Origin of the sequence: Paenibacillus jamilae (genome assembly GCF_050482105.1) — a bacterium.
GTDB lineage: Bacteria > Bacillota > Bacilli > Paenibacillales > Paenibacillaceae > Paenibacillus > Paenibacillus jamilae_B.
This window is the reverse complement of sequence record NZ_JBCNHI010000005.1, coordinates 57,672-115,342: the sequence shown is the minus strand read 5'-3', so window position 1 is coordinate 115,342 and position 57,671 is coordinate 57,672. Positions and strand designations below refer to the sequence as shown.

The following is a 57,671-nucleotide window of genomic DNA, read 5'->3' as shown; positions in this document are numbered from 1 at the left end:
CTCCCGAACGAATAGTAATCCTGCACCTTTGGGTCCACGCAGCTTATGCGCCGAGAGGCTGTACAGATCAGCTTGCCAGCCCCGGATATCGACCGCCAGCTTTCCAAACCCCTGTACACCGTCAATATGAAATAGGACACGGGGAAACTGTTGCTTCAGCGCAACTCCGATCTCATGCAATGGCTGCACCCTTCCCGTTTCATTATTGACATGCATGATACTAACTAAAATCGTATCTTTGCGAACAGCTGCACATACCTGTTCGGGACTCACATGACCTTCCTCATCCACAGGTAAAAAAGTAACCTCAAAACCCAAATTTGTTAACTGTTTGCAAGCTTCATACACAGACGGGTGCTCTGTCGATACAGTAACGATATGTTTGCCTCTGGCCTGATACTGCAAAGCGGCTCCCTTAACAGCGAGATTGTTGCTTTCCGTCGCGCCGGATGTGAAGACAATCTCCGAGGGGGATACTCCTAGAGCTGCAGCACACACTTCACGCGAGCGCTTGATCAACTTTTCCGCATCCTCTCCATATCGATGCATGGAAGACGGATTGCCATAATGGCGTCTCATGACCTCGGCAATGGTTGTAATTACCTCTTCAAAAGGCGGAGTTGTCGCGGCATAATCAAAATATTTCATTAAACTCCCCTTTCTGCCCCACAACTGCTACAACAAAAAAAGACCAAAACAGGGAAAGGCCGCTTCGTTACAGCGACACCCTTTCCCCATATTGATCCTGTCTGCGGACCTAATCAAATTGAAATTACGCACTTTTCTGTTATAAGCTATAGGGCTTAGATGGTATATTTTTCACGTGCATTCTGAATTTTGGTAATATATTTTTGCGTTTCTACCGGAAGCTTGTCCAGTACAGACATTAACTGCTCATCACTACTTACACCAAGCCGTTGCACCCGTCCGGGACCTGCATTGTATGCAGCCAGTGCCATATTTTCCTGTCCGTTAAAACGTTTAATCTGGTAAGACAAATAACGTACGCCTGCATCAATATTTTGTGCAGGATCATAGGGGTCACTAACTCCCAGACCTTGAGCTGTAGCATCCATCAACTGCATAAGTCCTTTGGCTCCGGCCGAAGAAGTAACCGATGGATTAAATGAGGATTCCGTATCAATAACAGCTTTAATCAAAGCTACCGGAACGCCGTATTTCTGACTAGCCTCATTAATCAAACTATCATACGCTGTTGCTTTTGTAGGTCCGTCCGTTGCCGTATGGGAAGAAGCAGGATAGACTGCCAGTGGCGAAGCCGTTCCCTTCGAAGGCCCTAATTGAAGCCAGAGCAGGCCATTTTCATCTCTGGTAACATCGCCTGAATCTTCCCGAGATACAGCATCATCCGTTTCCAGTTGACCTACTTGCTCCAGCAATCCGGAAAAAGCATCCGCTGAACCTGTTTGGGTCGTAGCACTCATATTATTTAACAGCTGCATGTCTAACATAGATTTGGACACGCGCGGATCAATTTGCATGTGGTGTTCCCAACTTTCTATAGTTGTTATATCCCAAATAGCTTGTCGTTATTGCTATGATACAACTTTTTACTATGTACTTCCATACTTTTTAATGAAAAAAAGCTCCGTTTCTGTCGAAAAGACAGCGGAGCTATAGAAATTCACTAAATGCCTATGTCACTAAGATGATTCCTTACTGATATGCAAAAGATGAAAGGAACCTTTACTAACAGCGTTAGCGCACAAACGGGATAAAAGCAAAATAACTCAAGGTTGCCAATGCGCCAAGTCCAATCGACCAAATGCCAGTTGTTTTACTGCCATTCACATAAGCAAAAAAACCTAAAACTGCCGCAATAGGTCCCAGCACAATAGACCACATAAACAATGAGGCGATACCAGCAGCCAACCCAATATAGCCGGAAATCCGCCCACTATTGTTAATAACCTGCTCATCACCCTTGTTCTCATGTCGAGTCACAGCTGGCGAGCCAGGAGCAACCTCTGCTGCATATTCCTCACGATGATGGCGGCGCTTGGCAGAGCGTTCTTGAATATGACGGGGATAATCTACACGTTCACGGCTAACAGGCTCTTCATTTTTATGCTTGTCGTTTTCATGATCTTCCATAATTACTGCACCTCCAAATGGAAATGAATCGCATTATAAATTTACAGAGACTTCGGCTTAAATGTGTGGCAACAGGTTGCGGCAGACGTTGCAGCTTTATCACGTTCTTCTGAACTAAAGCTTTCCCCTGCATATTCTTCTTTAAATTTCTTCCCAGCATGACCATCTACTTCAATCATGATCAAATCTGCCTTGCAAAAGTTGTTTTCTCCCCAATAATGGCAGTTAGCTACGCTGCATTTTACGATTGGCTTGGCCTCTTGGCTCATGATCATCACCTCGGATTCATTGTCCCCCCGCACCCCTGCACCTATGCGTTCATCGCGTTTGGCAGTTGGTGACATACGAAAAAGCCGCTTTCCTTGGCCTCCTCCAAACTGGCAGGAAACAAATAGAAAACGGCTTGCTTGTCTTGTTTTAGTTTTTGATTAGAAATGATTTCCTTGATTGGATGCTCTTAGGCATGAGTACGGCGAGTCTGCATTCGGCGCTGTGTCAAATAATCACTTTCATAATAAGTCAGATCATCACGCAATTCTTCAAAGTTTTTTGTAATGTCCATGATCACTTCGCGTGCGGCTGGCACTGGCGTTTTACGGAAGCGGATAGCATCTTGTCCCGTATAAGCATAGCGTCCGTCCTCTGCGTAAGATTCATTTTTGGGATAAAAAAAGCTGTTCACACAGTCATGGTATACGTTATACAATGCCTTTTCCGCAAAATCGACGTCAAAGTTGGCACGGCGCAAAGCCACGCCAAGCTTTTCATAGGATACTTCGGAAAAAACAAGGACATGGCGGAGATCCGACAAAAAACCTTTGTAAAAAAGTACGGACTCCTCATTGCCATCTACAGCCAGTTGTGGCAGAGCATGCTCATTGAGGAATGTTTCCACACGTTTCACAACAGTTTTCAATCTCTCCTGCGCCGACTCACATAATTTTTGTACGTTGACTGCTGACATCAAGGCAGCTCCCCCTTATTTGTTGCTTGTTCATCAATTTGGTTACCCGAAAATAGTCCCTTCTAACCGAAAGAGCTGTAATTTTCAGTATTTATCCTACCACAAATAAGCATTGAAAGGTATAAAAACATGCCAACCTCCTCACGCTAAACCATAAATTTATGAATACTCAAGGAGGACGGTTCCATGTCTCGGCAAAAATGGCTAAAACCCCTGCTCGGAGCAGCTGCCGGGGTGCTTCTCATCACACTGATGCTGCCTTCCCGTGATCACCGCCACACACCGCAGCCCGAATATACGACCAAAATGGTGCCTCAGCAAGAAAAGCAGCTCAAAAAAGGAATGTTGGCTTCAGATCTGTCCGTTACGGATACCCTCACACGGATGGACGCAAGGCAGGATATTCAATACGTAATGCGGGAGCTTAATGGTAAATCTGCCGATCAGAAAAGACGGTTTACCCACACATTGCAGCAGTCACACAGTCATCTTCATACGCTCCAGTGGATTCACACTAGGAACGGGAAGACTAGCACGTATACTGGAAGCAAAGCACAGACCCGTTTGCTGAGCCATCCTCAAATCCAAAGCAGCTTGGCCGCGGCTCGTCGTTCCGTCATGCAAAACAAGTCCTATGAATCCGCTGCTTTTCAGGTGGAGGGCGGCAAATATTTTGTTATGGCTGAACCATCAGCTGATGGGACATGCGGTGTTGCTGCCATAGTCAGTCAGCAAGTATTAAGGGACGTGGAGAAGCATCAGCGTAAAAATTTGCGTTTGATTCCATATCCAAAAGAAGGAAGCTACAAAATCGAATCCGTACATCCCGACACATTGCATGACATTAGCGTTAAGACAGGCCATGACAATGAAAATGCAAGCCACTATTTTGAAAACGAAATTGTCGTTCGCTTCCGCCACAATCCTGATTCACGACAATTGCAGGAGATTGCAGCAGATTTGCACTGTGAGCCTGGCCGCAAGCTTGGTTATACTTATGTATTCCATTCAGACAAAATGAACTTTAAAGAGCTAAAACAATACTTTTCACAAAAGTGGAACCCACTTTATGCTGAGCCTCATTACATGTATCTGACCAATGAGAAAGCGCCTATCAAAGCGGACAGCTCTATTCCAAATGATCTGCTCTTTTCTCGCTATCAATGGAATCTCCCTGCCACCGAAACTAACAAAGGTTGGAAATTAAGCAAAGGCAGCAAGAACGTAGTTGTTGCTGTCGTAGACACAGGTGTCGATATGGATCATCCCGACCTGAAGGGTCAGATTCTTCCGGGACATAACGTAGTAAAACCGTCTGAAAAGCCTTATGATGACGTCGGTCACGGAACGCACGTCGCTGGTATCATTTCTGCGCTCGTAAACAATGGTGAAGGAGTCGCTGGCATGACATGGTACAATAAAGTTTTGCCAGTGAAGGTGCTCGACCAATCGGGCTCCGGTACGACTTACTCGGTAGCAGAAGGTATTATTTGGGCAACTGATCACGGAGCCAAGGTTATCAATTTGAGCCTGGGCAATTATGCACAAGCTTCATTTTTGCATGACGCAATCAAATATGCGTACGACAGAGATGTTGTATTAGTTGCAGCCACAGGCAATGATAATACAGAACGCCCTGGCTATCCAGCAGCTTATCCTGAGGTATTTGCCGTTTCCGCTACAGATTCTTCTATGCACCGTGCATCCTTCTCTAACTATGGCGATTATGTGGATGTCATGGCTCCAGGTGCAAGTATTGCCAGTACGTATCCTGGGAATCAATATGCTGCGCTGTCGGGCACTTCAATGGCCAGTCCACATGTATCAGCGCTTGCTGCCCTGATTCGATCCATTAACCCCGATCTAACCAATAAAGAGGTTATGGATTTAATGAGAGACAACGTCATTGATTTGGGCACGCCAGGGCATGACAAATATTTTGGCTATGGCCAAATCGACGTGTATAAAGCATTAAAAGCAGCACAACGTCCCTATGTTCCTCTGCAATTCTATCCTCAGCACCTAAGCGACAAGTTAAAATCCATATTAAAAAAACTGGAAGTCTAGGAAGTGTAGATACCCCCTTTTGGAAAAAGCAGCCATGTAAATCCATGGCTGCTTTTTTAAGTTTTCTTAACGCTTGGAACTAGTACGAACTGGCCGCTTTCCATGACTACGAGTATGACAGCATGGATCACCAGGATCCTTAACAACCACTGGAAATACGTGGTGAGGTACTGGTACAACGTGCGCCTGATTGATGATTTCAATCGGATGTACAACAGGCACCACTTGTGGGAAAAATTGATGATTTACAAATTGGATCGGCGGGCACACAATCGGGTCGTAATGGCAATGACTCATAATGTGCAACTCCTTTCGGTGAATTAGTACAGCATATTAGAGAGGCGTATGCTATGCTTGGATGTTTATCCCCTAATACAATTATCCCTTATAAAATAGGCTTCCGCTCCACAATGACCGAATGATTAAGAATCTCGCCCAACAAATTACATAGTTTGCGCAGACCGGATTTAAGGTTTTCCTTGTCCACATAAGAAAAAGAAATACGAATATGATTACTGTCCATCCCACCTGCATAGCACACCGCCCCAGGTAAAAAGGATATGCCTTCACGGTCAGCCAGTCGCTCCAATTGTGAAATGTCCACCATAGAAGGAAGTTTAATCCAAAGGTTAAGACCACCTTCAGGAGCATACCAGGTGACCTCTGACGGAGCATAGTGCTGGAGGGTATTCAATGCAACTGTCAGACGATCCCGAATATGGTCCCGCAATGAGACAAGATGCTGATCATGCCGATTTCTGATAAAGGGTAGCAGTGCTTTTTGCGTTAAAAGAGGACTTCCCAAATCCGTAGTTGACTTGGCAGCCACCAAACGATCCATTACACTCCCGGTTGCTGCTACACAAGCTATGCGGCAGCCGGGAGCAACAGTTTTGCTGAAGCTTTTAATATAGATAACATGTCCTGACTGATCATGCGCCTTGATAGAGAGTGGCGGTTTTGTTTTGTAATACAGGTCGGAAAATGGATCATCCTCAACAATGAGGCAGTGATAACTTTGAGCTAGACCCAATAATTGCATACGTCTGGCCATCGTTAAAGTTATCCCAGTAGGGTTATGGAAGGTAGGTATCGTATAGATCAATTTTGGGGGATGCGTATCACAGAGACGTGTCAAAATATCAATTCGCATCCCCTCCTCGTCCATCGGAATCATAATTACTTTGGCACCACGACTAGTGAACACATCAATGGCCCCGGTATATGTAGGAGCTTCCATGTAGACCACATCTCCCGGACCAACAAACGTACGCGCCACCAGGTCAATCCCCTGTTGAGCTCCGCTGGTCACAAGCAGTTGTTCTGCCACTGTGTGTATACCACGTTTACTCAAATGATCTGCGAACACTTCTCTTAGTTCTAAATCACCTTCGAACGTTCCATATGCAGCCATGACATCGGAATTTTCAGAGGATAAACGTTGAGTATCCGCAATGATTTCGCGCGTGGGAAGAAGCTCCGGCTGTATGGCGGCTATATGAAAAGAATAGGGAGCCTTGCGGCTATGGTTAAAGTTTCTCCACAGCTGTGCGCGCGGCAAATAATCGATCAGCGACATCTGCCAAGACAAATCCTGGGCTCCCTCGCGATGAACCGGTTCAGACGGCTCCGCCACATAGCAACCTTTTCCCTGTGTACATGTAACCAAATTCATGGACTCCAGCTCGGCGTACGCCTTGCTTACAGTTACAGGACTCACCGCAAGCAAATTGGACAGATGACGGATAGAGGGAAGCTTGGTACCCTGAGGTAGTAACCCTGACTGAATGCGGTCCGCTAATGTTTTGGCAATCTGTAAATATAATTTGACACTGCTGTTGCGGCTGAGATCAATATGCATCGGAACCCTTCCCTCCAAAAAAATCAACTGTTACATTTAGACGTTTACTGTTATACTTCATTATCGATATAATACAACAAATTTCTTAGCACAGTATAGAACACAGGAGATGATTGGATTGGAATACAAATTTTCGGGTATGGCTCGTACTCAGGGCTCGTCCATGGTAAGGGACATTTTGAAGCTGACACAGGGAACAGATGTATTATCTCTCGCAGGTGGCCTTCCGGCCGATGCCTTCTTTCCCGTCGAAGCGGTTGCTAAAGCCTATGAGCGGGTATTCCGTCTCGGCGGTACTACCGCACTTCAATACGGCCTTACCGAGGGATACATTCCTTTACGGGAACGTCTTGCAGCAATCATGTCATCCCAAGGCATCTCCGTTACCAGAGATAACATTCTCATGACAACAGGCTCGCAGCAGACCATCGACCTAGTTTCACGTGTACTGCTTGATCCGCAGGATACTGTATTGGTGGAATCCCCTACTTATTTGGCAGCTCTTCAGGTATTCAAGTCCTATGGCGCTAACATTGTAAGTGTAAATACAGACGCTAACGGTATGCAATTAGATGATCTTGAGGCCAAGATTAAACAGCACCAGCCAAAATTCGTGTATGTCATCCCCACTTTCTCGAACCCAGCAGGAAGTGTCTGGAGCATGGAACGCAGAACAGGCGTTGTTGAGCTATGCCGTAAATACGGAATTTTAATTTTTGAAGACGATCCTTACGGCCGACTCAAATTTGATGAAAATCTTAACTTCCCATCCCTATTTTCAATTGATCAACAGTTAGGTGGCGATGGTCATGTAATGTACACATCTACATTCTCTAAAACTGTCGCTCCAGGTGTTCGCTCTGGATGGTTGGTAGCCGATCAAGCCATTGTCGTTAAAACCGCGAATGCCAAACAATCTGCCGATCTGCATTCCAGCAGTATTGATCAGCGTGCTTTGAATGAGTTATTGGACTTCTTTGATTTGGAAGGACATATACGTACTGTGTCCGCTGAGTATCATACGCGTATGCTGCGCCTCACATCGCTGATGAAAGAACGCCAATGGGAAGGAATTACCTGGAATGATGCACTTGGCGGCATGTTTATGTGGGTTACCTTACCTGAAGGTTTCCGTTCAGAGCAGTTGCTGCAGCTCGCGATTCAGGAAGGAGTCGCTTTCGTGCCTGGACAAGTCTTTTATGCTGACCTGAGTGGCAGCAACCATATGCGAATCAACTTTACACATACCGATCCTGCCTTGCTTCCAAAAGCAGTGGACCGATTGGATCGGGCACTGAAGCTGTATATGGAGAAAAACGTAGTGAAAAGTATACGTTAAGCTGCAAATGCTCCACTACACTGACTACATGCCTCAACCTCGCAAGTTTCTTGCGTCAGGGGATGTAAGATAAATAAATACAATGAAGCCCCCATTGACTATGCTGGGGGCTTCATTGTATGAATGAACGGACTGCGTATAAACGTTTGTGAATTAAAAAGGGTGCGTCATGATTCCCACAGGAATATGAAGCACCCTTTTTAATAAATACATTTGATTAAAGGTTTCATGCAAACAGGTCATTGATAAATGATAAATTCATACATTTTAAGGTGTTGCAGTGGGGAAAGTTTTCCGTAAGCCGGGTTCTGTGCTATTCGTGGTACAGACGGGAACTACCCTCCCACTAAAAGCGACAATCATCTATCTAGGCCGAACATTGCTATCCGGCTCCAGCGACCAACCTAGACACGCCTCGGGCTAAGGCTGCTTCGCGAAGAAGCTGTGTCCCATTAGGTCTTGCTCCAGATGGGGTTTACCAGGAACGAAGTCACCAGCGTTCCTCGGGGTCTCTTACACCTCGGTTCCATCCTTGCCTGTGCCGACAAGCGGCCATCGGCGGTCCATTTCTGTGGCACTATCCTTCAACTCGCGCTGACTGGACGTTATCCAGCATCCTGCCCTATGGAGCCCGGACTTTCCTCTCGTGGCTTACGCCACCAGCGATTGTCTGTTAAACTTTCCGAACAACATTACATAGTATACAGGGAACAGGCACATGATACAACCCTGAAAATATTGTAAATCATAGATACCACTCTTTAATTGCTCAAATAAAACGGATGTACCTTTTTCTGTAATGCGTCATCTGCCACGTAATAAGCAGACCTTCCCACATATAACGGAATAGAAAGCTTACTAAAATCAGGAACGTCCTCATCCAGGAATAGTTCATCATCCCGGTAGGTCTGCTGTATTTCACCGACAATCCAATCATGATCTCCGTAAGTATGAATGTCCACCACTTTACACTCATAAGCAAGATAAGCTTCCAGTAATATAGGTACATCCACTGAAATTCCGTCCTCATATGCAATACCAAATTGCTGAAATTTATCTACATCTTTACCACTAAAGGTTCCTACGGCCTGAATCCATTCCGATCTGTGGGCAGGCAAAAACTGGACACCAAAGCCTCCGCTTTTCTCAATCAGTCCATAAGAATACGTTTCCTTCCTCAATGAAATGCCATACATGCCCGGTGATGATCCGATATATGTATGCCAGCCTGAGGCCATTACATTATTTACTCCCTCATGGCGGGAAGTAACAACTGCAACCATGCCCGGATAAGCATGAATCGCACAGTCGGCTATCAATTTTCGCATACAACCTCTCCCTACGAAAAAATATAATAGATCATGTCTATTTTCTCATAGATGTGAAGGTTTTACAAAAATTGAAAAGGCTCGGTATCCACCTCAGATATATATACTTCCGTTGAGTATCGACCTTCTGCCAAGCGTTTGCGCATCCATTCTGCGGTTTTAGGCTTCATAATCTTTTCAGCGTTATGTCCAGGGTCAATAATAGCAATACCTGCCATCAGGGCATCGTGCGCTGTATGATAGTCGATATCCCCTGTTACTAATACGTCTGCCCCTTTAAAAAGGGACTTATTCACATAGCGGCTACCAGAGCCCCCAAGCACGGCTGCTTTTTTGATCATACGGTCGAAATCTCCCACCACACGCACATGCTCAACGTTGAGACCGTTTTTCACCACATCTACAAACTCCCGTAACGTGCGGGCTTCCTTGAGCTTACCCACCCGTCCCAAACCAAAGGTACGACCTTTCAAATCCATAGGGTACAGGTCATAAGCCACCTCTTCATAAGGATGGGCCTTCAGCATCGCTTGGACAACTTTATTGCGTACACCCTGCGGTACAATGGTCTCTATACGAACTTCTTCACTACGTTCCATTTTACCCGGCTCACCCAAAAATGGCTGTGTCCCTTCACCCGGCACGAAAGTTCCGTACCCATCAATGTTAAAGCTGCAATGGCTGTAGTTGCCGATATGTCCAGCTCCCGCATTCAGTACGGCATCTAGTACACGTTGATGATGTGTTTTAGGTACGAAAACCACAAGCTTGAATAATTGCTCGGTGTGAACATCCTCTAGTGTACCCTCACTTTGAATACCCAGTACTTCTGCCATCCAGTCGTTCATACCATCCTCTGCCGTATCCAGATTCGTATGACTGATGTAGACAGCAATATCATGCTTAATCAGCTTTTCATACAATCTGCCTGCAGGCTGATCCGTGTTCAAAGCTTTAAGTGGGCGGAATATAATCGCATGATGCGCAATAATGAGGTCAGCTTTTACGCGAATCGCCTCTTCGACAACCTCATCATTGACATCCAGGGCCACTAATATGCTTTTGATTTCCTTTTGCAAGCTACCCAATTGAAGCCCGATTCTATCGTCTGGAACTGCCAAATATTTCGGAGCCAGCTGCTCCATATAGCTAATTACAGTCTGTCCTTTGGCAAACATGCAAGTACCTCCTCCAGCTGTTCAATTTGCTTACGCAATTGCTCCTGCTTATGCTGCGCGGATTCCTGATCTGACCGTGCCACTTGGGCCAGCACATCCTGAAGCTTGCGAATTTCCAATTGCCATTTCGAAAAAAAGATCTCATTCGGCGCTTTGACCAACAACGGTCCGAGTTGCACTAACAATTCCTCTGTCAGTACCAGCGAGCTACCAGAAAGTCCCCATGCTCGATACAGCTCATCCTGTTTTAGTGAGCTTTCCGAAGCAGGTACTGCCGTTAAAACTTCATATATTTTACCGTCTTCTTCCATGATATGTTCATTGGTTAGTACCCATTGATGCTTGATTAGCCAACGCCGTAAAATATCCTCACCCACATTGGGCTGTAAAACGAGCTGTTTCACTGAAACAAGCTTGTCTTTTCCTTGATCCAAAATGGAAGCAATCAAGGCACCTCCCATGCCAGCTATCGTAATAACATCTACCTCATTGGCCTTAATTACAGCCAAGCCATCCCCTTTCCTAACCGCAATGCGATCCGAAAGGCCTGCTTCAGCCACCTGTTTTTGAGCCGCACGCATCGGTCCATCGTTGACCTCACCCGCCACGGCCTGCGGTACCCTGCCACAGCGCACTGCAGCCACAGGAAGTAGTCCGTGATCTGAGCCAATATCAGCAAGTCTGCTACCGGCAGGAATTTGTTCCAAAATATACTGTAATCGCTGAGAAAGTTTCATAACGTCACCCACGTAATCCATTTTTTTCGAGTCCAAAATAAAATCCCTACAACAAAAGCCAACTTCAATATGCAATAAAACATTACTTCCCCTGCTGCTTGATGGCGTAGGACGATCGTGTCTGCTTCCGCCATAAACACTAGGGTCATACCTATAGCAAAATAAACCAATGCAAGACGCGGAAAGCGGCGATGCACCCACCAGCTTAACCCAACCAACAATGCTGCGTGTAAAATCCAAAATACCTCAAGCATTGCTAAAGTAGCTGCAGGCCAATAGCGGCCCACAAGAACCGCATACACTAAGAGCAGCCCAGCAAGTCCACAGTAATGAAGCAAGCTGATGCGCAAAGTTAATCCCACAAGACACCATACCAAACCGCATAGGCCTACAAGTACTAAATACCAAACCTTAGCTTCACCTTGATGAAGTTGAATGATCCATACACCTGAGCCCAGCATAATCGCACTGCCTAAAGTGCTCAACATTGCGCTCAGACTCTTTGCGGAAGACCGCCAAACCGCAGCCATCCCATAGCAAATCGCAGAAATTGCACTTGCCAAGCATATTTGCATTGGCAACGGAAAAGCGGTAAAATAAAAACCGATCAAACAAATGCAGGAAATAATGACAAAACCAAGAAGCCAGGCCATTCCATGCCCGTGTCTAAGATATGTAAGCAGCCCAGTGTTGTTACGGTTCTGACTTTGTGCCGGATTTTCATCCTTCCGATACAGGTTGGACAGAAAATCGCAATATTGCTCAGGGAGCAGCCGACTTTGCCGCCAATGCTCAATTTCATGTAACAGTATTGTCCGTTTTTTCTCCTGGTCCAAGCTTCTTCCCCTCCACCAAGGCTGCCATGAGATAAAAAAAGACCTTCTGCGTGCTTCAAGCCGCAGAAGGTCCGCAATGTTACGCTACTATTCGAGGAAATCCTTCAGTCGCTTACTGCGGCTTGGATGGCGCAACTTACGTAGCGCTTTGGCCTCAATCTGACGAATACGTTCACGTGTAACACCGAACACTTTACCCACTTCTTCAAGAGTTCTGGTTCTTCCGTCGTCCAAACCAAAACGGAGACGCAAAACATTCTCTTCCCGTTCGGTCAACGTATCCAGTACATCCTCGAGTTGTTCCTTCAGAAGTTCATAGGCAGCTGCATCTGCAGGCGCCAATGCTTCCTGGTCCTCAATGAAATCCCCCAGATGTGAGTCATCCTCTTCACCAATTGGTGTTTCCAATGAAACCGGTTCTTGGGCAATTTTCATGATTTCCCGTACTTTTTCCACGCTCAGTTCCATCTCAGCAGCGACTTCTTCCGGCGTAGGTTCGCGCCCCAGCTCTTGCAACAGTTGACGCGATACGCGGATCAGCTTGTTGATCGTTTCCACCATATGCACCGGAATACGGATCGTTCTCGCCTGATCGGCAATTGCACGCGTAATGGCCTGACGAATCCACCAGGTTGCATACGTACTGAATTTAAAACCTTTTTCGTAATCAAATTTTTCTACTGCCTTAATCAAACCCATATTACCTTCTTGAATCAAATCCAGGAAAAGCATTCCTCGACCTACATAACGTTTGGCAATACTTACAACCAGACGCAAGTTTGCTTCAGCCAACCGACGCTTAGCTTCTTCATCGCCGTTATTGATCCGTTTGGCAAGCTCCACCTCATCATCAGCAGAAAGCAGCGGTACACGACCGATTTCCTTCAAGTACATCCGGACTGGATCATTAATTTTAATGCCGGGAGGCAGGCTCAGATCGTCATCGAAATTAAAATCGTCCCCGTCATTGTTTTCCGGGTCGTCATTTTGACGCAATCTGGTAACTTCTTCGTCGTTGTCATTCACAACCTCAATCCCCAAGTCACCTAGCTGCTCATAAAACTCATCCATTTGCTCGGGGTCCTGATCAAACGGCGACAGTTTTTCCATGATATCTTTGTAGTTCAGAGAGGAACTTTTTTTACCTAACTCAATCAGTTGATCTTTGACCTGATCCAGTGTTAATTCCGTCTCCAGTTCAGTATGCTGATCATTCGCCATCTTTCGACTCCCTCCTCCTAGAAACATCCGACCTCTGTGTGTTCATTGTCTCTCTAGGGCTATAATCTCACTTGCAATTTGTGCTGCGCGTAAAAAATCACCTGAGCGCTCAGCGGTTCTCATTTCTTCTCTCTTCAAATCCAGTTGCTCCTGCAATGGAAATTTTCGCACCTGACGAATGTAATCATCCAAAATGTGCGGTGCCCATACGCCTGGAGCATCCATCATCATGATCGAACTTACGTTCTTCTCCAGTCGGTCGTCTTGCAAAGATGAAATAAAACGGCTTGTATCCGGTAACTTCCCTTGCGCGTAATAGGCATATAGATAAGCAGCAATTGCTGCATGATCCTCAATATTAAAGGCGTCCCCCAGATGCTTTTCTACATACTCTGCAGCTTCTAAATCCTGCATCATCCAGTGAAGCAGCCTGCGTTCAGCTACATGGTAAGCCGGCAACAGATTGGGCGTAGAGACCTGCCCTTTTTTATGCCTACCATTATTCCACCCATTTTCGTTATTATCCCCAAAGTTCTGTTTTTTTTGCAGGGTTTGGCGGAGTAAATTGCATTCTTGCTTTAAGGTTTCAAAATCCACCTTGACCTCGGCAGATACTTCGCGCAGATACACTTCCCGCTCAGTCGGGGATGACAGAGGTGCAATGACATTTAATGCTTCGCGGGAATACGCGATTCTTCCTTCTTCCTCTTGCAGTATATGGTTTTTTTTCAGATATATAAGCTTAAATTTCACCGTTGAAACAGCACTTTCAATAATTTGACGCTGGAATCGTTCGGCTCCGTATTGCCGGATAAAATCATCCGGGTCCATACCGTCACTGACCAGCGCTACTTTCACGTGAAGTCCCGCATTTTCCAACAGTGGAAAATTTTTAAGCGCTGCCGCTTGTCCTGCACGGTCACCATCATAACAAATAATAACCTCGTCGCACAGTCCCTTTAACATCGTAGCATGATGCTCCGTTAGAGCTGTCCCCATGGCGGCCACTCCATTTTGTACGCCAGCTTCCCATGCCGAGATGACATCGCCATAGCCTTCAAAGAGAACACTTTGACGAAGCTTGCGAATTGAGGTTTTAGCATGATGGAGATTGTACAGCGTTCGACTCTTGTTAAATAGCTTGGTCTCTGGTGAGTTCAAATACTTCGGCTGCCCCTCGCCAAGTATACGGCCTGCAAAGGCAATAACTTTTCCGTTTCGATTCCAAATGGGGAACATGATGCGATCTCTGAATCGATCTACATACCCATCTCCTTCATGCCGGGGAGAAATGAGCCCTCCCTTTTCCATCTCGACAGGATCAAAAGCACGCTTCTCTAGAAACTGAACGATCGTATCCCATCGATTGGGTGCATAGCCAATTTGGAATTGGTCAATGATCTTGTCACTGAATCCCCGTGAACGCAAATATTCCATGGCTGGCTTGCCGTGCTCCGTATTTTTAAGCAAAAAATGGTACATCTTAGAAGTTAGTTCATACGCTTGCAACAGCCTGTCCAACTCAGGGTGCTGATGCGATGAATCACGTCCCTGCCATTCGCCGAGCGGAATATGACTTTCTTCTGCCATTGTCCTGACAGCTTCGGGAAAGGATAGTCCTTCGATTTCCATCATAAACTTGATGGCATTGCCTCCCGCGCCGCAGCCGTAGCAGTAAAAAATCTGACGATCCGGTGTCACGGTGAATGAAGGGGTTTTTTCGGAATGAAAAGGACAGAGGCCTTTCATATATTTCCCCTGCTTGGTCAAATGCACGTACTTGCTTACCGTATCTACAATATCATGATGTTGTAAAACCGACTCGATGATATTATCCGGTATGTTACCTTGTCCGGCACTCATATTAACCACCTTCATCTCTTTAGCACGTAAATATAATTCGATACCGTTATTCATTCTCCTGCAAGCGAAGTAAAAGTTTTGTCAGTTTATGTTGAAAAACTTCACGATCCTCTAATGTAAACGGTTTAGGGCCTTTTCCATAGCGTCCTCTTTTCCGTGCTTTGGCAGAAGTGTGGCGTCGGTCCAACATGAAGTCTATCGAATCGTTTCGATATATCGTTCCGCGAAAAGACATCACTTCACACCCTTTTGCCAAGGCAAGTGCAGCAAGACCATAATCGTTGGTAGTTACAATATCTCCGCGGCGGATATGATTGGCAATATAGAGATCGGCACTCTGGTCGCTTCGGTCTACTTTAACAACGCTTACGCCTTTGCCGCCCTGAATGAGATGATCATACGAAGATACCATAATAACGTCAATATGAAAACGGGAAGCTGTCTCTGCAATTTCACTTTTAACAGGACAAGCGTCCCCGTCAACAACGATCCGTACATCCGGGAAATTTCCGGACCCTCCCATGAGCATCCCCCATCTCCATCCGCATTCGAGTAAAATACGGAACGGCTGCAAGATCACTCTTACACCGTTCCGTATATTTATACCCATTTTTTCAAGTTGTTCATACTACCACAACCGACGTTTAAACTACAAGCTTGGAAAAATCAGCAAAACGCTTCAATTCTGAGTCAATAGCAGCCAGTAATGCCAAACGATTATTACGTACAGCGTCATCCTCAGCCATAACCATAACGGAATCAAAGAACGCCGTTACTGCAGGAGTTATAGATGAAGCAAGCGTCAACGCTTGTGTCGCATCGCCTTCCTGTAAAGCTGTACAATAGGACTCATAGACGCCATACCATGCCTCGTATAGGTTTTTCTCGCCATCTTCCGTAAATTCACCCGTATTCACTGACTTGTGAACTGCTTTAGCAGCCAAATTAGCTACGCGATTGAAAGACTCCACTGTTGCCTTGAATACATCACCCGTTTGTACGGCAGTCATTAAAGCAGCTCCACGGTTAACTACAGAAGCAACATCGTCATATCCAGCTGAAAGCACTGCATCCACAACGTCATAACGAAGTGTCTCGGACAATAGTTTCTTCACGCGCAATCCGAAAAACTCATGTAATTCTTTACGTATTTCTTCTGCAGAACGTTTCATATTTCCAAAGTTACTGTGCACATCGAGCGCGATATTGAACACATCAGACAACGTAGCCGAAAGCTTACGATCCAACAGGATCTGCACGATGCCCGCAGCCTGGCGACGAAGCGCGTAAGGGTCCTGTGAACCTGTCGGAATAATACCGATGGAGAAGCAGCCTGTAATGGTATCGATCTTGTCTGCGATACTTACAATCGCACCAGCGTTCGTTGAAGGAACCGTTTCTCCTGCATATCTCGGCTGGTAATGCTCAAATACCGCTCTTGCCACTTCTTCCTTCTCTCCAGCCTTGCGAGCATAATCCTCACCCATAACTCCTTGCAGTTCCGGAAATTCATAGACCATTTGTGTTACAAGGTCAAATTTACAAATATCTGCGGCTCGGCTAACCGATTCCTGTGTATCCGGGGAAACACGAAGCTTCTCTGCCAAAGCATCAGCAATGCGGCGAATTCGGCGTACTTTGTCTCCAACCGTTCCCAGCTCTTCGTGGAATACGATACTTTCCAGCTTGGAGAGGGCATCCTTAATTTCTAGCTTCTGATCTTCTTCGTAGAAGAATTTGGCATCAGACAGCCGCGCACGCAACACTTTTTCGTTTCCTTTTGCGATGACTTCCAGCGATGCACTGCCACCATTACGTACCGTAACAAAGTATGGCAGGAGCTTTCCTGTGCGATCCAGCACTGGGAAATAGCGTTGGTGTTCACGCATGGAAGTAATCAATACATCCTTCGGAATGTTCAAGAACGCAGGATCAAAGCCTCCGAACAGCACTGTTGGAGTTTCCACCAGATACAGCACTTCTTCCAGCAAATCATCCTTGACCGCAATCGTCCAGTCTTTTTCGGTAGCCAATGCTTCAATCTGCTTCAGAATAAGTGATTGACGTTCCTCAATGTCCACAATGACATGCTGCTTGCGAAGCACTTCGACATAGTCTGCTGGACTTTCTACAACAGCCTCCTGTCCAAGGAAACGATGTCCTCTTGTCACATTTCCGGACTGCACGCCAGCAATCTCCAAATTAACAATATCGTTACCAAACAAAGCAACCAACCAGCGGATTGGACGAACAAATTTAAAGTCATAACTCGCCCAGCGCATAAATTTAGGGAATGTCATAGCATGTAAAATGTGTAGTAGACCTTCGGACAGCACATCTGCCGTCGGTACACCTATGCTGCTCTTGGTCGCGTAAATATATTCCACGCCACCAAGCTCTTTGAACGTGAACTGCTCAGGATCAACACCTTGACTGCGGGCAAAGCCTAGAGCAGCCTTACTCCAGTTACCAGCTTCATCGAGTGCGATTTTGCGGGAAGGTCCTTTAACTTCTTCGTTAATATCTTCTTGCTTCTCCGCTACTTCCTTAACAAGTACCGCCAAACGACGAGGTGTAGCATAAGCCTCTACAGCACTGTAAGCAATACGCGAGCTGTCGAGCCAAGCCGTCATGCGCTCCTTCAACTGCTGAATCGCATTCGGGATAAAACGTGCGGGCACTTCTTCCAACCCGATCTCAAACAGTAGATCCTTAGACATTTGCCGCACCTCCTTTCTTCAACAGCGGGAAGCCCAGCTTCTCGCGCTCCTCCAAATAGGTCGCAGCGACCTGGCGCGCCAAATTACGTACTCGAATAATAAAGCCAGTCCGTTCCGTTACACTAATTGCTCCACGAGCATCCAGCAAGTTGAACGTGTGGGAGCATTTCAGCACATAATCATAGGCTGGGAAAACAAGATGCTGCGCCATCGCTTTATTCGCCTCTTCTTCATACATATTAAAAAGAGTAAATAACATTTTGACATCAGATACTTCGAACGTATATTTAGAATGCTCAAATTCTGGTTGATGGAAAACGTCACCGTACGAGATTCCATTGACCCATTCCAAATCGAATACATTTTCCTTGTCCTGGATGTAGGAAGCAAGACGCTCCATTCCGTACGTAATTTCAACCGCAACTGGACTGGCATCAATGCCGCCTACTTGCTGGAAATACGTGAATTGAGTAATTTCCATACCGTCTAGCCATACTTCCCAGCCTAATCCCCAGGCTCCCAGCGTTGGTGCTTCCCAGTTATCTTCAACAAAACGAATATCATGCTCCAGAGGATTGATGCCCAACCGGTTCAAACTCTCCAGATACAATTCCTGAATGTTATCAGGTGAAGGCTTCAAAACGACTTGAAACTGATGATGCTGATACAGACGATTCGGATTCTCACCATAACGTCCGTCTGATGGACGGCGAGAAGGCTCAACATAAGCTACGTTCCACGGTTCTGGTCCGATTGAACGTAAATACGTCATCGGGTTCATCGTACCTGCCCCTTTTTCCGTATCATAAGGCTGTACAATAATACAGTTGTGTTCTGACCAAAATTGTTGCAGCGTTAAAATCATCTGCTGAAAATTCATGGGTACACGCTTCCTTTCCAACTTTCCTAAAATGTCGGTGATTTCTAATCTTTAAGCTCATATGTACAGGGCTAATTCATCCCATAAGCCTTGCCAGAGACAGCAAAAAGCCCCCGCCTCTACGCCTGTACAGACGTAGGGACGAGAGCTGACTCCCGCGGTTCCACCCTACTTGATTGCGATCCTACATCACCAGTCAGATCGTAATCCTCTTTTCCGTGTCATTCAGACGCTCCCGAGTGCCATGTTCACGAAGAATTCCCGCTGGGCTTACACCGTCCCCAACTCGCTAACTACAGAGAATACGTCCCGTTACTTTCTCGTTCAATGCATCTGCTCCCAAAAGGGAGATAGATATATAGTAGGATATTACACGTTTTCAGCAATGCAGTCAAGCGAACACTCGGTATTTCACATATCGTACTTATCAAGCTGGTCCAGAAAATTCCGGGATTTTAGCTTGACCTCCAACTGCATATCCATGAACTGACGCATGACATGCTTGATCTCCAGCTTGGTGGAGTCCTTCACGTCAATATTGCCGAGTCGATTCAAATCTATTTGCGCGAACAAGCGCAGCAACTTCAACGTACGTGGAGTCACGCTCAATGCAGCCGGATCAAAATGCTTGTAGCCCCGACATAAAACCCCGCCTAACCTTGGGCTGATAAACATATCCTCATCAGCACATTGTTGACCGCTTGAAATACAAGCATCCAGCTGAGGCGCATATCCGGCCGCCTGCAATATTTTAAATTCATAAATACTCAAGACGATCACCGGATCTTTGCCACTCTCCAATGCCTTCAAACAAGCTTTAAGCTGCTTAAACCAAAAGACGCCTGTCTCTTCATCCTGTAATACCCTGTCTAGCAATTCACAGGCATAGGAAGCGTAAGCAGCTTTTGTAATATCTTCGCGCAGTGTATGGTGGGATTGGATAATTTCACCGGCATTCAACGTGCCTAAACCAGTGTTGCGAAAAAAAACAAATTCACCGTACGTAAACGGCTGCGTTAAAGCGGCATGACGGCTTTTCGATTTTTTCGCACCTCTGACCAACACACCTACTTTGCCTCCGCTTTCGGTGCAAAGCGTAATAATTTTGTTCCCTTCACCGTAATCCATGCTGCGGATGACGATTCCTTCCATCCTGTAAAGCATGCTTCTTCCCCCAAACATTCGCGAAGAAGCCAGTGGTTCGCATTATTCACGGGCTTCTTCATGCTCGTCCGACTCTCCTTCATCCGTGTCTTGCTCCCTTGTCACGGCGCTCTCCCTGTATAACAGATACGCACCGACATCTCCAGTCATCGCAAAATACTTCCACGAAAAATCTCGCATTCGTATTCATCCTTTCTTCGGAAATGACGTCTGCATCTCAAAAATAGGATGATGCGAAGAGAGGGGAAGTATGCGATGAAATAAATGGATTACTTAAATCACTGGAAGAAAAGGGTAAAAGTGCAAGAAGTTAGGCGCCGCATATGCGCGGCGCTTGGGATGATTAGAAGACTGATACTTATCTCCGTCGTAGAGATCGGTACGGCTTTTTTTATGACTACAACAACTATACATATTTATTTAATATCATTTTAGCTCTCAGTAAACCTTTAGACTAAAGGGATCGTAGATATCGATATCTGCTTTTAAGCGTCGCGGTGGAAGCCGAGGTCACGAAGGACACGTTCCTGGTTACGCCAGTCTTTTTTGACCTTAACCCAAAGTTCCAGGAAAATTTTGGAGCCTAGCAGGTTTTGGATATCTTGACGGGCTTGTTTGCCCACCTCTTTGAGCATGGCTCCCTGTTTGCCGATAATGATTCCCTTCTGGGAATCACGCTCTACAAAAATAACCGCCATAATATGCACTACACCATTATCCTGCACCTTCATGTCTTCAATCATAACCGCGATCGAATGGGGTACTTCCTCACGTGTCATGTGCAAAATCTTTTCACGGACCAGCTCTGCAATGACGAACTGTTCCGGATGGTCGGTAATTTGGTCATCAGGATAATATTGCGGACCTTCTGGCAAGTATTTTTGAACTTGATCCAGCAGAGTGTTTACATTATTACCCATTTTAGCTGAAATCGGCACAATTTCCGCAAAGTCATACAGCTTGCGATACTGCTCAATCAAAGGCAACAATGCTTCTGGCTCAATGCGGTCAATTTTATTTAATACCAATATAACTGGTGTCTTTACTTGTTTAAGCTGTTCTGCAATAAAACGGTCGCCTCCGCCTAAGCCTTCAGCAGCATCGATAAGAAAAAGCACAGCTTCTACTTCACCCAACGTGTTAAAAGCGGTCTGATTCATATAATCGCCCAGTTTTGACTGACGCTTGTGAATTCCTGGTGTATCCAAAAATACAATCTGTGTGTCCTCTGTGGTATATACACCGTGAATTTTATTCCGTGTCGTTTGGGGCTTGTCTGACATGATGGCAATCTTCTGCCCAATAACATGATTCATCAATGTTGATTTTCCGACATTGGGTCTGCCAACAATTGCGACAAAGCCAGATTTAAAGTGTTTCTTAGCCATTTTATTTCCTCCAGCGCGATTAAGCACCTAATTTTTATTTTGCTTTTTCATTAAAGCAACTGATTCACTAACGTCAACAAAGGTCTATAAAATACAAATATGCCAATAATTACAGCAAAAACCGCTGCCAGGAGCACGGCTCCGGCGGCGGTGTCTTTTGCCGCTTTGGCCAGCGGGTGGATATCAGGTGAGATCAGATCCACCGCTGCTTCAACAGCGGTGTTGATTAGTTCGGCTACCATGACTATAGCGATGGCCATGCACACGAATAACCAGTCGAGCCGGGAGATGTGCAGAATTAAACCTGCTACAATGACAAGAAGCGCCACGACCACATGTATCCGCATATTTACTTGCGTACGCAGAGCGTATATCACGCCTTCTGCGGCATAGCGAAAGGTCATTCTCCAAGGCTGACGTCTCATTACCGTGTCAACCCCACTTGGGCCAGCACGGCTTCCTGCTTACCCATCATTTCGGCTTCACTGGCATCATCTTGATGATCATAGCCTAACAGATGCAGAAAGCCGTGAACAAACAAAAATCCGATTTCACGCTCGATTGAATGTCCATATTCTTCGCTTTGAGCTTGTGCGGTCTGTACAGAGATAATAATATCCCCCAGAACATCCGGTACATCATTTAATGCATCTTCTTCCGTTGGTTCGTAGATAATTTCAAGCTCTTCATCCAGTGTTTCCTTCATTGCAAAAGACAACACATCGGTAGGACGATCAATTCCCCGATAGTCTCTATTTAACTCATGAATTTGATCATCATTCACGAAGGTAAGAGCAACCTCACCATCTGTAACCCCTTCCGCTTTGCCAGCCTGCTCTAATAAGGTGTTAAGAAGCGAGATTAACGATTCGTTAATTACCATATCGTTTTGTTCATTATTCCAAGCTAATTGAAGGCCCATGCCAACCGCTCCTTTTAATTCTAATGCTTTAGCTGTGCTTTATGCACAAGTTATATTAAGCTTTTCCATTTTCAGGCTTGGGTCTTTCCTCTGGATATTCAATACGGGAATGGAAAATTCCCATTACTGTTTCCTTGAGAGTCTGAGCCACGATATCAAGCTCCCTCATGGTCAGTTCACAGTCGTTAAACTGGTGATCATCTAGACGACTCTTAATAATTTTTTCAATCATGGACTCTACCTGTTCCACTGTAGGTTTTCGTAAGGAACGAACTGCTGCTTCCACACTATCAGCAATTCCCACTACAGCAGCCTCTTTCGACTGAGCCTTCGGTCCCGGATAACGGAAATCATCCTCCGTAAAGTCAGGCTCCACCCCCCGCTCTTCCGCCTCACGCAATGCCTTGTGGTAAAAATAGTGCAGGAATGTCGTTCCGTGGTGCTGTTCAGCTATATCACGAATCGGCTTGGGTAGCTTGTAATCCAATTGCATCTCCACACCGTCACGAGCATGGGCTATAATGATAGATTTACTCAGCTTGGGCTCTATTGTATCATGTGGATTTTCCATCCCATTTTGATTTTCAATAAAGTACGAAGGCCTTTTGGTTTTACCAATGTCATGATAATACGAACCAACCCGGCACAACAACCCATTGGCTCCTATAGCCTCCGCTGCGGCCTCCGAGAGATTCCCTACCATTACGCTATGATGATATGTACCAGGAGTCTCGGTAAGCAGCTTGCGGAGCAGTGGATGATTGGGATTTGACAGCTCGACAAGCTTCAGTGCCGACAAGATGCCAAAAGTGGACTCAAAAAATGGCATTAGCCCTATAACAAGGATCGCTGTAACCAGACCGCCTGCAAAAGCAAAGGCTACCCCATACAGTGTCGTCGTTTGAGTCCAATTCCCTTGGTCAATCAGAGCCAGAGAAAAAACAGCCAAAGCCCCAAACAGGCATACCATGATAGCGCCCTTGAACAGCGTCGAACGCTGGCTGGCCCGGTGCGTGGAAAAAATCGACGCCAGACAAACCACAAGGGCAAAGAATCCAAAATTAAAATCAAAAATCTGTCCCTGGCGAACATTCAAAATCACACTTGCCAATATACTGAATATAACGGCACATACGAATGCCAGCGACATATCAAGCAACAGCGTTACGAGCATAGCCCCAAGCGCAATAGGTGCTAGATAGCCGAGATAGGAACGTTCACTAGTCTGCAGTATGGAAATTAACAACATCGCCCCCACTGTAATCACAAAGATTAACACCAGCATGAGCAACTGAGCATTATTATACTTGAAGTTTCGTGTTCGTGATTGGAATTGACGAATATACATAAACAGACCCAATGCCAGCATCATAGACAGCATCAGCAAGCCGAATTGTGGCCAATAGTTAATTTTATCCTTAAGCAGCTCATTCTCATCAAGCAATGTATAGATTTCCTGGGTAATAATCTCACCCTTTTTGACGAGTACTTCACCCTGCTTAATGTAAACTGTCGGTGTATCTTCACGAGCCTGTACTTTGGCATCTTTCGTAGCTGTATCATCATAAAACTTGTTGGCTGTAATCACAAGCCTCGCAAGTTCCTGAACAACCTCCCGGGAGGTACGTTTGGTAAGCGAGCTTGTACTCACACGTTCAGCTACCTTGGCTCGGGCTGTCTGAGCATCCGTAATTTGATCATTCATCAATCCTGTCACAATCTCACGCGCTACGGGCCGCATTTCAGCAATATCCTCAGATGTAAGTCGCGGAATTTTGATGAATGTCTCCTCTGGAATTCGATACGTTTGCTCTTTCGTTTTCTCCAGCACCTCATCGAGCAGCTTATCTGGATAAGCATCCGCATTACGGCTGTTGTTCACAAAATTTTGTACAAACTCCCGTGCACGTTGAGGAATCTCATCCTTATAAATTGAAATCTTGTCCGCTCTGGAGACTTGATCATCCTGATTAAGCCGTTCAATTCGATCCAAAATACCGGTAATCAGGTTATCGTTGCGGATCGGTACAATGGTATACATGGGCTGTACGCGCTCAGCTGATTCCTCCTGGGCCTTCAAAGTCGCCTTACTATTGGGAAGCTGCATTGGAGCGACAATTTCCTTTTCACTCGGTTGATTCACGCGAATGTCATAGCGTTCGGGAAGCAGCTTGGAAGCAAAACCCACATAAAAAAGAACCACCAAAAATAAAAACAGAAGATAGCGTGTCGCCACGCTATACTTCCATCCATTCATTCTATGTTGGAACGTTTTTCCTTTAGATAATTCCTTCGAGGTCATCTAAAACAATCCCTCTCCATCATCTTTTTCAAGGCAGCTATGCTGCTCGTTTTATACGTTTTTGATCGTGCACACTGTACTCTTGCCCAAGGGCTTATGCTTGATTTTCAGCAACACGGTCATATGCCACGATGATTTTTTGAACCAGGGAATGACGGACAACATCCTCTTCCGCAAACTGGACAAAGCCTATTTCCTCAATCCCTTTTAAAATCGCATTCGCTTCAATTAGACCGGATTTTTTGCCACGAGGCAAATCAATTTGCGTAACATCGCCGGTAATAACCATTTTGGAACCGAAGCCAAGTCGTGTCAAAAACATTTTCATTTGCTCCGGTGTGGTGTTTTGGGCTTCATCCAAAATGATAAATGAGTCATCCAGCGTACGCCCCCGCATATAAGCCAGTGGCGCAATTTCTATTAATCCGCGCTCCAGCGCTTTTGCCGTCTGCTCTGGCCCTATCACATCGTATAGGGCATCATACAGCGGACGTAAATACGGATCAACCTTTTCCTGCAAGTCCCCAGGCAAAAAGCCCAAGTTCTCACCAGCTTCTACCGCAGGACGAGTCAGTACAATACGCTTGACTGAACCTTCTTTCAGAGCAGCTACGGCCAGCACTACAGCCAGATAGGTTTTACCAGTACCCGCCGGGCCAATCCCAAATACAATATCGCGTTTCTTAATCGTGGTTACATAATGCTTTTGTCCAATTGTTTTGACGCGAATCGGTTTGCCCCGGAACGTCGTCGTAATTTCTCCCTTGAACAAATCAAGCAACTGATCAGCGCGCAGATCTTTTGCTAACTCAATCGCATAATGGACGTCCCTTTCGGTCAGGATATACCCATTACGAATTAATTGGAGCAAAACATCGAACAATTGTTCGAGCATTTCCACTTCGTGAGCATCACCAAAAACATTAATTTCCGCCTCACGAGATGCTATTTTCGCAGGAATAGCTGCCTCGATCAATTTTAAAAAGGAATCCTGCGGGCCGAATAAAGCCTGACCTTCTCCCGCACTGTTCAATGCAATTTGTATGCTGCGTTGTTGTTCTGCCAAATAGCCTCATTCTCCTTGGTTATGAACTAACGGAAGTTCTTCCGCAATATCCTGTTCCACTTCAAAAAGTACTTTCATATAAACTTTACCATTCTCTCTCTTCTCATGCAAAATTTTTTGGCTCAATATTTTCGTTCCTTTGCCGTATTTAGCTAAAATATCCGCGCGCGCGCCTTCTATACCTGACATTTTGGCATCTGTTTCCGTTAACTTCTGCTCCTGTATCTTGGTCTCCCTCACACTTTCATTCATCCAACCTATCGGAAGTTTGTAGGAACGCCATGTTAGCGGATCATGTTCAACGGTTGTTTTATGCGTAGAATAAGGTATTTTCCCATATCCCCACAATTGTATCGCATGATCGCCTAGCACCAGATACAAGCGATCATGGCGGTTACCTGTATATGTGCTGCTGCGTTGTACCATAGGACTACTAATTTCGTATTCATGCCACACAAGTCCCTTAACCTCTCCCTTGGCTACGACCTGTTGCTGATTCTCCTCATCTCCAAGCGTTCCTGAAATGAGAATAGCTCCTTTTTTAACACGCGTATTTTTATGCACAACAGGACGACCCTGTTCGGCAAAAATTTCCGTGACCACCGCATCCGCCTTGCTGACGAGATGACGTGGACTATATAGCGGCGGAGGAGTCGGCTGTGAAGCTTCAACGACCTGAATGGTCACCAGGGTCCCCTGCCTTTCCACACCGATCCAGGAGGCTTCTGGAAGCTTCTGCATGAGTGCACGTGAAAGCTTGTCCTGGCTGGAAAGACGAAAGCTCCATTGAAACGGATAAAGCCCCTCCTGCCGGGCTGCTTTGAGAACGGATTCCGTTGGGAGCTTATCATTCCCCTTCACTTCAATATCCCAGATGAGCGATGACATCAGCAGGAGGCCTATCCAAAACAAGGCCAGTCCTGCGAGAAAAAATTTGCGTTTGGCGAGCCGTACCACAGTGAAGGGAAGTCCTTGACGCTTTAGAATATGCATTCTGCAGCCTGTCCTTCTCAAAAGCGGACGCAACAGGAAGACGTGCGGCAGCAGAAGGTTCATTTCTGCATGTCTAGCATCCATTGGCCGCACATTCCAGACAGGTATATGGTGTTCAGTAAGCAAATTAATGAAAGCTTCCACACTTTCGCCCTCGACAGCTAGGGTAACCGTGCCACGCAGCTTTGCTAAAGCGGGATGTTTCACGAGCCTTCCTCCGTTCCTTCCATTTGAATATCCGTAATATGGCCCTCTACACTTACCTGATCTGGCAGGATAGACGTAATAATCAGATCATGGCCTGACACCCTTAGCCTGCCTTGCCCAAGTGCAAGTACGAGTTGATCTGGCGTGAAATCCATCACACCCCGGTGATTCTCTACATAAAGCTGGCGGTTGCCGATGAGGGTTAACCGCGGCAGGTCAAATAGAATGTCCTGCGGAAGCTCCAACGTCTCGCTGGCCCACTTTCGCAGCTTGCGGCTCATCCGGCTCATACGGCGAAATCTCCTTTCCTGTCATCAGAACAACTGTTATCCAACGGCTAATAGTTGTTTGATGGCAGCTATGCTGCTTTTTTATAATCTTCTGTTATTACCATTAGCACTCCATCGTTGTTACGACAGCAGCTATGCTGCTATTTTTTAATTTCTCGTTATTATCCATTAGTTTCATCCTATGTCTCGATCATCACTGAACGCCGTTACACCAGCGTCACAGATATCTGTACTGTACATTTTATGATCCAGTCATCGCATTTATGAGGCTAAACTTACAATTCATAGCAACTGGGATATTGAAGAGGGAAGAGACGCGTGCTTTCTAAAAATTCACGAAAAAAAAGACCACCCTGTTTCATATCAAAACAAGACGGTCTTTTTAATTTCACTATTATACATCGTTTAGTTTTCGGAATCCCGATTCAAAAGCGAGTTTTTTCTGGAGTATAAAAAGTAAATAGCAATACCAATAACAAGCCAAATGATAAAACGAATAAATGTCTGACCATTCAGATTGAGAATAAGCACCCCACATGAAATGATAGCCAGAATTGGGATGAATGGAACCCCAGGACATCGGAAGGCTCTTGGCAAATCAGGTTGTGTTTTTCTCATCACTATGACAGCGACCGAAATTAAAATAAATGCTGATAAGGTTCCAATGTTCACCAAGCTTGCTAACTCATCCAGCGGGATCAACCCACCCATTAATGCAGATAAAGTACCAAAAAACAACGTGTTAATATAGGGTGTTTTATATTTGGGATGAACCTTTGACAATACTTTAGGCACTAAGCCATCACGTGACATCGCAAACATAATACGGGTTTGACCATATAACATTACCAGCATGACCGTGGTCATCCCCAAGATGGCTCCGATATCCACAATACCTGCCACCCAATTCTGACCGGCAACCTGCAAAACTAATGACACTGGATGGGAGACACCTTCAAATTGCATAAACGGCACAATACCTGTCATAATGGCGCTAACGATCACGTACAAAAGCGTACAAATAGCAAGTGAGAAAATAATGCCACGCGGTAAATCACGAGCTGGGTTTTTGGTTTCTTCAGCGGCTGATGAAACGGCATCAAAGCCAATGAAAGCAAAAAATACAAGAGCTGCGGCTCCAAACACTCCTTTAAAACCAAATGGCATAAATGATGTCCAGTTGTCTGGCTTTACATATTTAACAGCAACAATGATAAACAATAAAACGACAACAATTTTAACAATCACCATGATGTTGTTAATTCGTTTGGATTCTTTTATCCCAAAATAAAGCAAGCACGTAATAGCCATCAAAATTAAAAAAGCTGGAAGATTAAAGTAAGTTGATTGGTCTTTTAAAGCTCCTGGAGCAGCAGTGAATTCAATCGGAATATGAAGACCAATTCCTTTCAAGAAGGATACAAAATAACCCGACCAACCTGCAGAAACAGCACTGGCGGCCAACATATATTCCAAAACTAAATCCCAGCCGATAATAAAAGCCAATAGCTCCCCCATCGTAGCATATGTAAAAGTGTAAACCGAACCGGATACTGGAACGGTGGAAGCAAACTCAGCATAAGCCATTGCTGCAAATAAACAAGCGAGCCCTGCGATCACAAAGGACATGACCAGGCCCGGTCCAGCCGTAACTGCCCCCGTACCTGTCAACACAAAGATTCCCGTTCCGATAATAGCTCCAATCCCAAGCATTGTTAAATCAAACGCACCTAATTCTCTTTTAAGCGCTTTTTCTCCCCGTGTAGCAGCAATCAGCTGATCAATATTCTTCTTTCTAAACAAGCTATTCCCCATCCATCCCATCCTCCTAAAGTAAATTTTCACGTTTGGTATAACCCTGTAAGATCACCTCGAAATAAATCAAATTTTAGCTAAATATGGAGTAAATTTTCATAAATATCTTTGTTGAGAACATTATATATAAAAAAGAAAAAATGAAAACGACTTTCGGAAAGCTTCGTTCATATTGTTACATTTGATCATTTTTCACATAAATATTTTCATAAATCAGATTCCAAATTAGACAATATGCCGTCTTTTTAGATGACAGCACATGTGAATAAGCTGTAATTATCACATTCGTTGTCAGGTAATTAGAGCATTTGTCGTTAAGTCTTTTTTTATTCTGAGCCTGTCTATGTATCCATAAGCATCAAAAAAAAGATCCGCCACAGCCAAAGCCGTAACGGATCTATCATTATTTTAACGTCTTCCTCCACCCATGTAACGCTTGGAACGCGGAGGCCCTAATATCTCTGCCCAAATTACACCTCTGCGTAGGTCATCTGCATTCACTCTACCACGCTCTTGCGAAGTTTGCTCTAGCCCATCTGTAATTTCCTCCGAATCTCTCGCATTGGATATACGATCAAGACGAGCTAAAACCATCCTTCGTTCTTCTTCCATAATACGAATCCGATCCTCTAGAGTCGTACCATTATCTAATGAATCCAGGCCTATCTGTTCTGCCTGTTCCAGCCCGTCTCCCACTTCTTCTATACGCCGAGCTTCCATCACCGCCCGTCGCTCATTAGGAAATTGACGTTGCAGCTCTCCAGTAACCTCCTGTCGATGTTGATCTTGCCCAGGCTCCGTTGTGAGAGGTCTGGGGTACGTCGAGGTGCCTCGGGAACCATGATCTCCACCAAAGGTAGGCATACCTTGTCGCGGCGGAGACTTCCGGTTTGCACCTTGAATACTTTTCCCCAAGAAGGACACGAGCGCAAAGCCAATCACGATCAGGATATACAAATGCTCAAAGATCCAGCTGATAAAATTCATTACTCACCGCCTAACTGCTATAGTTCATCGGCCCGTCTGTTAGTTAATCCCGGTTCTTGTTATCATTCCCCGAGTTCTCATTCGGTTTACCTAAGGAACTACGCATTTGCGTATCTGCCTCAATATTTTTTAAATTCATGTAGTCCATGACACCAAGTTTACCACCGCGCAGTGCTTCAGCCATTGCCAAAGGCACTTCGGATTCGGATTCCACCACACGTGCTCTCATCTCTACGACACGCGCTTTCATTTCCTGTTCCTGCGCCACAGCCATCGCGCGCCGTTCTTCAGCTTTTGCCTGCGCAATACGTTTGTCAGCTTCTGCCTGCTCTGTTTGCAGGAAGGCACCGATATTTTTACCTACATCAACGTCTGCAATATCAATCGATAAAATTTCAAAGGCAGTCCCTGCATCCAAACCTTTGGACAATACGGTTCTCGAAATGGAGTCCGGGTTTTCCAGCACGTCTTTATGCGAGTTACTGGAACCCACCGTTGTTACGATACCTTCACCAACCCGAGCAATAATCGTTTCCTCTCCGGCACCACCGACGAGTCGATCAATGTTGGCACGCACCGTAACACGAGCTTTAACCTTCACTTCGATACCATCCTTGGCGACCGCAGCAACGATAGGTGTCTCAATAACACGCGGATTAACACTCATTTGGACCGCTTGCAGCACATCCCGTCCCGCAAGGTCAATCGCAGCCGCACGTTCAAATTCAAGCGGAATGTTAGCTCGCTGCGCGGCAATCAGCGCATTGATCACTCGGTCTACATTCCCCCCTGCGAGAAAATGACTTTCCAGTTGGTTAATATTTAAGCCCAGGCCAGCTTTGGTAGCCTTAATGAGGGGATTGACAATTCGGCTTGGTGTGACACGCCGCAACCGCATAGCTACCAGCGTAATGATACCGATCCGCACCCCTGAAGCCAACGCCGAAATCCACAGCATCACTGGGAAGAAACTAAAAAACACGCTCAATACAATAATCGCTACTACGGCAATCAGCAAAATGCTGACAATACCCGATTCGAACACTCGCATCATCCTCCATTAATCTAATTCTTCGTTGTTTGCTTGCTCAGACACTTACATCTGCCTTGACTACAATTCGTCCGCCTTCTACTTTGGATACGATAACCGGCATATCTGGGGCGATAAACTCCCCGTTTGTTACGACATCTACTCGTTCATCAGCGATCAGCACCGTTCCAGCTGGACGCAATGGAGTCAGACTGACCCCTCTCTGACCTAATAACGTTTCCCGATTCACAACCGAAGAAAATCCTCGGTCAGCCGTTAAACTTTCCTGAAGTATAAAACGATTCCATATCCCTCGGTCTTTAAAAACAACTGCGATGATCGCCACCACAGCAACGGCGGCCGCAAAGGCAATCCCCAAAGATATAAACGCATGCTGCATGTTGTAAGCCGCGCGCACCACACCCGCCACAAGGCTGATGGAGCCCAAAATACCCAGGATTCCAAAGCTTGGGATAAACATTTCAAGTATGAGCAGCGCCAGACCGATTATGAACAACAGCCACGTCTCCGAGCCTGCAAAACCAGCGATATAGTTGCCAAAGAAATACAAACCAAATCCAAGTGCACCCAAAATTCCAGGTATACCAAAGCCTGGTACAAGCAGTTCAATAACTACACCCGCGATGCCAATAAATAAAAGCAATGTCTGCACGATCGGATGGGTCAATATCTCGGCTGCTTTTTCAGCCCATGTATGTTCCACATGGATTACATCATCCGCACTGAAGCCCATCCACTGAATAACTTCTTGTTCTGAGGATGCGATATGATCCGCATACCCCAATTTCAGTGCTTCCTCACTGGTTAAAGAAATGATCTGGCCATTTTCCTTATTAAAGTTCATCTCCGGGATAGATAGCGCCGTTTTGGCGTCAACCATACCTCTAGCAATATCCGGATTGCGTCCGCCAGCTTCTGCGGCAGATGCCATGCTACTCTTCCACCAAGCTATCGTTTTTGGGTCTGTAATAGCCTTCCCCCTGCCATCTACTAACGCTGCTGCTCCGATAATACTCCCCGGTTTCATAGCAATCTTGTTTGCACTCAACGCAATATAGCTACCCGCTGAGGCTGCTTCGCCCTTTATATAGGCTACGGTTGGAATGGGACTGTCTTTAATCAGCTTGCCCAGCTTCTCCGCTGTATCTACCCGTCCACCTGGAGTGTTGATATCCAGTAAAATCAGTCCTGCTTTGGAATCAACTGCTTCAGCAAATCCACGTTCCATAAATTCGCCCAAACCTTGTTCAATTTCCTGATCAACTGGTATCACAAACACTGCTCCACCTTTTGTTTGAGCCGCCGCTGATCCAGAATGAACTAAGGGTAGCAACAAAACGGATATCATGACCCACAACGTTAAAAAGATCAATTTACGGCTGGAATGGTGATGTTCTCTACGCATTTCTTCCCCCCCTTTCGATCTTTTCTTGTTACAGCATACCAAACTTTGTTAGACAAACTATACAGTTTTCAGGATTTAATGTGAAATTACTGGGTATATTGCTAATCCTGACGCCTGTCAAATACTTTACGCCCCCAACGGACACCACGTTTCACTCAATTTATGAAAACGCATTCATAAAAATACATCCACTATTTTATTCTACGGCAGGCATCACACATATAGAAATAACACCCTCTGTAAACAGAGGGTGTTGTGTTTTCCTGTTTGTCGCAGGGTTTATTGCAGAAATTGCTGAACCGCCTGGTTCACGAGCTTACCGTCAGCACGACCTTTTACCTTAGGCATTAAGGCCGTCATTACTTTCCCCATCTCGGCTTTCGAAGAAGCACCGGTTTCCTGGATGGTCTGCTGTACAATAACTTTAATTTCTTCTTCAGAAAGTTGTTCAGGAAGGTACTGAGCGATGATCTCTATTTCTGCTTTAGTGCTTGTCGCAAGTTCATCACGACCGGCTTTTTCAAACTCATGGAGGGCATCTTTTCGCTGTTTGATCTCACGACTCAGAATATCAAGCACTTCGTTGTCGTCCAAATTCCGTTTCAAATCTATTTCAAGATTTTTAATCGTAGAACGAACCATTCGAATGGTGGAGAGTTTGAACTTGTCCTTACTCTTCATTGCTTGCTTCATATCTTCGTTCAATCGTTCGCTCAAATTCATGATTACTTAGATCCTCCTAGAACTTTCTCTTACGAGCAGCCTCGGACTTTTTCTTGCGCTTTACGCTTGGCTTTTCATAATGCTTGCGTTTCTTCACCTCAGCCAATACGCCATCCTTAGCAATGGAGCGTTTAAAGCGACGAAGTGCAGCATCAATTGTCTCGTTTTTGCGAACTTTAGTTTCAGACACCAGTTTTCCCTCCCTCCGACCAGACCGTCCAAGAGCAATAACACGGTTCATCAAATTTTATTATAGGTGAAACGGAAACCAGGTGTCAACCTATAAGAAAAAATGAGTACATAGAAGGAACTTTTTTTCCCGTTACTTCCGTATTACTGAAAAGACTAGCTCTGTCATTTTTAAGAATGTGAGTCCGAAATACCTGTCAAGGCACCTAATTTGGCGCCGCCCAGCAAGTGATAATGCAGATGTCCTACCGCTTGTCCACTATCCGGACCGCAGTTGTTAATCAACCGATAACCGGACTCAGCGATTCCCAACTTTTTCGCAACCTCAACCGCAACACGATGAATCTCCGCGATAAGAGGAAGATCCTCCTCCGTTACAGCATTCATTGAAGGAATGTATTTTTTTGGAATAATGAGCACGTGTACTGGCGCCGCAGGCTGGATGTCATGAAATGCGAGCACATTGTCGGTTTCCAACACCTTTTTGCTAGGAATGCTTCCATCTACAATTTTCAAAAACAGATCGTCCATTCAAAACCCTCCTTTGGCAGTGAGCCGATCATAAGCAATTAACACAAGTAGTCCTTGCTCTCGGCATTCAAAGTTATGTATTTAACACACCAAACAGAAACATAACCAATCATGATTGATTATGCCTGTGTTTCTATATGTATCATAACGGAAAATGGGGCTTAATACCAGTTTCCCTTACTAACTTCCTCTATTATAGACTTAACCCCTTGATCGATTTGGTCTGGCTGTGCACGCGAAATACTAATGCGCAAAAATTTTTCTTGTTCCTTGTAGCTGGTTAAATAAAAGCCTTTGCCAACTACAACCTGAATGTTTTTCGCGTCAAGGCTGTGTACCACACGCTCCAAATTCACTGTCCTTGGCAGTTTAAACTGCGTATAAACACCTGAGGTTACAGCAGGAGTTTGAATAACCCCATTCTGATTGTATCGCTCCACTGCCTTGTTCAACATACGAACGCGCTCCGAATACAGTTTGCATATTGTGTGTTTGTGGCGTTCGTACATTCCATTTTTAATATAGATATCAAGTGCTGCCTGAGACAAAATCGACGTGTCGACATATCTTTTATAGGTACTGAACGTTTTTAATAGGATCTCTGGCAGTACCGCAACCCCTAGGCGCAAGCCAGGGAAAATGATTTTCGAGAAGCTTTTCAAATAAATTGTGTGCTCCTTTTGATCGTGAGCATAAATGGGATCAACAAGATGATCATCTCCCAAATCAGCCATATAGTCATCTTCTACGATGTATACATCATATTTGGCGGCTAAGGCCGCTATGGTTTTTCGTTCCTCCACGTTATAGGAGATCCCCATAGGATTATGATGCCTTGACATTGTATAAAAAAATTTGATGTTTTCCCGCTTAAATTGATTCTCCAACTCATGAAAATCCATACCTTGCGCTGTCCGGGGAATCGTATTAACCGGTATGTTCTCTTCCTCCAAAAAACGCAAATAAATATCGTAACTGGGCTGCTCAACCAAAATCTTTTCTTTGCCGTTGGGAAACGGCATTTTGGCGAGTATCTCTAATGCCTGTTGAACACCTGAAGTAACGATAATCCGATCTTTTTTTGCAAACACCTGAGTATCCGCCAAATGGGAAACAAGCGTATGACGTAAGGTTTCCAATCCTTGCGAATCCCCGTAAGTGAATAGATGATATTTGTAGGTGTCGATAGCCTGATTCAGACAATGCTGAAAATCCAGATATGGGAATACATTTAAATCCGGGGATGCTGAAGCAAAATTAACACCGTCTTGGATATGGCTATTGTGTACATCGCTAGGATTTTCCACTACATAGTATCCGCTTTGCGGTATGGAATATATGGCATGCTTCCTTTCAAGCTCAGCATAGGCTCGCAGAATTGTGCTTTTGCTGCACCTGTATAACACTGATGCATCTCGGACTGACGGCAGTTTGTAACCAGATCTATATTGTCCCTCGCGGATTTTAAGCTCTATATCCAATAAAATCGAAACATATTTTTTCACAGTATCCTCCTCCCTGTTCTGTACATCCTCTTTATGTACCTTTTCCTTCTTATATTTCTGTACACGCTTGATGTTAACATGGTTTATAGATTAACAGGATACCTCTTTTCATTAAACTGTACCCATACAGTTGCCATTTATAAAACATCGTACCTCGCTAAAGGTCGTAACCTTATAGCCCCCATTCATATTTTGAGAGCACAGATGTGAAAAAGAGGCTGTTTCTTCATACTGGAAGAAACAGCCTTACTTAGTAATAATGTATGGATGCGCTATAGAGCCACTTGTACGGTACAAGAGCTAAAAGCGGGAGAGAGCAGAGCGATGGTCAGGCAACTAAAAAATTGGTTTAATAGTAAGGCAGTAAGCTAATTGCTGTCAACGCGGCAAGTGGCAGAACCAAACGATTAAAGCGGCGACGTCCGTATGGGAAACCGTACGCATAAGCGGGGACCGGATAAGGATAAAAATACGGAGAATAAGGTGCATAGCCGCCAAAAGCACGGGAGCCACATCCACAATTGTTAGGCGGATAGGGGAGATTTACATTCTCCACTTCTTCTCCACCCATTGGAACAGCTAAGTATATCTTTTCATCATCCACATGCTCTACAATTCCGTCATACGTTGTTCCATCCTTTACCCATACACATACATAACGATGCATATGCTGCTGACATAGTGTTTTGGCATCCATTTGTTGCGGGGCTATAACATTTTCGGTTGGCATGCTTTTTTCCATGGTTGTTTCCTCCTAGGCTCTTGCATGTATACCGTATGTTATTCAGAAACGGGCTATGTGCTACATCAATTTGGGCGAATTCCGGCTTGCAAAAAAAAAGAAGCACCCCGGGAGCTCTTGGCAGAGCCCCTCTGAACGGACGTATGACGGGAAGACTTCTTCCTCAGCATACGTCCGCCGGGGTGCTGTATGATTAACTTGTCGGCTTAGCTGTATTATAACAACAGTTTGAAACTGTATCTGTGACCTGCATCACATTATTTCAAAATGTTTCCATAACTACACGCGAGCCTCCTCCTGCCTGCTCTGCAGGCAGGACAACCAGCTTGCGCGGGAGACGGGCCCGCAATTCGGGTACATGGCTAATCACCCCAACAGATAGTTGATCGTGGTGCAGCTTCTCCAATGAGGTGATCACTGTGTCAAGCAGTTCAGGGTCCAACGTACCAAAACCTTCATCCAGAAAGAAAAATTGAAGAGGGTATTGGCCCCGCAATTGAATTTGAGCCGATAGCGCAAGCGCAAGCGACAGTGAGGTCAGGAACGTTTCGCCGCCCGACAAAGTCGAAACCGGACGTTTGACTCCACCGTTGGCATCATCACTAATGATAAAGCCACCGCTAGAATCTACTTCTAGCGCATAGCGCTGCTTGGTCAGAAAACGCAGACGACGTGAAGCGGATTGACTGACCTGCATAAGCTGCTCCTCGGCAATATATTCAACGAAGGCATTACCGCGAAAAACAGACTGGAGCTTTGACATTTTCTCTGCCTCACTACGCAGGTGTATACGATTGGACTCCAGCTCCATCCAGCGGACGTGCCGACGCTGCAAGTCCTCTAAATCACGCTCAGCCTTGGCACGGTTCTGAAGCGCCTCTTCGTCGCGTGCACGGCAATCACGCAGCCTCGCAGTGGTCGTTTCCCACTGTTCCTCTGTTACTGTTGCTCCATTCAACTGCTCTTCGACATGCTTTAAACGGGAAGACAGCTCCTTCTCCCGTTCCCGGTGCAAATTCACTTCACGCTCATAGCGTGCGACTTCTTCCGGTCCCAAGCAGCATTCCATGACCTCTGCTTCTGTAGTAAAAGAGGAAGCTTCCAGACGGGTCTCCCAACGGGATTCTGCCGTCTGCCGTCTTTCTTCTGCCGAGTCGGAGGCCTGCCGCGCTATCAGTGAAGCATGAACAGCCTGCTGCTTGCGTTCTTCCGCTTCGGTACGGCGGCGTGCAGCAGCTTCGGCTCCGTCTTTCAGTCCGGACAAGCGTGAGGCCGCTTCTTCCAGCAATGAAGCTGCCTGGCCTTCTCCGACCCACTTTCGGAGCTGTTCTAGCTTTTCACGCAGCAAATCATCTTTGCTTTGCAGCCCTGTTCGACGGGCAATAATGATTTTGTCTTCTTCGATGATGCTTTGCTGTATCTGCTGTACACGCGCTGCCTTTTCTTCGAGGAAGGTCACGCTCGTCTCCAGCCGGGATCGCAGCTCTTCCGCACGCCGGTCGCGCTCCTGCATGGCGCGGTAACGCTCCGCAGCTTGGTCCGGACCGACATCCGGCAGTTGCGCCGTCCATTCGGCGCGCAGCCCCTCGCTGCGCGTGGTGCAGGCTGCGCGCTTGGTCCGCGCCTGCGCCAGTGCTGCAACAGCCGCTTCCTGCTCGGCGGCTGCACGGATACGCCGCTGCTGTCCGGCGGTGTCTGCCTCACGCAATGCCTGTGCCTCGGCAGGCAGCGTATGCGCGCGAGCTGCCAGCTCAGCCGCAGCTCGCTCCAGCGCTGCACAGCGCTCCGCCCATGCAGCGACACCACGCGGCGCAATTGGCGCTGCATCGGGCGTAATTGGCTCGCCCGTGGCGGCAGCGCCGCTGTCAGGGGCGGTAGGCTGCGCCAACAAGCTGCGCTGCTCGTGCAGCTGCTGGCGCAGCGTGAGATGCAGCTCCTGTAAACCGAGCCGCAGACGGTGCAGCTCATCTGGCGCAGCGGAATCCGCACTATGAGCCGCCATAGCAGCAGGTGCGGGGTGATGCAGAGAGCCGCACACTGCACATGGCTCTCCTTCACGCAGTTCGGCAGCGAGGTGCTGTGCGAGACGCCCGAACTCCTCGGCACGGAGCTCGTGACGCAGCTGCTCCTCCTCGGCAGCCAGTGCCGACACGTCGGCTGTAATTTCCGACTCCAGCGCCAGCAACGCCTCAATGCCTTCAGCCGCCTGTGCAGCAAGGACAGAACGTCGTGCCTCGGTCTCCTGTGTCTCCTGCTCCGTTAGCTTTAGACGTTCGTCTGCTAGCGCATGACGTTTCTCCTGAGCTAAATACTCCTGTTCAGCTTCCCGCCACTGCTCATGCGCAGTCTCCAGTTGTTGCAATCGCTGCATTGCCTCTTGCAGTATACGCCGCTCATCAGCCCGAACTTCGTTTTGCTTAAGCTCCTGTTGAAGCTCCTGCTGCCGTTTCAAACCTCGTGTCTGTAACTCCTGTTCCTTCGCTAGACCTGCCGTATGCTCCGCAAGGGTTTGTTCGCTATGCACCAATTCGGCTGCCAAACGTTCTCTTTCGGTCCGCAGCATTTCCGTATCACGTTCCAGTTGAAGTGCCTGCTCCAATTGGTCAATCCGAAGCAATAGCTTTGGTTCTTCAGCACTGAGTGCTTGTCGCGCCTGCTCATCTGCTTGCACAGATACAAGCGCTGCCTCCGCTGCTGAGGCAGCCTGGACTGCCATCTGTTCAGCATTCTTTTGCCGTTTGTCTGCATCAGCAACGGCTTCCTTCCAATCCGTCATTGCAGGCAGCAACGCCTCCGCTGCAGATGCTTGTCGCAGCTTGCGCTCCAGCAAAGCAATGCCTGACTCCTGTCTTGCCATCTCCTCCAGCTCGCTCGCTCTTTGGCTAAATTCAATGACTAGCTCCCGTGTTTTGTTCAGCGTCTCCGCTTCCCGCGAAACACGCTCTAGCTCGCTGCGTGAAGTCTCTGCATGGGCAATCGCTTCCTTGAGACGCAGCTTTACAAGCTCAAGCGCTTCAGCACTCGCATCCCCCAGCCCCTGTTGCTCTGCTTCCAGCGCTTTCAGGGCGATGTCGTTGTCCTTCACACGGCGGCTCAGCTTCTGAGCAAGTTGATCTCCGTACTTCTCCAGATGGAACAAGCGCTGCAGCATCTGTCTGCGTTCACTGCCCTTTAAGGACAAAAATTCCGCAAACTTCCCCTGCGGCAATACGACAGCGCGTGTAAAATCGTCCATTTTCAGGCCAATATATTCCTCCACACAGCGTGTCACATCCTGTACCTTATCGGCAAGCACTTCCTCGCCATCTTCTGTGTATGCAATAAAACGGCTAAGCGTATTATTGACCGATACGCCTCCTGAACGTTTGAAACGTCTTTCTACGCGGTAACGGCGGGGTCCTTGAGCTGACATCAATTCAAACGTAAATGCTACAGACAACGTATCCTCAGCATGGTTCATAATGCCTTGTGTACCATTCACCGCCCGTTCCACTTTACCGTACATAGCCAACGTAATGGCATCCAGCAACGTTGATTTACCGCTACCCGTTGGACCAAAGATTCCGAACAGTCCCGTTTCGGTCAAATCATCAAAGCGAATTTCCTGCGACTCCCGGTAGCTTTGCAACCCTGCCAGTTTCAGAAGGATCGGTTTCATACTTCATCCTCCTCAGCATGGTCTCTTGCATCATCCTGTTCTACCAGTTCCAGAAACAGCTGTACTAATCCGTCATCCGGCTGTGCTCCGCCCGTCTGTCGTTGGTAAAACGCCCGAAACAGCTCATGCACCGGCAATTCTGAACGCTGATGTTCCAACTGTGCTGCAGCCATTTCCGGGTACACAGGGCGAATATGAATGATGCCTTCACGGCTTTTGCGTAGCCGCTGAATATCCCCCATTGACATTGCTTCATCCAGCGTAATTTCCAAGTCAATAAAGGCATCCGCATCCAAGCCTTCATCCAGCCAGTGATATACTTCCTCCAGACCTCCCCGTGCTCTCCACCTTACTAATGGGCGTCCACTGGTAATATACAGCTCTTCAACCTGTGCTGGCTTGCCGGCAATCACGTCAATTAACGTAACCGATTTGGCTTGTCCAGCTTCGGAAAAGCTATACGCCAGCGGAGAGCCACTATAACGCATCAGCCCATCGCCCTTCACATATTGGGGACGATGCAAATGCCCCAGAGCCGTATACTGTGCCCCAATGCTTAAAGCAGACGGATCTACGGTATAGGCTCCCCCGACCTGAATCGGGCGTTCCGAATCCGACTCCAGCCCGCCAAGCACATAAATATGGCTCATCGACAAATTAACAGTATCGGGTCGAAACGCTGTACCCAGCTGCGACATCAGCATCCCAACACGACGGCTATATGCCTCGCGTAATATGGTTTCATCTCCGTCTTCAGACAATAGCTCATTCAGACGAGACTCGGAGGGATATGGCAAGGCTGCAATACATGCCATTTCACCTGTTCGCGGTGTATGGACACGCACTGCTTCCCCGTGAGGCAATCCCAGCAATGTAATTCCGCGCCCACTCACCAGCGGCGTGACCGAGGCTACCCTTTCTGGCTGATCATGGTTGCCAGCAATGACCACTAGCGGTCTTCCTCCAGCCGCAAGGCGCGCAGAGGCTTCATAAAACAATTGCTCTGCGGCAGCCGAAGGATTGACTGAGTCGTACACATCCCCAGCCATCATAATCAAATCCGCCTGCTGATCATCAGCCATTTTTACCAATTCTTCCAAAAACGCCTCCTGCTCCTTCAGACGGCTGCGCCCTTCCAGCGTGCGGCCCAAGTGCCAATCCCCTGTGTGCAAAATTCGCATGCTACTCCCCCTCTCCCTATCTATATAACTACAGCTGTACACTCTCTCCAGCTTCTATAAAATACAACCATTTCTCAGCAACCTTTTTGCCTGTAATCTCTTCAATCACACGGGCATACAGCTCCAATTGAAAACGATATTGGTCCGTTAAATGTGACGGCGTACGATATTCGGTTATCCGGTCTGTTTTATAATCCAGCAGCACAAGCCCTTCGGGAGTTTCAAACAGACAGTCAATGATCCCGTTCATTAGCACTTTATCGCCCTGCCCGTCTTCCGTAACTGTGTTCTGTTCTGGCAGCACTGCGGGTAAGCTGTGGTTCCAGTAATCGGTTGCCCGCATGGTATAAGTAAACGGAAGCTCACGCTGAATACGGGATGAACCCAGCAATCTCTCCCCTAGCTCACTAGAGAAAAACCGTAATATTTTATTCGTATCCAGCGCCTTTGCATGAACATCCAGTAAGATACGTTGATTCAGCAAACGAGCCTTTGTTTCCTCGATAACCTCAGCACTCATTACTCCATCTAGGGGCAAATGCAGCAGCAACGTATGATAGACCGTCCCTCGTTCCGTAGGAGTCAGTCGCTGATTGCCCATAAACTTAGGTCGGCGCAGATGTAATTGACTGCCCCCACTGTCAGAATTTTCACGATCTTCTGGTAAGTTTGCTTGTTGGGAGATAGAAGATAGATTTAGCCAATCGTCCGATCCCGTCTCCTGCATCTCCAGCCATCTTTTCATCTCCGTAACCGATGTATTGGCTGCTGTCTTGCCCGCCCGTTCATATGGGTAGTTCCAGGAAAGAGCCGCAGCAATATCCGTTTCACTCTCTTCGTTCAATTCGATTAGTTCCGCATTTCTCAGTGCTTCTGTTTTCTTTTGACGATCTTCGGCCGACACCTCTTCTTCACGATCCGGGTTCACACGAGAGCCAGAAAGTGTTTCTGAGGCTACGATTTTAAATAACCAGTCTGCCCCCGGCATGTGCTCCAGCCTGTGATAGTACCCATCCTGTTCCCCTGCCGCTTCCCTCAGCGAAACAGCAGGGGGAAGCCGAATTAATGCAGGGCCTACCCAGTCCAGATAGCTGCGGCCTGCCGCCAGCATATAGTCTGGTAATACTGTATCCGTATGCTCCTTCACACGTGCCCAACCCGCTGCACGGGAAGCGAGATCCTTCACAGTTCCGGTCATAATCAGCTTTTCACGTGGACGCGTAAGCGCTACGTATAGCACCCGCATTTCCTCAGCCAATAGCTCCAGTTGTGAGCGTCGACGAATCGCTAAATTAGGCAGTGTAGGGTAGCTGACACGGTTGTGTTCCTCCACATATTTAGGACCAAATCCTAACTCCTTGTGCATAAGAAACGGTGCATTCAGATCCTGTTGATTGAACATTTTTGCCGTCCCCGCAATAAATACGACAGGAAATTCAAGCCCTTTACTTTTATGAATGGTCATAATGCGGACAGCCTGATCAGGTTCAGCCCCCCCGCTGATCGATCCTAAATCACCGCCTCGCTCCCGCAGACGGGAAATAAAGGTCAGGAATCGGAACAAGCCTCGGTTGGATGTGGAAGTCTCATACTGTCTTGCTCGGTCATATAAGGCCCTTAGGTTGCTTTGACGCTGTGAACCGCCAGGCAGTCCACCCACCCAATCCAGATATCCTGTTTCCTCCAGCACATTCCAAATCAATATACTTAAGCTGCCTTGTCTGGCTTCCTGCCGCCATGCGTCCAAATTACGCAAAAATGAACGTAGCCGGGCAGACAACGTATTCCCGTCATTTCTATGGACTGGGTCAGGTGAAGATAGCAAGTCCTCAGTGAAAAGATCCATCTCCATAACGTCAGCAGAGATTTCTTGTGCGTTCCCCTCAACATGTTCGGTCTCTGCCGCCGCCAGCAATGCATCATAAAACAATCCATCCGGCTTCTCCAGCCGTATTTGTGCCAGTTCATCTTCGGTCAAACCGACAATTGGCGAACGAAGCACAGATGCCAGCGGGATATCCTGCTGCGGATTATCAATAATGTGCAGGAGGGACAACATCACCTCAACTTCCGTTGCCTTAAAAAAGCCTGTCGTCTGCTCTCCAGAGGCCGGAATGCCTTCAAGCCGCAGCTCCTCGACAATTAAGGGAGCCCATACGCTTGCTGAGCGAAGCAAAATGACAATATCACCGTAGACTGCTGGACGCATCGCTTTTAATCCCCGGTCGTAAACCAACAGTGGTTGTCCGTTATCTCCCGTCAGCTCCTTGATCCGTTGCGCAATCGCCCGAGCTTCTAACTGTGCCGTTTCGAGCTCCACAAGCTCGGCCAGCTCACTTTCCTGTAAAGTCGATTCGTCCCCCGTTTCAGACAACTCTGAATCATCGGAAAAACCACGTCCGCCTTTATCAACTAACAGCAGCTCAGGTGCGTATGCAGATGTGGCGTCCTGCTCTGTCTTTTCGGGATAGGACGCGCCATGTACAAGCCACGCTCGCTCATCGTACTCAATTTCCGCCACATCCACACTCATAATCTGACGGAATACCAAATTGACCGCATCGACAACTTCCTCCCGACTGCGAAAATTACGCGCCAGATCAATTAAAAAGCCATCTTCCTGCTCCTGCATACCGTACCGTTGATACTTATTCAAAAACAGTCCCGGCTCTGCCAGTCGAAACCGATAAATACTCTGTTTCACGTCTCCCACCATAAAACGGTTACCCGGTTCCTCACGTGATACCAGCCTAACGATATCTTCCTGTACGGTATTCGTATCTTGGTACTCATCCAGCAGCACCTCGTCGAACTGCGACTTGTATTCAAGTGCAGCATCGGAAGGTAACAGCTTGTACGGAGTAGAGTCAGGATGTCTTAATATCTTTAGACAATAATGCTCCAAATCCCCGAAATCCACCAATCCTTTTGACTGCTTGTGCTGTTGAAATCGTTCCCCGAAAGCAATCACGGTTTCCACCAGTTCGTCCATCAGAGGAGCCGTTGCATGCAATTCCTCCAAATAAGCTTCTGCTCTCCTACCGAATAGGGAAGCCTTCATATCGGTAATCATTTTTTTGGCGGCCTCGCGTAGCGTCTTAACCCGTTCCTGCAAGGCAGGTTCGGTTTGATCTTTTTTGACTGGCTTGAGCTTACCAAAAGACGCAGTCTGAAAATGATCATACAGGGATGCCCACGGCTGTGTCTCCAGCTCCTGCAGCAATTCCTTCACCATCGCCGCATCTTCTTGCAGCGTCACCGCATAGGGTGCGGGACCACCGGGCAGTATAGCTGTTTCATGCGCCTGTTCCAGCAAACTCGCTGCTCCGCGTAACGACAGGGCAGCATCCGCCAAAATACTGCGCACCCAGGGAGTCTCCCCCAAGGCAGCTACATCCTGTACACGAAATGCTGCTGCCGTCTCCCGCAGCCAATGCTCCGGCCAAGGATGGCTCTGCGAAAAATCGTACAGCCGTTGAACAAGTACATACATCGCATCATCCGTGCGTTCTCCACTAAACCAGTCGACCAGTCTGCGGAATGTACTGCCTTCATCATGAAGCTCATATTTTTCCTCAAACAGTTCTTCCAGAAGCTCCTGACGCAACAATTCAGTTTCATGCTCATTCATAATCCGAAAGCCGGGATCAAGAGGAATGGCCTGATAATGCCTGCGGATGACCTCCATACAAAAAGAGTGAAGCGTCGTAATCGAGGCCCGATTCAACAACGATAGCTGGCGACGCACATGTTCACTTTCCGGTTCCTGTTCCAGTACACGTTCCAGCGCTTCGCGTATCCGTTGGCGCATTTCAGCGGCTGCAGCCTTGGTAAAGGTCGCCACCAGCAACCGATCCACACTGAAGCCGAGCTGGGGATCGACAATTTTGCGAATAATACGCTCGACGAGCACCGCTGTTTTACCAGACCCCGCGGCTGCCGCAACCAGCATGTTGTTACCGGATTCCGAAATGGCACGCCACTGATCATCGCTCCACATGCTTCCTTCTGGTTTCGGTATGCCTTTAGCGTTTGATATGCTTATCATTGCTTCATCCCTCCTTTCCCTTCCTGTGTATGACCGAGCAGATCCCAGACCTGATCCTTCCCCGGTTTAATCCATTGATTGTAACCACTGCCTTCCAGACTATCGTCAAATTGACATACAGGCTTAAAGGAGCAGAAGGTACATGCCGTCTCTTGCTGGATACGATATGGTTCAATGGCAACATCGCCCTCTGTCATCCGTGTCCCAATCGTCCGAATATTGTTACGCACCGACGCTAACAGACTATCCCACTGTTCAGGCGAAGCAACGGAAGCACTGCTATAAAAACTGCCGTCTGCTTTCACCGCAACAGGTAAAATGGAGGAATAACCCTTGTCCAATGCCGTATCCATTTGCCCAACTACATCCCGATCCGCAAGCAATAATCCCTTCATCTTAAAACGTTTTAAAAGCTCCTGACGAGCCTGTTCTGCGCTAAGACCGTTAGGCGATTGCAGCATCGGATTGTGGACGTGAAAATACAGTGTACCCGCCGGATAAGCAGTCTCACCCAACCATTCCTCCGCCGCATTCAGCAGCACGTCCAGGTACGTGAGCATTTGCAGGGACAACCCATAATACACCTCATGCAGCTTAAGATCCTTTTGGCTGGACTTGTAATCAATGACACGCAAAAGCAATCCTTTTTCGCCCTCTGCCACATCCACGCGGTCAATCCGTCCGACAATTTCCATCACGACACCGTTATCTAACCGAAAGCTTAATGGAGGAAGCGGCTGACCCGGTCCAAAGTCCAACTCCAGTCCAATTGGCTCAAAGCTACCTCTACGTGCATGTTCACCCAAAATTAACGAAGCACGGCTCACGATGTCTTTTAACTTGCGTAAAATATAGCCATACCGCTTGGAGCTCATTAAAATCTCGCCTTGCAGACGAGGAGCGAGACGCTCCACCGTACTTTCTGCCTCTTGGCGACATTCCTCAGTAGTAAGGCTTCCCCAGCTGACATTGCGTTCACGCAGATTAATCGCCATCTCACCAAGCGCTGCATGGAATAATTGTCCGATATCCGGAGCCTTCAGACGATACATTTGACGTTCCTTCAAACGAAGACCGTGAGAGGCAAAGTGAGAAAATGGACATGCGACAAAACGTTCCATCCGGGATACACTGGTACGCAGCTTGCTGCCATACAGACGGCGACTCGTTTCCTTCTGCATTTCGGCATGATTCTCGTAAAAAAGTGAGGTCAACAGCTGACGCAGCTTGTCCTTCTCACGTCCCTGCTGGCTGGCATACCAGTTATATACCGCCCACCAGGAAGGTAAAATATCACCGCCACGACGCCAATGACGTAATTGCGCAATGAGCTGCGGCAAAGCCTCAGACGGATGGGAAGCATACTCCCATTGCGTCATCCAAGCATCTCCAGGCAAAGGGTATCCGGCCAGTGGACGTTCCTCTAGACCAGGAACCAGTTGCCGCACATGTCGCACTAACTCTGACGGCAGCAACGGCTTGCCTTCTTCATCAGTCACTGCATAGCTCATCCACAGGCTCTTACCCGCAGAGGTAAGGGCCGTATATGCAAGAAACCGTTCGTCCAACAGACGTCTTGTCATATCTGGCGCCAGGTCTACTCCTTGTTCGTTTAATGCCGTACGTTCCTGCTCGTTCAGCACACCATCCTCATGGAACACAGCTGGCATTACACCTTCATTCATCCCTAGCACAAAGGCATGTTGAATACCGGATACACGCGTACGGTCTGTGTTTCCGACGAGCACCTGATCCAGAGCCGGTGGAACAAGTCCCATACGGAACTCAGCCAATCCCGTTTCCAGCACACCCGCAAACAAAGCAGTATCCAGTCGCTCATCACCCATCATTTCGACGATTTGATCCAGCAGTTCAAGCACCGCATCCCATACTTGACGGTGCTCCTTCGCCTGCTCAGGATTTCCAGCTTCCTCTGCCTGATGAATGAAGGCGTCCAGCTTTTGACCGATTTCCGCATCTTCCAGCAACAGATATACGGCTTCGCTCTTCTCAAGCGCCGTTCTTGCCTTCCCTATACGCTTCTCAAAGGCATGTAAAGGCGTCACAATCACATCTCGGCACAACTCCATCAAATCCAGCGTTTCATCCCGTTGACGGTTACGTTCCTGTTCCTCCAGCTCCAGTGACAAACTAGGCACAGCCTGCCACGCCCGACCATCTGTCCAACGACTGCCTTGTATGCCGCAGGCCAGCACATAGTTTTCCAGACGGTCCATCTGCTCGCGGGTGACTCGACCGTCCAGCGGCAATAGAAGGTCTGTTTTGACCGCACGAAATACATCCTCGTATCGCCAGCGTCGCTGCACGATATCCAGTGAGGCCCGGATAAATTCCACTAAGGGATGATGAAGTATACTTCTCCGCTGATCCAAAAATACCGGGACCTGATATTGCTTGAATATCGGCTCCACCCATGGCTCATAATCTTCAATATGACGCACAAACAGGGCCATCTCCCGATAGCGTGCGCCCTCTTCGCGGGCCAGACGGCGCATTTCGCGTACGGCTCCTTCCAGCTCGGCACGGCGATTTGCCGCAGCATGCAGTTTTATGCCCTCTGGTTGTGTATCTGCCCATTGCTCTCGCAGCTGCTGCAGCCGTTGTCCCTGATTCCGCAGCCCTGTACGATGTTCGAAATTAGCTTCCAAATACGCCAACGCTGGACGTTCCTTAAATCTCGGCATCGGATCGGGGCGTAATATCTGTGTCTGCGTTTCAATCATCAGCTCCTCTGCCATTCCTTTAAGCTTGACGTAGGTAGCCGCTGAGGGATGAAACAAATCCAGCTCATGCGGGAGCTGTCCGCTTTCGTAGCTGCGGTTACAGGTCAGGGCCACTGTCAGCGAAGAGGCGTGCAGCATAAGCTGCTCCACCACCTTGTATTCATGCGGTGTAAACCTCCGGTAGCCATCCAGCCAAATGTCTGCTCCGTGCACGAGGGAAGACTGTGCAATCTGTTCTGTCAGCATGCGAAGCGTATCTTCACCATCGATATATTTAAGCGTCAGCTCCCGTTCAAAATCCTCATAGATTAGACTGATATCCTTGAGTTTACCTCTCAATATCGGAGTCGACTCCCCCGCAGCATGCATTCTCTCCAGTTGCTCCGGTACAGAGTGAGCAGCATTTCCGTACTGCTTTAGCTCTGTAAATAACGTATTCAACCGATCCACAAAACCGAGCTGGTCTCCCGAATCCTTAAATAAACTCAGTTCATCCTTGCGACGACGAATAATTTTATATAAAAGCATCTTCTTGCCTTCTTCAGTTACAGGCACCAGTGCTGAACCTCCTGTTTCCTGCATGACTAAATAGGCAAGACGATGGAATCCCATCACCTGGGCGCGCACCGACCCTTGAATACCGTTTCCGGCTTCTGTAAGCAATGCATGCTCTGAAGCAAATGACGATTGCTCCGGTACAAGTAGCAGCATGGGCTTACCTAGCGGCTCCTCGCGTAACATAGACGTCATTTCATTGCGGATTAACGTGCTTTTACCACTACCAGAGCGGCCAATCAATAAGCGGACCGACATGATGCGGCCTCCTTTCCAACCAACACAATCTATTAAACAGTATAGCATATCAGGCAAAGGAGAAAAGAACGTACGTTTGCCATGTTGTAGCAATTGGTCTCTTCTCAAAAAGCAAACAGTCCCGCAGGTTGGCTTGGTGCAAGCCTTTTTCTGCAGGACTGATTCATGCTAAAAGTGAATTTGTTTCACCTATTTATCTTTATCGCCTATACGTCGATTAACTGTGACATGCTAGAGATTCTACAGCTGTGTCCGGCTGCGTACCTCAAAGATGGCAAATTTCAAATAATGGCCTTCCTCTACACCTAAAATTTGAGGATGGTCCTTACCCGCTGCTCTCCAATCTACCAATCGAAGGATCTTCCCAGCATCTGCCGCCGCTTCCTTAATCGTGTCCAAAAACAGCTCCGGTCGCATATGGAACGAACAGCTCGCTGTCACCAAATATCCGCCCTCATTGACGAGCTTCATTCCGTGAAGGTTGATATCCTTATATCCACGTATAGCTCCTTTAACAGCATTCTTCGTTTTGGCAAAAGCTGGCGGATCGAGGATAACCACGTCAAAGGTACGTCCACCCCCTGCAGTCAGTGGCTTGGAGGTATCTCCTTTGCCGCCCGCTCGCGCAGCACGTTCCTCCACACCTTTAACCTGATTACGCAAATATTGAAAAGCATCGTCGACGACAAACTCGACACGATCCTCAAAACCATTCAGCTTCACATTATCGCGAGCACTTTCAATCGCATGTTCAGAAATATCCAGACAAGTTACCTTTTTCGCACCATGTTTACAAGCATTGAGCGTAAAGCTACCTGTATGTGAAAAACATTCCAATACGGTTGCACCGTCCCAGAATGGGAACTCAACCACCTTACCACTTTTATTCACAGGCTTCATGGCTGTTGTGCCGTCATCTCCTGGGTTTACAGCAACTTCCTGCAACGTTATTCCGCTACGCGCTCCCCAACCTGTCATCAACGGCGCAATGGCCGCACGATTTTCACGCTGGTCAAAGAAATAGCCTGTCTTCTGGCCCTCTACAATATCGACCTTGATTTGTAAGCCATTTTCTGTAACCACCACATGACGCGGGCAATCACCGTACAAAGGACCCTTCGTCTGCTCCAAACCTTCCAGCTCACGGATGGGTACATCACTACGCTCATAGATACCAACTGGTCCCATTACTTCAACAAGCGCATCTCTGATTTCTTCCCTGCGCCGATCCATGCCAAGCGTTAACAGCTGAACGACCAACATATCACCAAAACGGTCTACAATCAGCCCAGGCAAAAAATCAGCCTCGCCGTACACCAAGCGATAAGCGTTTCCTCCGGTCACAAAGCGTTCGCGATGCTCCAAGCAATTGCGGAAACGTTGGGCGAAGAAACTTTGGTCCATCACTTCCAGCGGTTCATAGGACACCACACGCACTGTAATTTGCGAAGCAGTATTATAGTAGCCTGTCGCCAAATAACGTCCCTGATGGTTCAGAATGTTGACCAAACCACCAGCTTCTGGCTCTCCCTCAACCTTAGCTATTTCATTTTTAAACACCCAAGGGTGTGCTTGCTCCAGCCTTTTTTTACGGCTGCGTTCTAATATTACTGAAGGCAAAATCCTTCACTCCTATTCTTGGATTACTCATAGTGATAAAAACGTTTTGTTCGATAGGAACGCGGCTCCGCGGTTCATTTGGTCTTACGATCACTCTCACTTCTCCAGATCCAAATGAACCGTTTCGCTACTGCCCACCTTTATATCGACATCACGCTTTTAAAGATTGTGTAGATACTACAAAATTATCGTTCCGTAAGAGAGCAGCTCGACCATGCTTGTCATGGCTGTCCTCGGTAGATCATAGGCTGTTACATAAGCGCTTTAGCGTTACTGTGTAAGAATCAACATGCTTCGGTAAACGTCAAAAACAATTCATTAAATTACCTTATAAAAAGGGGGGCTATGCCCGTGTTTATACATGTTATACTCCCGCTGTGCGGTGGGCTGCTTATTTTTTTAGGCGGAATGAAGCTGATGGAAGCTGCCCTCCGGCATTTGGCTGGCCCCTTCCTTACCCGCTGGCTGAATCGGGCTACCGTTTCCCCTTGGCGGGGGATGCTGTTCAGCTCAGGCATTACCGCTCTACTGCAAAGCAGCACCGCCGTAACGGTGCTGACGATCGGACTGGTCAACGCCGGGCTGTTGACCTACGGTCGCACGCTCGGCATCATTCTTGGCACCAATATTGGCACTTGCCTGACGACCGAGCTGATGGGCCTCCAGCTCGGCAAGCTGGCCGTTCCGTTGCTATGTGGATCACTGCTCTGCTGGGGCATTGCCGTCCTGTGGGGCGAAACAGTCGCCAGCCGCCAGTATGCATCTGCCGGAGCCTCATCCAGCTCCAATGGGCTTAGCCGTCCACAGGCTGTACAATTTATCAGCCTCGTCTTTGCTGGATTTTCGCTCATTCTGGCAGGCATCCGCGTGATGCAAACTGTCGGGCCCTGGATTGAACAGGCCGGACTATTCCGCTGGTTTCTTGAGCACGCTGCAGCCAACATGTGGTGGGCCTTCGCTGCTGGAGCCTGCCTGACCGCATTGGTTCACAGCAGCGCAGCCGTCATCGGTATGGCAATCAGCCTTGCTGCTGCGGGTGCCTTACCAGTTGATGTAGGGATCGCCATCGTCATCGGCTCCAATGTAGGCACCTGCGTGACTGCCCTGATTGCCGCTGTTGGCGGCAGCGTGACTGGCAAATTTGTGGCCTGGTCCCACGTATTACTGAACGTAGGCGGGGCATTGCTCTTTATGCCGTTGATCCCCGGGCTAGATATGGCCGCGGCCTGGATATCTACTGAACCCGGGGCCAAGGTAGCGCACGCCCAAACCTTGTTTAACGTCATCAGTTCTCTGCTTGCCTTGCCCCTCTGCTATTTACCTGTATGGACTCGTATAGAGGAGCGGATGTCCCTCCCTAGGACTAAACGTTAATTCCTAGTATGGACAGCGCCTTGCTCAAAATGACATCATTGTTATCATATCCACCTTGACGCTGAAGACGCCATGCTTCTTCGGGCGTATGCCACGCGACGCCTTTGATTTCTTCAATCTGTGCCTGTAAATTCCCATCCAGTGCCTCTACGAGATAATAATGAACTTCCTTGTCCACTTCCCCATACTCAGGGTGCTGGTACGTATAAGCAATCATATCCACATGCTGAATAATCCGTCCGTTCAGCCCTGTTTCCTCACGAATTTCACGTAACGCGGTTTGTTCGATTGTTTCACCTGGCTCCATTTTGCCTTTAGCCAAAGATATCTTGCCATATCGGTCGGTAATCAGCTGAATTTCAAGCTGCTCTCCCTGTTTGCGAAATACTACGCCACCTGCCGAAATTTCCTTTTTTGCCGCCATTCCTGTAATCTCCTTTCCTTGCGCAACAAGGATTCCGTCCTCTCTGTAAGGAAAGGCGAAATCCTTGTTGACCATCGCTATTGCCTATTCAGGCTCTTTTTTGTTTTACAAAGCTGTTTGCAGCCCATTCTCCAATACGCGGACCAATTGGCCTTCGCTTTCATTAACGCCCGCCTTTGTCAGCTTCACGCGACATACCTTGCCAACCAGATCCTGACTACCTTCAAACACCAGTTGAATGTAATTGTCACTATAACCGTAAAGTATACCACTATCTTCTGTCCCTTTAGGGGCTACTTCAGGAATAACCTCCAGCACCTGACCAACAAACTTCTCAGCATATGCCAGCTGCATTTGCTCTGACAGTTCAATCAGTTCACGCACACGTGCATTTTTTACGTCCTCGTCTACCTGATCCTCCATACGTGCCGCAGGCGTACCAGTACGCTTGGAATACGGGAATACGTGCATCTCCGAAAACCCGATTTTTTTCATCAGCTCATAGCCATTGCGGTACATTTCGTCCGTTTCCCCAGGGAAACCGACAATAATATCTGTTGTAATCGCTACATCCGGCATTGCCTTCCGAATCATAAGCATTTTGTTATAAAACTCTTCTGTCGTGTACTTGCGGCGCATCCGTTTCAACACTGTATCGTCCCCTGCTTGCAGCGGTATATGGAAATGACGAACCAGCTTATTAGAGCGTTTCAGCACATCCAGCATTTTTTCATCAATCTGGCTGGCTTCAATGGAGCTAATACGGATACGTTCCAGCCCTTCCACTTTCTCCAGGTCCCACAGCAAATCGGACAGATCATAATTATCCATATCGTCGCCATAACCACCCGTATGGATACCCGTGAGTACGATTTCCTTGTAGCCTGCGTGCACCAGCTGACGCGCCTGTGTAATAATGCTTGCGGCATCACGGCTGCGGGATAAGCCCCGCGACCACGGGATAATACAGAAGGTGCAGAAGTTATTACAGCCATCCTGAATTTTTAGAAACGCACGGGTATGATGAGCAAAATCAGGCACATCCATTTCCTCAAACACACGGGTCTTCATTATATTACGCACAGCGTTTACGGGTTGACGCGACTCTTGGATCTCCTTCACAAAAGGAATAATCTTATCTCGATCCTGCGTACCAATAACAAGATCAACACCTGGAATATCCATAATTTCGGCTGGAGATGTTTGAGCGTAACAGCCCGTCACTGCCACAATGGCATCTGGATTTCGGCGAATCGCGCGACGAATGATCTGACGGCTCTTTTTGTCACCGGTATTCGTAACCGTACATGTATTAATTAAATAGACATCAGCAGTCTGCTCGTCAAAATCCACCTGCTCATAACCTTCTTTTTTGAACAGCTGCCAGATCGCTTCTGTATCATAAAAGTTTACCTTGCAGCCTAATGTATAAAATGCCACTGACGGCATATTAAACCCCTCCCATTTCTCCTGTCTCATATAAAATGCATGCCAATGCAACCATACCTGCGGTTTCCGCACGTAAAATACGTCTTCCCAGTCCTGTAGACTGCGCCCCGGCCTGCTCGGCCTCCAGGCTTTCCGCTTCAGTAAAGCCGCCTTCCGGGCCTACCACCACCAGCACACGCGGCTTGTCGGTGGACGCCCATTGTCCTGCGAAAGGGCGGATTACATCCCGTAGCTGCTGCCCCTGTTCTTTTTCATAACAATAACATATCAAATCATACCCAGCAAAAGAAGCCAGAAGTTCTTTCCACGTCAGGGGTGCACTAATTTCGGGAATCCGATTGCGATGGCTTTGCTCAGCCGCTTCCTTCACAATTTTGCGCCAACGCTCCAGTCGCTTGCCTTCCTTTTTGGCATCATATTGCACAACTGTACGCTCGGATAAAAACGGTACGAACCCAGTGGCTCCGATTTCCGTACATTTTTGCATCACCGTCTCCATCTTGTCCCCTTTAGGAAGACTCTGCGCGATGGTGATCTGAACATACGGTTCAGAGGTCATCTCCAGCGGTTCAATAATCGTCGCTTTCACATGATCCTGCTCAATCGTATCCAATGCAGCCAGCGCTTCCCTGGATACCCCGTCACTGACTATAATTTTGTCGCCACTACGGCCGCGCATGACTTTGGCAATATGCCGTGCGTCCTCACCCGTAACAATTACGTGATCTTCTAGAAATTGCTCTGCTGGAATAAAATAACGCTGCATTCTCTCACACCTATTCTAAAAATAACTATTATCCATTAACGCTCCGTACAAATTCCGAATAAATCACCAAGCACCATCATATCATCTTTTGCTCCTCTATGACCAGTCTGTTCCCTCTTCCGTTCACGTTATACCGATTCTCGTAAAAAAAAGGAGCCCTTAGGCTCCGAACAATCCAGTAATGTAAAAAGAGAACTGCAAAAACTGTATATAAATCATCTGAGACAGCGTATATAGAGGTTCAATCGTTACAGCTCGTACCTGCGGAATTACCAGTATAAGCAGAAAAATAAAGATCGACCATTGCTCAAAGTGCTGAAGCTTGCGGCGCACAGGAGTCGGAGCTATATCCTCCACAATCCGGTAACCATCGAGTGGAGGCAGTGGGATCAAATTAAAGATAAACAAAAACAGATTTAAATTGATCAGCGCATTGATAAACAAATAGATTGCCTGTGCCACCCGCTGGTTCTCCATTCCCGGCAATACTTGAAAATGAAGGAGCACAGCATAGATCAGCGTCGTCACAAATGCAAGCAGCAGATTACTCAGCGGACCAGCAGCTGATACGATAATGCCCATGAGGCGCGGACGGCTAAAATTGTCACGATTAACCGGAACTGGCTTGGCCCAGCCAAAGCCTCCGATCAACAGCAGCAGCGTACCCAGCAGATCAATATGAACTGCCGGATTTAAAGTCACGCGCCCAAGCAGCTTGGCCGTAGGATCACCAAATTTATTGGCATAATACGCATGCGCAAATTCATGCACCGTAAACGATATGATCACAGCCAACAAGTAAAATGGAAGGACATTTAAATTTACACGAAAAATACTTTGTAAAAAATCCATGCTTACCTCTTTCTCGCTACAAACGCCAGCCAATCTTCATCTCGGTTGATTTCAGCAATTTCAAAGCCAGCAGCTTTCAATGCGGTTTCGACAGCCTCTTCTTTGTTCTTCCAAATTCCTGAAGCAATATAAATACCGCCTGGCTGTAGGGCATTATATACATCATCAATGAACAGCAAAATGATCTCGGCTAAAATATTAGCTACCACCAGCTTGACTGGCAGTTGAATACCCAGCGTTGGATCGCTTGCATTAAGCACGGAGAGCAAATCGCTTTCTTTAATGGTGATGCGCTCCTCCAGTTCGTTCAAACGCGTATTTTCACGCGCACTGGATACCGCTACCGGGTCAAGATCCAAGGCAAGTACATGCTTTGCTCCCAGCTTTACAGCTCCAATCGCTAAGATACCTGAGCCCGTACCAACATCAATGACTTCTTCTCCACCCTGAATCACGGATTCCAGCGTTCTCAGACACAGGGACGTCGTCGGATGTGTTCCAGTGCCGAAGGCCATACCCGGATCAAGCTCAATAATTTTTTCATCTTCACTCGCAGGCTCATACTCTTCCCAAGTCGGTTTGATGGTCAAACGATCCGATACACGTAAAGGCTTGAAATATTGCTTCCAGGCATTAGCCCAATCATCCTCGTTGACCGTTTTCAGCTCATACTGAACCTCTCCAGGATCAATATCAAATGTTCTCAATTGTTCAACTCGCGGCTCAATTTGTGCACGCACGCTGTCCATGTCCACTTCTTCGGCAAAATAGCCTTTGATGATTGCTTGTCCTTCAGGAATATCGTTCAAAGGGCGGTCGTACCACTGTCCATAAGACGTATCCCGCGGCTTGTTGAGTGAACCGGATTCTTCAATGGAAACCCCTCCTGCACCTGCTTCGTGCAGAAAATTCGAAATCATTTCGATGGCTTCCTCGCTTGTATGTATTGTAATTTCATTCCACAACATGGTTTACATTTCCTCCTCATTTCACATGCATACATTACATTGTACTATATACTCGCATAGGAGTTCAAAAAAGCTAGTATGACAAAGTCAATATTCGATTATATTGCTAGTGTTACGCCTACCACCCTGATATAAATCTACGAATGAATAGAACATGGGAAAAACATAAATAAGACGGGCTATCCCCAAGTCACCTTTTTTAGGTGGGATACCCGCCTTATTGTATTTTACTGGTTGTCGATTATGATACGCTGCTGACGGCGGTCAGCTAATTCACTACGCCGGATCGCTTCCAGATCCTCAGCATCTGCCTGCTCTGCCGAGAACTCAACATCCTCGTTTTTGGCAGACTGCATACGTTTAATTTTCTCGGTTTTGGTCAGCACTTTATCAAATCGTTTGTTTGTCGGCATCTGTCACTGCTCCTTCCAAACTTTTCACAGCATTCCACCCGCTTGTTCCACAATGGACATCGCCTGATGATGAATGGATTCATCCACCACCGCAGTCAACAAGATATCGCGGCCCGTCGGTCCACCTTGTCCCCCATCGCTCATTCCGCTGGCAGACGGATCAGCCGCAGCCAGTATCGCAGGAGACGCATCTGTAAAATCCACGCCCTGTGTGAGTGAGGACAAGCTGCTAATTTGTCCCGAAAACACAGGCAGTCCGGCGTTGCCCGTAGACTGCCGCGGATACCGGCTAAAACGATCTATCGACATATCCGTTACCCGGAGTGCTTCTAGTTTTCTCGCGGCTCCCTGTGCTTCCTCAGGACTTTTGAAATACGCCAAAATATTTTTTTCGCCCATCCCAAAATCTCCCTGTGTAGTATTGAGCGCAACTCTTGTTTGAGAACATCATCGTTACGCTTTGTTATATCCTGCTCATTGGCAAGACTTTATATTCTCCACGAAAGCTAAACAGATACAGGCACAGGGGTTATCAAGAACAGCAGGTTAAAACAGTGGATTAAAGTTTGTGAAGAACATAACTTTTACGGATGTAAAGTAGCAGCTGGAGCTTCACCTGAGAGGGCTACTCCTGTCTCCCATGCTGCGCGAATAACAGCATCCCGCACCTTTTGAACCACTTTCGGATTGAAAACATCCGGTATGATATAAGTTTCACTTAGCTCCTCAGGACAAATCGCATCAGCAATTGCAAGCCCGGCTGCCAGTTTCATTTCCTCGTTAATCGTCTTGGCATGACAATCCAGAGCACCCCGAAAAATTCCCGGGAAGCACAACACATTATTAATCTGGTTAGGAAAATCAGAGCGTCCGGTAGCAAGCACACGCACATAAGGTAAGGCTATAGCCGGATCAATTTCTGGCTGCGGATTCGCCATGGCGAACACTATAGGATCAGCTGCCATGCTCTGT

50 protein-coding genes and 1 other RNA gene (2 of these 51 cut by a window edge) are annotated in these 57,671 nt (G+C 47.2%); 3 read left to right on the top strand and 48 right to left on the bottom strand.

Going from position 1 to position 57,671, the window contains the following annotated elements; genetic code table 11:
* The 5 genes from ABEW32_RS04285 to ABEW32_RS04265 form a co-directional block, all read right to left on the bottom strand.
* Positions 1 to 648 carry the 5' portion of a cysteine desulfurase family protein gene (locus ABEW32_RS04285; protein WP_430185010.1) on the bottom strand. 501 nt of this gene lie to the left of the window's left edge, so only the first 648 of its 1,149 coding nucleotides appear in the window; its start codon is at positions 646 to 648; the stop codon falls past the left edge of the window.
* A 155-nt stretch (positions 649 to 803) separates the two neighbouring features.
* Positions 804 to 1,502, bottom strand: coding sequence for a lytic transglycosylase domain-containing protein (locus ABEW32_RS04280; protein ID WP_430185008.1), 699 nt, complete (start codon positions 1,500 to 1,502; stop codon positions 804 to 806).
* A 217-nt stretch (positions 1,503 to 1,719) separates the two neighbouring features.
* Positions 1,720 to 2,115: a hypothetical protein gene (locus ABEW32_RS04275; protein ID WP_430185006.1), complete on the bottom strand. Its 396-nt coding sequence runs from the start codon at positions 2,113 to 2,115 to the stop codon at positions 1,720 to 1,722.
* A gap of 41 nt (positions 2,116 to 2,156) precedes the next feature.
* Positions 2,157 to 2,384, bottom strand: a complete 228-nt coding sequence (locus ABEW32_RS04270; protein WP_025365350.1) for a DUF1540 domain-containing protein — start codon at positions 2,382 to 2,384, stop codon at positions 2,157 to 2,159.
* A gap of 188 nt (positions 2,385 to 2,572) precedes the next feature.
* Entirely contained in the window at positions 2,573 to 3,079 is a 507-nt protein-coding gene (locus tag ABEW32_RS04265) for a YpuI family protein (RefSeq protein ID WP_430185004.1), read from the bottom strand.
* Positions 3,080 to 3,265: 186 nt separating this feature from the next.
* On the opposite strand from ABEW32_RS04265, the gene ABEW32_RS04260 reads away from it, so the two are divergent.
* Positions 3,266 to 5,146 (top strand): S8 family peptidase, encoded by a 1,881-nt coding sequence (locus ABEW32_RS04260; protein ID WP_430185002.1) that lies wholly within the window; start codon positions 3,266 to 3,268, stop codon positions 5,144 to 5,146.
* Positions 5,147 to 5,212: 66 nt separating this feature from the next.
* Here ABEW32_RS04260 and ABEW32_RS04255 read toward each other — a convergent pair whose 3' ends face one another.
* Both ABEW32_RS04255 and pdxR read right to left on the bottom strand, forming a co-directional pair.
* Positions 5,213 to 5,443 carry a hypothetical protein gene (locus tag ABEW32_RS04255; protein ID WP_430185000.1) on the bottom strand — a complete coding sequence of 77 codons (231 nt, stop codon included), beginning with the start codon at positions 5,441 to 5,443 and terminating at the stop codon, positions 5,213 to 5,215.
* Between the two features lie 88 nt (positions 5,444 to 5,531).
* A complete protein-coding gene (gene pdxR / locus ABEW32_RS04250) occupies positions 5,532 to 7,007 on the bottom strand; it encodes a MocR-like pyridoxine biosynthesis transcription factor PdxR (RefSeq protein ID WP_430184998.1) in 1,476 nt (491 codons plus the stop codon).
* A 118-nt stretch (positions 7,008 to 7,125) separates the two neighbouring features.
* On the opposite strand from pdxR, the gene ABEW32_RS04245 reads away from it, so the two are divergent.
* Positions 7,126 to 8,346 (top strand): aminotransferase-like domain-containing protein, encoded by a 1,221-nt coding sequence (locus ABEW32_RS04245; RefSeq protein WP_430184996.1) that lies wholly within the window; start codon positions 7,126 to 7,128, stop codon positions 8,344 to 8,346.
* Positions 8,347 to 8,628: 282 nt separating this feature from the next.
* Here ABEW32_RS04245 and rnpB read toward each other — a convergent pair.
* The 33 genes from rnpB to ABEW32_RS04080 all read right to left on the bottom strand — a co-directional run bounded on the left by rnpB (position 8,629) and on the right by ABEW32_RS04080 (position 50,453).
* Positions 8,629 to 9,028, bottom strand: an RNA gene (rnpB, locus tag ABEW32_RS04240) — RNase P RNA component class A.
* Positions 9,029 to 9,107: 79 nt separating this feature from the next.
* On the bottom strand, positions 9,108 to 9,674 hold the full coding sequence (locus tag ABEW32_RS04235; protein WP_430184994.1) for a flavin reductase family protein: 567 nt from the start codon (positions 9,672 to 9,674) through the stop codon (positions 9,108 to 9,110).
* Positions 9,675 to 9,736: 62 nt separating this feature from the next.
* Positions 9,737 to 10,852, bottom strand: a complete 1,116-nt coding sequence (locus tag ABEW32_RS04230) for a Nif3-like dinuclear metal center hexameric protein (RefSeq protein ID WP_430184992.1) — start codon at positions 10,850 to 10,852, stop codon at positions 9,737 to 9,739.
* Complete coding sequence (locus tag ABEW32_RS04225; protein ID WP_430184990.1) at positions 10,828 to 11,589, bottom strand: tRNA (adenine(22)-N(1))-methyltransferase; 762 nt, start codon at positions 11,587 to 11,589, stop codon at positions 10,828 to 10,830. The genes ABEW32_RS04230 and ABEW32_RS04225 overlap by 25 nt, the downstream gene beginning before the upstream one ends.
* On the bottom strand, positions 11,586 to 12,425 hold the full coding sequence (locus ABEW32_RS04220; protein WP_430184988.1) for a hypothetical protein: 840 nt from the start codon (positions 12,423 to 12,425) through the stop codon (positions 11,586 to 11,588). Before ABEW32_RS04220 ends, ABEW32_RS04225 begins: the two co-directional genes overlap by 4 nt.
* An 87-nt stretch (positions 12,426 to 12,512) precedes the next feature.
* Positions 12,513 to 13,646: an RNA polymerase sigma factor RpoD gene (gene rpoD / locus ABEW32_RS04215; protein ID WP_007431230.1), complete on the bottom strand. Its 1,134-nt coding sequence runs from the start codon at positions 13,644 to 13,646 to the stop codon at positions 12,513 to 12,515.
* Between the two features lie 42 nt (positions 13,647 to 13,688).
* Complete coding sequence (gene dnaG / locus ABEW32_RS04210) at positions 13,689 to 15,563, bottom strand: DNA primase (protein ID WP_430184986.1); 1,875 nt, start codon at positions 15,561 to 15,563, stop codon at positions 13,689 to 13,691.
* Positions 15,556 to 16,032 (bottom strand): YaiI/YqxD family protein, encoded by a 477-nt coding sequence (locus ABEW32_RS04205; protein WP_430184984.1) that lies wholly within the window; start codon positions 16,030 to 16,032, stop codon positions 15,556 to 15,558. Before ABEW32_RS04205 ends, dnaG begins: the two co-directional genes overlap by 8 nt.
* 121 nt (positions 16,033 to 16,153) lie before the next feature.
* Entirely contained in the window at positions 16,154 to 18,229 is a 2,076-nt protein-coding gene (glyS, locus tag ABEW32_RS04200) for a glycine--tRNA ligase subunit beta (protein WP_430184982.1), read from the bottom strand.
* Positions 18,222 to 19,109 (bottom strand): glycine--tRNA ligase subunit alpha, encoded by an 888-nt coding sequence (glyQ, locus tag ABEW32_RS04195; protein WP_016821582.1) that lies wholly within the window; start codon positions 19,107 to 19,109, stop codon positions 18,222 to 18,224. The genes glyS and glyQ overlap by 8 nt, the downstream gene beginning before the upstream one ends.
* Before the next feature lie 411 nt (positions 19,110 to 19,520).
* On the bottom strand, positions 19,521 to 20,273 hold the full coding sequence (recO, locus tag ABEW32_RS04190) for a DNA repair protein RecO (protein ID WP_430184979.1): 753 nt from the start codon (positions 20,271 to 20,273) through the stop codon (positions 19,521 to 19,523).
* Between the two features lie 42 nt (positions 20,274 to 20,315).
* Complete coding sequence (locus ABEW32_RS04185; RefSeq protein WP_013372137.1) at positions 20,316 to 20,453, bottom strand: YqzL family protein; 138 nt, start codon at positions 20,451 to 20,453, stop codon at positions 20,316 to 20,318.
* Between the two features lie 305 nt (positions 20,454 to 20,758).
* A complete protein-coding gene (gene era, locus ABEW32_RS04180; protein WP_025679640.1) occupies positions 20,759 to 21,661 on the bottom strand; it encodes a GTPase Era in 903 nt (300 codons plus the stop codon).
* Positions 21,662 to 21,711: 50 nt separating this feature from the next.
* Positions 21,712 to 22,086 carry a diacylglycerol kinase family protein gene (locus ABEW32_RS04175; RefSeq protein WP_430184977.1) on the bottom strand — a complete coding sequence of 125 codons (375 nt, stop codon included), beginning with the start codon at positions 22,084 to 22,086 and terminating at the stop codon, positions 21,712 to 21,714.
* Positions 22,086 to 22,583, bottom strand: a complete 498-nt coding sequence (gene ybeY, locus ABEW32_RS04170) for an rRNA maturation RNase YbeY (RefSeq protein WP_430184975.1) — start codon at positions 22,581 to 22,583, stop codon at positions 22,086 to 22,088. Before ybeY ends, ABEW32_RS04175 begins: the two co-directional genes overlap by 1 nt.
* Positions 22,584 to 22,638: 55 nt before the next feature.
* On the bottom strand, positions 22,639 to 24,885 hold the full coding sequence (locus ABEW32_RS04165) for an HD family phosphohydrolase (protein ID WP_430184973.1): 2,247 nt from the start codon (positions 24,883 to 24,885) through the stop codon (positions 22,639 to 22,641).
* 94 nt (positions 24,886 to 24,979) lie between these two features.
* The gene (locus tag ABEW32_RS04160) at positions 24,980 to 25,951 is read right to left on the bottom strand and encodes a PhoH family protein (protein ID WP_430184971.1); all 972 of its coding nucleotides are present in this window, start codon (positions 25,949 to 25,951) and stop codon (positions 24,980 to 24,982) included.
* A 6-nt stretch (positions 25,952 to 25,957) separates the two neighbouring features.
* The gene (gene yqfD, locus ABEW32_RS04155) at positions 25,958 to 27,151 is read right to left on the bottom strand and encodes a sporulation protein YqfD (protein WP_430184969.1); all 1,194 of its coding nucleotides are present in this window, start codon (positions 27,149 to 27,151) and stop codon (positions 25,958 to 25,960) included.
* The gene (yqfC, locus tag ABEW32_RS04150) at positions 27,148 to 27,441 is read right to left on the bottom strand and encodes a sporulation protein YqfC (protein WP_430184967.1); all 294 of its coding nucleotides are present in this window, start codon (positions 27,439 to 27,441) and stop codon (positions 27,148 to 27,150) included. Before yqfC ends, yqfD begins: the two co-directional genes overlap by 4 nt.
* A 405-nt stretch (positions 27,442 to 27,846) precedes the next feature.
* The gene (gene bcaP, locus ABEW32_RS04145) at positions 27,847 to 29,256 is read right to left on the bottom strand and encodes a branched-chain amino acid transporter BcaP (RefSeq protein WP_430184965.1); all 1,410 of its coding nucleotides are present in this window, start codon (positions 29,254 to 29,256) and stop codon (positions 27,847 to 27,849) included.
* A 408-nt stretch (positions 29,257 to 29,664) separates the two neighbouring features.
* Positions 29,665 to 30,243: a hypothetical protein gene (locus tag ABEW32_RS04140; RefSeq protein ID WP_430184963.1), complete on the bottom strand. Its 579-nt coding sequence runs from the start codon at positions 30,241 to 30,243 to the stop codon at positions 29,665 to 29,667.
* A 43-nt stretch (positions 30,244 to 30,286) separates the two neighbouring features.
* Positions 30,287 to 31,288: a flotillin-like protein FloA gene (gene floA / locus ABEW32_RS04135; protein ID WP_430184961.1), complete on the bottom strand. Its 1,002-nt coding sequence runs from the start codon at positions 31,286 to 31,288 to the stop codon at positions 30,287 to 30,289.
* Positions 31,289 to 31,331: 43 nt separating this feature from the next.
* Complete coding sequence (locus ABEW32_RS04130) at positions 31,332 to 32,699, bottom strand: NfeD family protein (protein ID WP_430184959.1); 1,368 nt, start codon at positions 32,697 to 32,699, stop codon at positions 31,332 to 31,334.
* A 279-nt stretch (positions 32,700 to 32,978) separates the two neighbouring features.
* Positions 32,979 to 33,422, bottom strand: coding sequence for a GatB/YqeY domain-containing protein (locus ABEW32_RS04125; protein ID WP_013372151.1), 444 nt, complete (start codon positions 33,420 to 33,422; stop codon positions 32,979 to 32,981).
* Between the two features lie 16 nt (positions 33,423 to 33,438).
* Positions 33,439 to 33,612, bottom strand: coding sequence for a 30S ribosomal protein S21 (rpsU, locus tag ABEW32_RS04120; RefSeq protein WP_005547957.1), 174 nt, complete (start codon positions 33,610 to 33,612; stop codon positions 33,439 to 33,441).
* 170 nt (positions 33,613 to 33,782) lie between these two features.
* Positions 33,783 to 34,142, bottom strand: coding sequence for a histidine triad nucleotide-binding protein (locus tag ABEW32_RS04115; RefSeq protein WP_013372152.1), 360 nt, complete (start codon positions 34,140 to 34,142; stop codon positions 33,783 to 33,785).
* 161 nt (positions 34,143 to 34,303) lie between these two features.
* Positions 34,304 to 35,647, bottom strand: a complete 1,344-nt coding sequence (locus ABEW32_RS04110) for an aminotransferase-like domain-containing protein (RefSeq protein ID WP_430184956.1) — start codon at positions 35,645 to 35,647, stop codon at positions 34,304 to 34,306.
* A 349-nt stretch (positions 35,648 to 35,996) separates the two neighbouring features.
* Entirely contained in the window at positions 35,997 to 36,389 is a 393-nt protein-coding gene (locus ABEW32_RS04105) for a hypothetical protein (RefSeq protein ID WP_430184954.1), read from the bottom strand.
* A gap of 262 nt (positions 36,390 to 36,651) precedes the next feature.
* A complete protein-coding gene (locus tag ABEW32_RS04100; RefSeq protein ID WP_430184952.1) occupies positions 36,652 to 40,047 on the bottom strand; it encodes an AAA family ATPase in 3,396 nt (1,131 codons plus the stop codon).
* A complete protein-coding gene (locus ABEW32_RS04095; protein WP_430184950.1) occupies positions 40,044 to 41,228 on the bottom strand; it encodes an exonuclease SbcCD subunit D in 1,185 nt (394 codons plus the stop codon). The genes ABEW32_RS04100 and ABEW32_RS04095 overlap by 4 nt, the downstream gene beginning before the upstream one ends.
* A 28-nt stretch (positions 41,229 to 41,256) precedes the next feature.
* On the bottom strand, positions 41,257 to 45,276 hold the full coding sequence (addA, locus tag ABEW32_RS04090) for a helicase-exonuclease AddAB subunit AddA (protein WP_430184948.1): 4,020 nt from the start codon (positions 45,274 to 45,276) through the stop codon (positions 41,257 to 41,259).
* Positions 45,273 to 48,833: a helicase-exonuclease AddAB subunit AddB gene (addB, locus tag ABEW32_RS04085; RefSeq protein ID WP_430184947.1), complete on the bottom strand. Its 3,561-nt coding sequence runs from the start codon at positions 48,831 to 48,833 to the stop codon at positions 45,273 to 45,275. The genes addA and addB overlap by 4 nt, the downstream gene beginning before the upstream one ends.
* A gap of 240 nt (positions 48,834 to 49,073) precedes the next feature.
* Positions 49,074 to 50,453: a class I SAM-dependent rRNA methyltransferase gene (locus ABEW32_RS04080; RefSeq protein WP_430184945.1), complete on the bottom strand. Its 1,380-nt coding sequence runs from the start codon at positions 50,451 to 50,453 to the stop codon at positions 49,074 to 49,076.
* A gap of 351 nt (positions 50,454 to 50,804) precedes the next feature.
* Here ABEW32_RS04080 and ABEW32_RS04075 point away from each other — a divergent pair, with 351 nt between their 5' ends.
* Entirely contained in the window at positions 50,805 to 51,827 is a 1,023-nt protein-coding gene (locus tag ABEW32_RS04075) for a Na/Pi cotransporter family protein (RefSeq protein WP_430184943.1), read from the top strand.
* Here the strand turns inward: ABEW32_RS04075 and ABEW32_RS04070 are convergent.
* The 8 genes from ABEW32_RS04070 to ABEW32_RS04035 form a co-directional block, all read right to left on the bottom strand.
* Positions 51,817 to 52,251, bottom strand: a complete 435-nt coding sequence (locus tag ABEW32_RS04070; protein ID WP_430184941.1) for an NUDIX hydrolase — start codon at positions 52,249 to 52,251, stop codon at positions 51,817 to 51,819. The two genes, ABEW32_RS04075 and ABEW32_RS04070, sit on opposite strands and share 11 nt — an antisense overlap.
* Positions 52,252 to 52,356: 105 nt before the next feature.
* On the bottom strand, positions 52,357 to 53,700 hold the full coding sequence (gene mtaB / locus ABEW32_RS04065; RefSeq protein WP_430184939.1) for a tRNA (N(6)-L-threonylcarbamoyladenosine(37)-C(2))-methylthiotransferase MtaB: 1,344 nt from the start codon (positions 53,698 to 53,700) through the stop codon (positions 52,357 to 52,359).
* Between the two features lies 1 nt (position 53,701).
* Positions 53,702 to 54,466 (bottom strand): 16S rRNA (uracil(1498)-N(3))-methyltransferase, encoded by a 765-nt coding sequence (locus ABEW32_RS04060; RefSeq protein ID WP_430184938.1) that lies wholly within the window; start codon positions 54,464 to 54,466, stop codon positions 53,702 to 53,704.
* 159 nt (positions 54,467 to 54,625) lie between these two features.
* Positions 54,626 to 55,318, bottom strand: a complete 693-nt coding sequence (locus tag ABEW32_RS04055) for a site-2 protease family protein (protein ID WP_430184936.1) — start codon at positions 55,316 to 55,318, stop codon at positions 54,626 to 54,628.
* A 2-nt stretch (positions 55,319 to 55,320) separates the two neighbouring features.
* Positions 55,321 to 56,286 (bottom strand): 50S ribosomal protein L11 methyltransferase, encoded by a 966-nt coding sequence (gene prmA, locus ABEW32_RS04050; protein WP_430184934.1) that lies wholly within the window; start codon positions 56,284 to 56,286, stop codon positions 55,321 to 55,323.
* A 227-nt stretch (positions 56,287 to 56,513) separates the two neighbouring features.
* Positions 56,514 to 56,699 (bottom strand): YfhD family protein, encoded by a 186-nt coding sequence (locus tag ABEW32_RS04045; RefSeq protein ID WP_430184932.1) that lies wholly within the window; start codon positions 56,697 to 56,699, stop codon positions 56,514 to 56,516.
* A 24-nt stretch (positions 56,700 to 56,723) separates the two neighbouring features.
* The gene (locus ABEW32_RS04040; RefSeq protein WP_430184930.1) at positions 56,724 to 57,098 is read right to left on the bottom strand and encodes a hypothetical protein; all 375 of its coding nucleotides are present in this window, start codon (positions 57,096 to 57,098) and stop codon (positions 56,724 to 56,726) included.
* A 185-nt stretch (positions 57,099 to 57,283) separates the two neighbouring features.
* Positions 57,284 to 57,671: the 3' portion of an NAD(P)-dependent malic enzyme gene (locus ABEW32_RS04035; RefSeq protein ID WP_430184928.1), read on the bottom strand. Its footprint extends 809 nt past the window's final position; 388 of the gene's 1,197 nt are visible here — the last part of the coding sequence; its start codon lies off the right edge, out of view; it ends in the stop codon at positions 57,284 to 57,286.

Excerpts from the sequence above, each read along its gene's own strand:
- ABEW32_RS04280 (WP_430185008.1), bottom strand. The coding sequence starts at position 1,502 with ATGCAAATTGATCCGCGCGTGTCCAAATCTATGTTAGACATGCAGCTG.
- ABEW32_RS04275 (WP_430185006.1), bottom strand. The coding sequence starts at position 2,115 with ATGGAAGATCATGAAAACGACAAGCATAAAAATGAAGAGCCTGTTAGC.
- ABEW32_RS04270 (WP_025365350.1), bottom strand. The coding sequence starts at position 2,384 with ATGAGCCAAGAGGCCAAGCCAATCGTAAAATGCAGCGTAGCTAACTGC.
- ABEW32_RS04265 (WP_430185004.1), bottom strand. The coding sequence starts at position 3,079 with ATGTCAGCAGTCAACGTACAAAAATTATGTGAGTCGGCGCAGGAGAGA.
- ABEW32_RS04260 (WP_430185002.1), top strand. The coding sequence starts at position 3,266 with ATGTCTCGGCAAAAATGGCTAAAACCCCTGCTCGGAGCAGCTGCCGGG.
- ABEW32_RS04255 (WP_430185000.1), bottom strand. The coding sequence starts at position 5,443 with ATGAGTCATTGCCATTACGACCCGATTGTGTGCCCGCCGATCCAATTT.
- pdxR (WP_430184998.1), bottom strand. The coding sequence starts at position 7,007 with ATGCATATTGATCTCAGCCGCAACAGCAGTGTCAAATTATATTTACAG.
- ABEW32_RS04235 (WP_430184994.1), bottom strand. The coding sequence starts at position 9,674 with ATGCGAAAATTGATAGCCGACTGTGCGATTCATGCTTATCCGGGCATG.
- ABEW32_RS04230 (WP_430184992.1), bottom strand. The coding sequence starts at position 10,852 with ATGTTTGCCAAAGGACAGACTGTAATTAGCTATATGGAGCAGCTGGCT.
- ABEW32_RS04225 (WP_430184990.1), bottom strand. The coding sequence starts at position 11,589 with ATGAAACTTTCTCAGCGATTACAGTATATTTTGGAACAAATTCCTGCC.
- rpoD (WP_007431230.1), bottom strand. The coding sequence starts at position 13,646 with ATGGCGAATGATCAGCATACTGAACTGGAGACGGAATTAACACTGGAT.
- dnaG (WP_430184986.1), bottom strand. The coding sequence starts at position 15,563 with ATGAATAACGGTATCGAATTATATTTACGTGCTAAAGAGATGAAGGTG.
- ABEW32_RS04205 (WP_430184984.1), bottom strand. The coding sequence starts at position 16,032 with ATGGGAGGGTCCGGAAATTTCCCGGATGTACGGATCGTTGTTGACGGG.
- glyS (WP_430184982.1), bottom strand. The coding sequence starts at position 18,229 with ATGTCTAAGGATCTACTGTTTGAGATCGGGTTGGAAGAAGTGCCCGCA.
- glyQ (WP_016821582.1), bottom strand. The coding sequence starts at position 19,109 with ATGAATTTTCAGCAGATGATTTTAACGCTGCAACAATTTTGGTCAGAA.
- recO (WP_430184979.1), bottom strand. The coding sequence starts at position 20,273 with ATGCTTTACAGGATGGAAGGAATCGTCATCCGCAGCATGGATTACGGT.
- ABEW32_RS04185 (WP_013372137.1), bottom strand. The coding sequence starts at position 20,453 with ATGCGAGATTTTTCGTGGAAGTATTTTGCGATGACTGGAGATGTCGGT.
- era (WP_025679640.1), bottom strand. The coding sequence starts at position 21,661 with ATGGCTAAGAAACACTTTAAATCTGGCTTTGTCGCAATTGTTGGCAGA.
- ABEW32_RS04175 (WP_430184977.1), bottom strand. The coding sequence starts at position 22,086 with ATGAGACGTCAGCCTTGGAGAATGACCTTTCGCTATGCCGCAGAAGGC.
- ybeY (WP_430184975.1), bottom strand. The coding sequence starts at position 22,583 with ATGGGCCTTCAATTAGCTTGGAATAATGAACAAAACGATATGGTAATT.
- ABEW32_RS04165 (WP_430184973.1), bottom strand. The coding sequence starts at position 24,885 with ATGACCTCGAAGGAATTATCTAAAGGAAAAACGTTCCAACATAGAATG.
- yqfC (WP_430184967.1), bottom strand. The coding sequence starts at position 27,441 with ATGAGCCGGATGAGCCGCAAGCTGCGAAAGTGGGCCAGCGAGACGTTG.
- bcaP (WP_430184965.1), bottom strand. The coding sequence starts at position 29,256 with ATGGGGAATAGCTTGTTTAGAAAGAAGAATATTGATCAGCTGATTGCT.
- ABEW32_RS04140 (WP_430184963.1), bottom strand. The coding sequence starts at position 30,243 with ATGAATTTTATCAGCTGGATCTTTGAGCATTTGTATATCCTGATCGTG.
- ABEW32_RS04130 (WP_430184959.1), bottom strand. The coding sequence starts at position 32,699 with ATGCGTAGAGAACATCACCATTCCAGCCGTAAATTGATCTTTTTAACG.
- ABEW32_RS04125 (WP_013372151.1), bottom strand. The coding sequence starts at position 33,422 with ATGAATTTGAGCGAACGATTGAACGAAGATATGAAGCAAGCAATGAAG.
- ABEW32_RS04115 (WP_013372152.1), bottom strand. The coding sequence starts at position 34,142 with ATGGACGATCTGTTTTTGAAAATTGTAGATGGAAGCATTCCTAGCAAA.
- ABEW32_RS04105 (WP_430184954.1), bottom strand. The coding sequence starts at position 36,389 with ATGGAAAAAAGCATGCCAACCGAAAATGTTATAGCCCCGCAACAAATG.
- ABEW32_RS04100 (WP_430184952.1), bottom strand. The coding sequence starts at position 40,047 with ATGAAACCGATCCTTCTGAAACTGGCAGGGTTGCAAAGCTACCGGGAG.
- ABEW32_RS04095 (WP_430184950.1), bottom strand. The coding sequence starts at position 41,228 with ATGCGAATTTTGCACACAGGGGATTGGCACTTGGGCCGCACGCTGGAA.
- addA (WP_430184948.1), bottom strand. The coding sequence starts at position 45,276 with ATGATAAGCATATCAAACGCTAAAGGCATACCGAAACCAGAAGGAAGC.
- addB (WP_430184947.1), bottom strand. The coding sequence starts at position 48,833 with ATGTCGGTCCGCTTATTGATTGGCCGCTCTGGTAGTGGTAAAAGCACG.
- ABEW32_RS04070 (WP_430184941.1), bottom strand. The coding sequence starts at position 52,251 with ATGGCGGCAAAAAAGGAAATTTCGGCAGGTGGCGTAGTATTTCGCAAA.
- mtaB (WP_430184939.1), bottom strand. The coding sequence starts at position 53,700 with ATGCCGTCAGTGGCATTTTATACATTAGGCTGCAAGGTAAACTTTTAT.
- ABEW32_RS04060 (WP_430184938.1), bottom strand. The coding sequence starts at position 54,466 with ATGCAGCGTTATTTTATTCCAGCAGAGCAATTTCTAGAAGATCACGTA.
- ABEW32_RS04055 (WP_430184936.1), bottom strand. The coding sequence starts at position 55,318 with ATGGATTTTTTACAAAGTATTTTTCGTGTAAATTTAAATGTCCTTCCA.
- prmA (WP_430184934.1), bottom strand. The coding sequence starts at position 56,286 with ATGTTGTGGAATGAAATTACAATACATACAAGCGAGGAAGCCATCGAA.
- ABEW32_RS04045 (WP_430184932.1), bottom strand. The coding sequence starts at position 56,699 with ATGCCGACAAACAAACGATTTGATAAAGTGCTGACCAAAACCGAGAAA.
- ABEW32_RS04040 (WP_430184930.1), bottom strand. The coding sequence starts at position 57,098 with ATGGGCGAAAAAAATATTTTGGCGTATTTCAAAAGTCCTGAGGAAGCA.